General features: G+C 70.9%; 56 protein-coding genes and 1 pseudogene (2 of these 57 only partly in view). 27 read left to right on the top strand and 30 right to left on the bottom strand.

From position 1 onward, the window contains the following. The 3 genes from HEP85_RS05865 to HEP85_RS05855 form a co-directional block, all read right to left on the bottom strand. Positions 1-1,073, bottom strand: partial view of a histidine-type phosphatase gene (locus HEP85_RS05865; protein ID WP_168526797.1) — the 5' portion only. The gene continues 277 nt to the left of window position 1, outside the view; only the first 1,073 of its 1,350 coding nucleotides appear in the window; its start codon is at positions 1,071-1,073; its stop codon lies beyond the left edge, outside the window. Positions 1,074-1,268: 195 nt separating this feature from the next. Beyond that, positions 1,269-3,044, bottom strand: a complete 1,776-nt coding sequence (locus tag HEP85_RS05860; protein WP_248002458.1) for a phosphatidylglycerol lysyltransferase domain-containing protein — start codon at positions 3,042-3,044, stop codon at positions 1,269-1,271. Positions 3,045-3,441: 397 nt separating this feature from the next. Continuing rightward, a complete protein-coding gene (locus tag HEP85_RS05855) occupies positions 3,442-4,131 on the bottom strand; it encodes a hypothetical protein (RefSeq protein WP_168526794.1) in 690 nt (229 codons plus the stop codon). 219 nt (positions 4,132-4,350) lie between these two features. Between HEP85_RS05855 and HEP85_RS05850 the strand changes: the two genes are divergently transcribed. Together HEP85_RS05850 and HEP85_RS05845 are read left to right on the top strand one after the other, a co-directional pair. Further along, complete coding sequence (locus HEP85_RS05850) at positions 4,351-5,688, top strand: NAD(P)/FAD-dependent oxidoreductase (RefSeq protein ID WP_168526792.1); 1,338 nt, start codon at positions 4,351-4,353, stop codon at positions 5,686-5,688. Between the two features lie 108 nt (positions 5,689-5,796). After that, on the top strand, positions 5,797-6,141 hold the full coding sequence (locus tag HEP85_RS05845) for a hypothetical protein (protein ID WP_168526790.1): 345 nt from the start codon (positions 5,797-5,799) through the stop codon (positions 6,139-6,141). Positions 6,142-6,409: 268 nt separating this feature from the next. On the opposite strand, the gene HEP85_RS05840 is transcribed toward HEP85_RS05845, so the two are convergent. Beyond that, the gene (locus HEP85_RS05840; protein ID WP_369657618.1) at positions 6,410-7,147 is read right to left on the bottom strand and encodes an RNA polymerase subunit sigma; all 738 of its coding nucleotides are present in this window, start codon (positions 7,145-7,147) and stop codon (positions 6,410-6,412) included. A 345-nt stretch (positions 7,148-7,492) separates the two neighbouring features. Here HEP85_RS05840 and HEP85_RS05835 point away from each other — a divergent pair, with 345 nt between their 5' ends. Beyond that, the gene (locus HEP85_RS05835; RefSeq protein WP_168526788.1) at positions 7,493-9,118 is read left to right on the top strand and encodes a ubiquinol-cytochrome c reductase cytochrome b subunit; all 1,626 of its coding nucleotides are present in this window, start codon (positions 7,493-7,495) and stop codon (positions 9,116-9,118) included. Here HEP85_RS05835 and HEP85_RS05830 read toward each other — a convergent pair. From HEP85_RS05830 to HEP85_RS05810, 5 genes are all read right to left on the bottom strand, one after another. Next, positions 9,106-9,702 (bottom strand): YceI family protein, encoded by a 597-nt coding sequence (locus HEP85_RS05830; RefSeq protein ID WP_168526786.1) that lies wholly within the window; start codon positions 9,700-9,702, stop codon positions 9,106-9,108. The genes HEP85_RS05835 and HEP85_RS05830 overlap by 13 nt on opposite strands. Positions 9,703-10,003: 301 nt before the next feature. After that, positions 10,004-11,704, bottom strand: a complete 1,701-nt coding sequence (locus tag HEP85_RS05825; protein WP_168533375.1) for an L-aspartate oxidase — start codon at positions 11,702-11,704, stop codon at positions 10,004-10,006. A gap of 119 nt (positions 11,705-11,823) precedes the next feature. Next, positions 11,824-12,237 (bottom strand): Ohr family peroxiredoxin, encoded by a 414-nt coding sequence (locus HEP85_RS05820; protein WP_248002457.1) that lies wholly within the window; start codon positions 12,235-12,237, stop codon positions 11,824-11,826. An 80-nt stretch (positions 12,238-12,317) separates the two neighbouring features. Then, positions 12,318-12,488: a hypothetical protein gene (locus tag HEP85_RS05815; protein ID WP_369657617.1), complete on the bottom strand. Its 171-nt coding sequence runs from the start codon at positions 12,486-12,488 to the stop codon at positions 12,318-12,320. Between the two features lie 177 nt (positions 12,489-12,665). Further along, entirely contained in the window at positions 12,666-13,562 is an 897-nt protein-coding gene (locus HEP85_RS05810; RefSeq protein WP_168526780.1) for an RNA polymerase sigma-70 factor, read from the bottom strand. 239 nt (positions 13,563-13,801) lie between these two features. On the opposite strand from HEP85_RS05810, the gene HEP85_RS05805 reads away from it, so the two are divergent. Further along, a complete protein-coding gene (locus tag HEP85_RS05805; RefSeq protein WP_248002456.1) occupies positions 13,802-14,179 on the top strand; it encodes a cupin domain-containing protein in 378 nt (125 codons plus the stop codon). Positions 14,180-14,213: 34 nt separating this feature from the next. On the opposite strand, the gene HEP85_RS05800 is transcribed toward HEP85_RS05805, so the two are convergent. Both HEP85_RS05800 and HEP85_RS05795 read right to left on the bottom strand, forming a co-directional pair. After that, positions 14,214-14,702 (bottom strand): cupin domain-containing protein, encoded by a 489-nt coding sequence (locus tag HEP85_RS05800; protein ID WP_168526777.1) that lies wholly within the window; start codon positions 14,700-14,702, stop codon positions 14,214-14,216. 86 nt (positions 14,703-14,788) lie between these two features. After that, positions 14,789-15,412, bottom strand: coding sequence for a TetR/AcrR family transcriptional regulator (locus HEP85_RS05795; RefSeq protein ID WP_168526775.1), 624 nt, complete (start codon positions 15,410-15,412; stop codon positions 14,789-14,791). Between the two features lie 169 nt (positions 15,413-15,581). Between HEP85_RS05795 and HEP85_RS05790 the strand changes: the two genes are divergently transcribed. After that, positions 15,582-16,319: an SDR family NAD(P)-dependent oxidoreductase gene (locus HEP85_RS05790; protein ID WP_168526773.1), complete on the top strand. Its 738-nt coding sequence runs from the start codon at positions 15,582-15,584 to the stop codon at positions 16,317-16,319. 81 nt (positions 16,320-16,400) lie between these two features. On the opposite strand, the gene HEP85_RS05785 is transcribed toward HEP85_RS05790, so the two are convergent. Both HEP85_RS05785 and HEP85_RS05780 read right to left on the bottom strand, forming a co-directional pair. Next, positions 16,401-17,165: an SDR family NAD(P)-dependent oxidoreductase gene (locus tag HEP85_RS05785; RefSeq protein ID WP_168526771.1), complete on the bottom strand. Its 765-nt coding sequence runs from the start codon at positions 17,163-17,165 to the stop codon at positions 16,401-16,403. Between the two features lie 212 nt (positions 17,166-17,377). Continuing rightward, positions 17,378-17,851, bottom strand: coding sequence for a carboxymuconolactone decarboxylase family protein (locus HEP85_RS05780; protein WP_168526769.1), 474 nt, complete (start codon positions 17,849-17,851; stop codon positions 17,378-17,380). A 299-nt stretch (positions 17,852-18,150) separates the two neighbouring features. On the opposite strand from HEP85_RS05780, the gene HEP85_RS05775 reads away from it, so the two are divergent. Next, a complete protein-coding gene (locus HEP85_RS05775) occupies positions 18,151-19,164 on the top strand; it encodes an alpha/beta hydrolase (RefSeq protein WP_168526767.1) in 1,014 nt (337 codons plus the stop codon). Between the two features lie 239 nt (positions 19,165-19,403). Here HEP85_RS05775 and HEP85_RS05770 read toward each other — a convergent pair whose 3' ends face one another. Next, positions 19,404-20,483 (bottom strand): NADH:flavin oxidoreductase/NADH oxidase, encoded by a 1,080-nt coding sequence (locus HEP85_RS05770; RefSeq protein ID WP_168526765.1) that lies wholly within the window; start codon positions 20,481-20,483, stop codon positions 19,404-19,406. Positions 20,484-20,645: 162 nt separating this feature from the next. On the opposite strand from HEP85_RS05770, the gene HEP85_RS05765 reads away from it, so the two are divergent. After that, the gene (locus tag HEP85_RS05765; RefSeq protein ID WP_248001848.1) at positions 20,646-21,005 is read left to right on the top strand and encodes a helix-turn-helix transcriptional regulator; all 360 of its coding nucleotides are present in this window, start codon (positions 20,646-20,648) and stop codon (positions 21,003-21,005) included. Positions 21,006-21,050: 45 nt separating this feature from the next. Here HEP85_RS05765 and HEP85_RS05760 read toward each other — a convergent pair whose 3' ends face one another. Together HEP85_RS05760 and HEP85_RS05755 are read right to left on the bottom strand one after the other, a co-directional pair. After that, the gene (locus HEP85_RS05760; protein WP_168526761.1) at positions 21,051-22,406 is read right to left on the bottom strand and encodes a nucleobase:cation symporter-2 family protein; all 1,356 of its coding nucleotides are present in this window, start codon (positions 22,404-22,406) and stop codon (positions 21,051-21,053) included. A gap of 194 nt (positions 22,407-22,600) precedes the next feature. Then, the gene (locus tag HEP85_RS05755) at positions 22,601-23,977 is read right to left on the bottom strand and encodes an FAD-dependent oxidoreductase (protein ID WP_168526759.1); all 1,377 of its coding nucleotides are present in this window, start codon (positions 23,975-23,977) and stop codon (positions 22,601-22,603) included. Between the two features lie 206 nt (positions 23,978-24,183). Between HEP85_RS05755 and HEP85_RS05750 the strand changes: the two genes are divergently transcribed. Continuing rightward, positions 24,184-24,651, top strand: coding sequence for a DUF6214 family protein (locus HEP85_RS05750; protein ID WP_168526757.1), 468 nt, complete (start codon positions 24,184-24,186; stop codon positions 24,649-24,651). 38 nt (positions 24,652-24,689) lie between these two features. Here HEP85_RS05750 and HEP85_RS05745 read toward each other — a convergent pair whose 3' ends face one another. Continuing rightward, the gene (locus tag HEP85_RS05745; protein WP_168526755.1) at positions 24,690-25,343 is read right to left on the bottom strand and encodes a DUF305 domain-containing protein; all 654 of its coding nucleotides are present in this window, start codon (positions 25,341-25,343) and stop codon (positions 24,690-24,692) included. A gap of 193 nt (positions 25,344-25,536) precedes the next feature. Here HEP85_RS05745 and HEP85_RS05740 point away from each other — a divergent pair, with 193 nt between their 5' ends. Next, positions 25,537-27,039, top strand: coding sequence for an LVIVD repeat-containing protein (locus tag HEP85_RS05740; RefSeq protein ID WP_168526753.1), 1,503 nt, complete (start codon positions 25,537-25,539; stop codon positions 27,037-27,039). Here HEP85_RS05740 and HEP85_RS05735 read toward each other — a convergent pair. Continuing rightward, the gene (locus HEP85_RS05735; protein ID WP_168526751.1) at positions 27,027-27,701 is read right to left on the bottom strand and encodes a TetR/AcrR family transcriptional regulator; all 675 of its coding nucleotides are present in this window, start codon (positions 27,699-27,701) and stop codon (positions 27,027-27,029) included. The two genes, HEP85_RS05740 and HEP85_RS05735, sit on opposite strands and share 13 nt — an antisense overlap. 186 nt (positions 27,702-27,887) lie before the next feature. Between HEP85_RS05735 and HEP85_RS05730 the strand changes: the two genes are divergently transcribed. After that, entirely contained in the window at positions 27,888-28,133 is a 246-nt protein-coding gene (locus tag HEP85_RS05730; RefSeq protein ID WP_168526749.1) for a DUF2630 family protein, read from the top strand. 22 nt (positions 28,134-28,155) lie between these two features. Here HEP85_RS05730 and HEP85_RS05725 read toward each other — a convergent pair whose 3' ends face one another. The 3 genes from HEP85_RS05725 to HEP85_RS05715 form a co-directional block, all read right to left on the bottom strand. After that, complete coding sequence (locus tag HEP85_RS05725; RefSeq protein ID WP_369657616.1) at positions 28,156-28,854, bottom strand: HAD family hydrolase; 699 nt, start codon at positions 28,852-28,854, stop codon at positions 28,156-28,158. A 354-nt stretch (positions 28,855-29,208) separates the two neighbouring features. Beyond that, entirely contained in the window at positions 29,209-30,144 is a 936-nt protein-coding gene (locus HEP85_RS05720; protein WP_168526747.1) for a M56 family metallopeptidase, read from the bottom strand. A 119-nt stretch (positions 30,145-30,263) separates the two neighbouring features. Then, positions 30,264-30,872 carry a DUF5134 domain-containing protein gene (locus HEP85_RS05715; RefSeq protein ID WP_369657615.1) on the bottom strand — a complete coding sequence of 203 codons (609 nt, stop codon included), beginning with the start codon at positions 30,870-30,872 and terminating at the stop codon, positions 30,264-30,266. A gap of 306 nt (positions 30,873-31,178) precedes the next feature. On the opposite strand from HEP85_RS05715, the gene HEP85_RS05710 reads away from it, so the two are divergent. Together HEP85_RS05710 and HEP85_RS05705 are read left to right on the top strand one after the other, a co-directional pair. Beyond that, complete coding sequence (locus tag HEP85_RS05710) at positions 31,179-32,750, top strand: FUSC family protein (RefSeq protein ID WP_369658109.1); 1,572 nt, start codon at positions 31,179-31,181, stop codon at positions 32,748-32,750. After that, the gene (locus tag HEP85_RS05705) at positions 32,747-33,310 is read left to right on the top strand and encodes a MarR family winged helix-turn-helix transcriptional regulator (protein ID WP_168526745.1); all 564 of its coding nucleotides are present in this window, start codon (positions 32,747-32,749) and stop codon (positions 33,308-33,310) included. The genes HEP85_RS05710 and HEP85_RS05705 overlap by 4 nt, the downstream gene beginning before the upstream one ends. A 148-nt stretch (positions 33,311-33,458) precedes the next feature. Here the strand turns inward: HEP85_RS05705 and HEP85_RS05700 are convergent, their stop codons facing one another. Further along, complete coding sequence (locus HEP85_RS05700; protein WP_168526743.1) at positions 33,459-33,851, bottom strand: VOC family protein; 393 nt, start codon at positions 33,849-33,851, stop codon at positions 33,459-33,461. 327 nt (positions 33,852-34,178) lie between these two features. Between HEP85_RS05700 and HEP85_RS05695 the strand changes: the two genes are divergently transcribed. Beyond that, positions 34,179-34,721 carry a GNAT family N-acetyltransferase gene (locus tag HEP85_RS05695; RefSeq protein WP_168526742.1) on the top strand — a complete coding sequence of 181 codons (543 nt, stop codon included), beginning with the start codon at positions 34,179-34,181 and terminating at the stop codon, positions 34,719-34,721. 60 nt (positions 34,722-34,781) lie between these two features. On the opposite strand, the gene HEP85_RS05690 is transcribed toward HEP85_RS05695, so the two are convergent. Then, positions 34,782-35,465, bottom strand: a complete 684-nt coding sequence (locus HEP85_RS05690; RefSeq protein WP_168526740.1) for a glycerophosphodiester phosphodiesterase family protein — start codon at positions 35,463-35,465, stop codon at positions 34,782-34,784. Between the two features lie 433 nt (positions 35,466-35,898). Between HEP85_RS05690 and HEP85_RS05685 the strand changes: the two genes are divergently transcribed. The 5 genes from HEP85_RS05685 to HEP85_RS05665 all read left to right on the top strand — a co-directional run bounded on the left by HEP85_RS05685 (position 35,899) and on the right by HEP85_RS05665 (position 40,532). Continuing rightward, positions 35,899-37,296: a DUF6421 family protein gene (locus tag HEP85_RS05685; protein ID WP_168526738.1), complete on the top strand. Its 1,398-nt coding sequence runs from the start codon at positions 35,899-35,901 to the stop codon at positions 37,294-37,296. 35 nt (positions 37,297-37,331) lie between these two features. After that, positions 37,332-38,078 (top strand): SDR family NAD(P)-dependent oxidoreductase, encoded by a 747-nt coding sequence (locus HEP85_RS05680; protein WP_168533373.1) that lies wholly within the window; start codon positions 37,332-37,334, stop codon positions 38,076-38,078. Further along, positions 38,075-39,148: a low specificity L-threonine aldolase gene (locus HEP85_RS05675; protein WP_168526736.1), complete on the top strand. Its 1,074-nt coding sequence runs from the start codon at positions 38,075-38,077 to the stop codon at positions 39,146-39,148. Before HEP85_RS05680 ends, HEP85_RS05675 begins: the two co-directional genes overlap by 4 nt. A 96-nt stretch (positions 39,149-39,244) precedes the next feature. Continuing rightward, positions 39,245-39,817, top strand: coding sequence for a transglutaminase domain-containing protein (locus tag HEP85_RS05670; protein WP_168526734.1), 573 nt, complete (start codon positions 39,245-39,247; stop codon positions 39,815-39,817). 22 nt (positions 39,818-39,839) lie between these two features. After that, on the top strand, positions 39,840-40,532 hold the full coding sequence (locus tag HEP85_RS05665; protein ID WP_168526733.1) for a B3/4 domain-containing protein: 693 nt from the start codon (positions 39,840-39,842) through the stop codon (positions 40,530-40,532). A gap of 4 nt (positions 40,533-40,536) precedes the next feature. Here HEP85_RS05665 and HEP85_RS05660 read toward each other — a convergent pair whose 3' ends face one another. Both HEP85_RS05660 and HEP85_RS05655 read right to left on the bottom strand, forming a co-directional pair. Beyond that, entirely contained in the window at positions 40,537-41,265 is a 729-nt protein-coding gene (locus HEP85_RS05660) for a 1-acyl-sn-glycerol-3-phosphate acyltransferase (RefSeq protein WP_168526731.1), read from the bottom strand. Positions 41,266-41,452: 187 nt separating this feature from the next. Continuing rightward, positions 41,453-41,869, bottom strand: a complete 417-nt coding sequence (locus HEP85_RS05655) for a DUF4395 domain-containing protein (protein ID WP_168526729.1) — start codon at positions 41,867-41,869, stop codon at positions 41,453-41,455. A 75-nt stretch (positions 41,870-41,944) separates the two neighbouring features. On the opposite strand from HEP85_RS05655, the gene HEP85_RS05650 reads away from it, so the two are divergent. The 5 genes from HEP85_RS05650 to HEP85_RS05630 all read left to right on the top strand — a co-directional run bounded on the left by HEP85_RS05650 (position 41,945) and on the right by HEP85_RS05630 (position 45,188). Next, the gene (locus tag HEP85_RS05650) at positions 41,945-42,358 is read left to right on the top strand and encodes a thioredoxin family protein (RefSeq protein WP_168533371.1); all 414 of its coding nucleotides are present in this window, start codon (positions 41,945-41,947) and stop codon (positions 42,356-42,358) included. A 76-nt stretch (positions 42,359-42,434) separates the two neighbouring features. Next, positions 42,435-42,566: a putative leader peptide gene (locus tag HEP85_RS05645; RefSeq protein ID WP_356011894.1), complete on the top strand. Its 132-nt coding sequence runs from the start codon at positions 42,435-42,437 to the stop codon at positions 42,564-42,566. A gap of 80 nt (positions 42,567-42,646) precedes the next feature. Beyond that, positions 42,647-43,156, top strand: coding sequence for a flavin reductase family protein (locus HEP85_RS05640; protein WP_168526727.1), 510 nt, complete (start codon positions 42,647-42,649; stop codon positions 43,154-43,156). 208 nt (positions 43,157-43,364) lie between these two features. After that, complete coding sequence (locus tag HEP85_RS05635) at positions 43,365-44,150, top strand: electron transfer flavoprotein subunit beta/FixA family protein (RefSeq protein WP_168526725.1); 786 nt, start codon at positions 43,365-43,367, stop codon at positions 44,148-44,150. Between the two features lie 75 nt (positions 44,151-44,225). Next, positions 44,226-45,188: an electron transfer flavoprotein subunit alpha/FixB family protein gene (locus HEP85_RS05630; RefSeq protein ID WP_168526723.1), complete on the top strand. Its 963-nt coding sequence runs from the start codon at positions 44,226-44,228 to the stop codon at positions 45,186-45,188. Between the two features lie 57 nt (positions 45,189-45,245). Here HEP85_RS05630 and HEP85_RS05625 read toward each other — a convergent pair whose 3' ends face one another. Further along, positions 45,246-46,142 (bottom strand): endonuclease/exonuclease/phosphatase family protein, encoded by an 897-nt coding sequence (locus HEP85_RS05625; RefSeq protein WP_369657614.1) that lies wholly within the window; start codon positions 46,140-46,142, stop codon positions 45,246-45,248. A gap of 179 nt (positions 46,143-46,321) precedes the next feature. Between HEP85_RS05625 and HEP85_RS05620 the strand changes: the two genes are divergently transcribed. Further along, positions 46,322-47,626 carry an aldolase/citrate lyase family protein gene (locus HEP85_RS05620; RefSeq protein ID WP_168526721.1) on the top strand — a complete coding sequence of 435 codons (1,305 nt, stop codon included), beginning with the start codon at positions 46,322-46,324 and terminating at the stop codon, positions 47,624-47,626. A gap of 514 nt (positions 47,627-48,140) precedes the next feature. Here the strand turns inward: HEP85_RS05620 and HEP85_RS05615 are convergent. After that, positions 48,141-49,250 carry a LacI family DNA-binding transcriptional regulator gene (locus HEP85_RS05615; RefSeq protein WP_329285647.1) on the bottom strand — a complete coding sequence of 370 codons (1,110 nt, stop codon included), beginning with the start codon at positions 49,248-49,250 and terminating at the stop codon, positions 48,141-48,143. 150 nt (positions 49,251-49,400) lie between these two features. On the opposite strand from HEP85_RS05615, the gene HEP85_RS05610 reads away from it, so the two are divergent. Next, on the top strand, positions 49,401-50,360 hold the full coding sequence (locus HEP85_RS05610) for an ROK family protein (protein WP_168526719.1): 960 nt from the start codon (positions 49,401-49,403) through the stop codon (positions 50,358-50,360). Positions 50,361-50,715: 355 nt separating this feature from the next. Here the strand turns inward: HEP85_RS05610 and HEP85_RS05605 are convergent. From HEP85_RS05605 to HEP85_RS05595, 3 genes and pseudogenes are all read right to left on the bottom strand, one after another. Beyond that, positions 50,716-52,750, bottom strand: a pseudogene (locus tag HEP85_RS05605) (NPCBM/NEW2 domain-containing protein). 390 nt (positions 52,751-53,140) lie between these two features. Next, positions 53,141-53,770 (bottom strand): hypothetical protein, encoded by a 630-nt coding sequence (locus HEP85_RS05600; RefSeq protein WP_369657613.1) that lies wholly within the window; start codon positions 53,768-53,770, stop codon positions 53,141-53,143. A 136-nt stretch (positions 53,771-53,906) separates the two neighbouring features. Further along, a complete protein-coding gene (locus HEP85_RS05595) occupies positions 53,907-54,392 on the bottom strand; it encodes an excalibur calcium-binding domain-containing protein (RefSeq protein ID WP_369657612.1) in 486 nt (161 codons plus the stop codon). 144 nt (positions 54,393-54,536) lie between these two features. On the opposite strand from HEP85_RS05595, the gene HEP85_RS05590 reads away from it, so the two are divergent. After that, positions 54,537-54,731: a hypothetical protein gene (locus HEP85_RS05590; RefSeq protein ID WP_168526717.1), complete on the top strand. Its 195-nt coding sequence runs from the start codon at positions 54,537-54,539 to the stop codon at positions 54,729-54,731. Between the two features lie 161 nt (positions 54,732-54,892). Then, positions 54,893-55,040 carry the 5' end (the start) of an NUDIX hydrolase gene (locus HEP85_RS05585; protein WP_168526715.1) on the top strand. It continues 893 nt past the right edge of the window, so the window shows 148 of its 1,041 coding nt (coding positions 1-148); it begins with the start codon at positions 54,893-54,895; the stop codon falls past the right edge of the window.

The following is a 55,040-nucleotide window of genomic DNA, read 5'->3' as shown; positions in this document are numbered from 1 at the left end:
GGGATGATCTCCTCGGCGTGGGTGAAGCGCAGCTCCGCGCCCAGGTCGCTGGTTCCCGCGCGCTTGGCCTCGACCTTCTCGAAGAAGTCGTCGAGCAGGACGTCCGCCATCTTGTACGTGATGTCGCTGTCCGCGAAGCCGGGCCCCTTCTCGTAGAAGTCCTCGGCGTCGCCGAGATAGGCGAACCAGGCGGCGTCGCGCGGGGCGAGGTAGCGCTCCAGGTGCCAGTCGCCCTCGTCGCTCATGGCCGGGGCGATGCTGTACAGGTTGTAGACCGCCTGTGCCGCGTCGACTTCGGAGCCGATCGAGGAGAACTCGCCCGCCGTGATCCGCCGGACGAAGGCCGGGGTGAAGATCTTCTTCAGGATGCCGCGGGCCGCGCGACGGGTGGCGGGCTGTTCGGTGATGTTCCTGAGCGTGGTAGCCAGTCGCTGGTCGTTGGCTATGTAGTCACGATAGGCGGCGCCCCCCGCTGACTTGTGGAAGTACAGGAGGTCGGCATCGGCCCGCGCCGGGCCGATCAGGGGGCCGAGCGCGGGGTCGGCGTCGGTGAGGGCGGAGGCGAACAGCCGGCCGCTGTCGACGGCGCGGCCCTGGCCCGAACTGACGACGTCGATCGGTTCGCCGTCCCGGGCGATCCGCGCGAACAGTCCGGGCAGCCGCCGCTCCATACGGACCGCGGCGCCCTGGATCTCCCGCTGACCCCGGCCGCTGAGACTGCCGTAGCCGACCTTCTCCATCGCGGCGGTCAGGGAGCGTACCTGGGGGCCGAACTTCTCACCGGCACGCGTGAGTTCACCCTCGTTCGCGGCCTCGTCCCACAGCCGCAGGATCAACTCCGCGTCCTCTCCGCTGGTCGCCGCGCGGGAGCCGTGCCGGGACACGTTCTCCGTGAACACCGGGGCGAAGCCCTTCGGCGCCCGCTGATACGAACGGGCGTCCTGCTGCGGGGCGTAGGGCGTCTTCGTCCCGTACGAACCGGCCGGTCCTCCCGTCGCTGCCGCCGGGAGGGCGGAGGAGAGGAGGGCGGTGAGCGCGAGGACCAGGGCGGGGGCGGCCGTGATGCGTTTCATGGGGTGGTCGATTCCTCCGGAGCGGGCTCGGGCGGTCGGCCGCATCGTCGCCGGGAGACGTGAACGCCCGGTGACCGGGACGTGGCGACGGATGCCCGGCCGGCACGGGAGCCCACGGGCGGTCCCGTGCCCACCGGGCACGTCGCGCCACCCGGCGGACGACGGAGTGGACTACGAACCGGACGACGGAGTGGACTACGAACCGGACGGGGAACCGGACGCCGGGCTCGACGGCGCACCGTCGTGGGGCGGTCGGGTCCTTCCCCCCGGTGTCCGCAGGTGTCCGCGACGGCCGAGGGCGGGCAGCGCGGGCGTGGTGAGGAAGCCCTCCGCGCGGGCTGTGGCGATCCCGATGCGGGGCAGGTCACTGCTCTTCTCGAACAGCAGGTAGCGCGGCTCCCAGACCGGCCGGTACTTGGCGTTGGCCCGGTAGAGGGACTCGAGCTGCCACCAGCGGGAGAGGAAGGTCAGCATGGTGCACCACAGCCGGAGCACGGGCCCGGCGCCGAGTCGGGAACCCCGGTCGAAGACCGCCCGGAACATGGCGAAGTTCAGCGACAGCCGCTGCACCCCGAACTCCTGTGCACGCAGCAGGAGTTCGATGACCATGAACTCCATCAGCCCGTTCTCGGAGTCCCGGTCGCGGCGCATCAGGTCGAGCGACAGCCCCTTCTCGCCCCAGGGCACGAAGCTCAGAACCGCCCGGGGCTCGGCCCGGCTGTCGTGGCACTCCAGCATGACGCAGCGGCCGTCGCCCGGGTCGCCGAGCCGTCCCAGCGCCATGGAGAAGCCGCGTTCGGTCTCGCCGTCCCGCCAGTGGTCCGCCTTGTCGATCAGAGTGGCCATCTCGGCCTCGGGAATGTCCGCGTGGCGGCGGACGCGGACGGTGTACCCGGCCCGGCGAATCCGGTTGTGCGCCTGACGAACTCCGCGCATCGCGCGTCCTTCGAGGGTGAACTCCGCCCGCTCCACGATGGCTTCGTCGCCGAGTTCGAGGGCGTCGAGGCCGTGCCGGGCGTAGATGGTGCCGGCCTCCTCACCGGCGCCCATCACGGCCGGTGTCCACGCGTGCCGACGGGCCTCGCGCAGCCACTCCTCGATCGCGCCGGGCCAGGCCTCCGGGTCACCGATCGGGTCGCCCGAGGCCAGGGTCACTCCGCCGACCACGCGGTAGGCGATCGCCGCCTTGCCGCTCGGCGACCACATGACGGCCTTGTCGCGGCGCAGCGAGAAGTAGCCCAGCGAGTCCCGCTCGCCGTGCTTGGCCAGGAGCGCGCGCAGACGCTTCTCGTCGTCCTCGCCGAGGAGTTCACTGCCGCGAGGGGCGCGGAAGCACGCGTAGAGAACGAGCAGGAAGGTGGCGGCGATCAGGACGTTGACGAGGACGTCCACCCAGCGGGGCGCGACGACGGAGTCGAGGCGGTCGGCGAGCGGGCCGACGCTGACCCCGCGCAGCAGGGTGTACGCGATCCGGTCGCTCAGCGGCGCCCCGGACACCTTGTTGGTGGCGCTCACCAGCAGGGTCCCGAGGGTCCCGCTCACGAGGACGCCGCCGGCGCCGACGGCCAGCGCCAGCCGGGGGTTGGAGCGGTCCCCGACGGCCCGGAACTCCGTGCGCCCGACCAGCAGCGCGAGCACGAACAGTCCGGTGAACAGAGTGGAGAACCAGTTGAAACCGTGGCGCCGGTACGGGGCCTGGGTCAGGGCCAGTGCGTACAGCCCGAAGAGCGGTCCCGCCAGCAGCATGTTGAAGATCCACGCGGCCCGCTTGCGGCGCCTCATCACCAGGGCGAGGAACAGCGCCAGGGCTGCCGAGATCAACCCGGCGGTGGCGAGGTACGGAGTGAAGAACTGACCCGCGTTGTGCTCGTGCACCTCTTCGCGGAAGGGCAGCGAGACGACGGCCACCAGGTTGAGCAGCGCGAGCAGCCGCAGATACCAGACGGTGGCGGCGGCGGCCCGCAGTCGCAGTCGTGGCCCCGCGGCGCCGGCGGACCCTTCGGCGGGAGCGGTCCGCCGCGATGTCGAGTTCCGCTGTCCGGGGACGAGCGCTGGCTGTTGTGCAGACACGGTGCAGCATCACCTTGGGAAGAGGGGGTGGGAAGAGAGCCGTGGGGACGGGCCGGGCGAACCTGTGCGTTTCCTGGGAATCGCAGAGCGGGGAAACCCTACATCCCGTAAGGAAAGGTGAGTTGTGTCCAAGGTGAGGATCGGCGTCGGAGATCCTGACGGCCGGCCGCCGACAGGGCCCGCACGGTAAGAATGCCTGGTCCGCGCGGTGTCGCGGGGTAAGGGAGCGGTAAGAATCGAAGCGTGATCGACGAGCCGCCGCTCGGCTGCTTCGACCGCCTCGACCGCGTTCGGGCGGCTACTTCTTCGCGCTGCCCGGTGTGATGGCCCGCTCGGACCGGCTCGGCCGTTCCGTCCTGGAGGACCGGACCGGCTCCGGCCCGTCCAGGCGTCCGAGCAGGAAGGGGAGCAACCCCCGCTCCAGAAGGGCCTGTTGCCAGTCCAGGTGGGCCTGTCTCGCCTCGGCGTCACCGGGTTCACGGTCTTCCGGCGCGGGACGGCGGCGGGTCGCCAGCGACCAGACCAGATCACCCAGCGCCGCCCCCGCCGTCACGGCGGCCAGGATCACCACCACCATGATCAGGCCGTCGTTGAGATGGGGGCGTACGTCCAGGGCGTGCAGGTCGAACCCGCTCAGGACGTAGACGCCGGCGGCGACGACACCGAGGCTGGGCAGGAGCAGCGCGGACACGGAGGCGGAGCTCTCCTCCGTACACACGACGGTTTCTGAGGGACCGTCAGGTCGATCCGTGAGCGGCGGGCGGCCGGTCGGGGCCCGCAGTCCGAGGTAGCGGCCGTACTCGGCGGCAGCGGTCCGCGAGAGGGTGGCGCGTGCCTTCAGTGCCTCGCCGCGCAGGCGCTCGCGCGTGTCCGCGGCGCCGGAGTGCTCCATCGCTGCCATGATCTCGGGGGAGTGCAGAGCCCGGTCCAGGACCCGCTCGAAGGAGCCGTCACCCGTCGCCGTCCGATCGGCGTCACGTTCCTTCACAGGGGTCCCCCGAGACGTAAGAGGCTCATGACGAACTCATGATGACGCAAACCCTACAGTATGTAGGGTTTGCGTTCGCCGGCGGCCCGTGGGCCCCGGACCACGATGCGTGGGCCCCGGACCACGACGCGCCCCCTGTCTCGTTACCGCTGCCGCGGGTGTCACACCACCCCGTCCCACCCGGTCTATTCCGATGTCGAACAACGGACAGAGGGAATCATGCGCGAGATTGTGATCGTCGGTGGCGGATACGCGGGCTTCTACACCGCGTGGGGCCTGGAGAAGGCCCTGCGTACGGGTGAGGCGCGGGTGACGGTCGTCGACCCGCGTCCCTATATGACGTACCAGCCGTTCCTTCCGGAGGTGACGGCCGGATCGGTCGAGGCGCGGCACGCCGCCGTGTCGTTGCGGCGGCATCTGCGCGGCACCCGGCTGATCGCGGGGAGCGTGACCGGGATCAGCAACGCGGACCGGACGGTCACCGTCCGGTCCGCCGACGGAACCGAGCACGAACTCCGGTACGACACCCTCGTGGTCACCGCCGGCGCCGTGACCCGTACCTTCCCCATACCCGGCCTGGCACAGCAGGCGATCGGCCTGAAGCACGTCGAGGAGGCCGTCGCCATTCGCGACCGGCTGATGACCGCGTTCGACCAGGCGGCGTCGACGCCGCCCGGGGCCGAGCGGCGCAAACTGCTCACTGTCACCTTCGTGGGTGGCGGGTTCTCCGGGGTCGAGGGCTTCGGCGAGCTGCTGTCGCTGGCGACCGCGATGCTCAGGTCGTATCCGGAACTGAGCTTCGAGGATCTCTCATTCCACCTGGTCGAGGCCCGGGGGCGCATCCTGCCCGAGGTGGGCGACAAGCCCGGCGCGTGGGTCGTGCGCGACCTGGAACGCCGTGGCGCGCACGTCCATCTGAACACGCAGCTCGTGTCCGCCGATGACGGGCACGTCGTGCTGTCCAGCGGCGAGGAGTTCGATTCGGCGCTGATCGTCTGGACCGCGGGCAACGCCTCGAACCCGGTCGTGCACAACCACACGGATCTGCCGGTCGACGAGCGGGGTCTGGTGGTGGTCCGCCCCGACCTTCGGGTGGGCACCGCCGACGAACCCGTGCCGGGCGTGTGGGCGGCGGGAGACGACGCGGCCGTCCCGGACCTGGCCTCGCCGGTACCGGGGGCGCACACGGTGCCGAACGCGCAGCACGCCGTGCGGCAGGGCAGGCGCCTCGCGAAGAACATCGCGGCCGACCTGCACGGAGGCAGGGTCCGGGACTACCGCCACAGCAGTCTGGGGGTGGTGGCGACACTGGGTCTGGGACGCGGAATCTTCCAGTACAAGAGCATCGTCATCAAGGGTCTTCCCGCCTGGCTGATGCACCGCGGATACCACGTCCTGGCCGTGCCCACCTGGGAGCGGAAGGTCCGCGTGCTCGCCGTCTGGCTCACCGCCGCGCTGTTCGGCCGCGATCTCGTCTCCCTCGCCTCCGTCCAGCACCCACGGGACGCGTTCCTCGCGAGTGGCGAGCCGCGACGCTCCGGCGGAGGAGCCGGGTGAGAGACCGGGCGCACGGCCAGGTGAACGGGGCACACGGTCACCTGAGCGGGCCGGATCGTGCGGCCGGTGCCCGGCGGCAGGGAAGCGTCTACTCCTCTGGAGGGCACCTTGGACGCGAGTGAGGAGGCCGCGCGCGGCCTGAACGACATCGAGAACTTCCTGTACCGGGAGTCCCATCTGCGCGCGGCCCACCAGCGCGCGGCGGATTTCACCGCACGCGTACCCGGCCTGTCCCGGCAGCAGAGGACCGACATCGAGGAGTGGTACGTCGAGGAGCAGAAGCACGTCGCCCGGATGGTGACCGAGCACATCGCCGACAGCATCAGCGCGGTGGAGAAGCAGCACCACGTCCGCTTCGGGCGGTGGCTCAGGGGAACGCTGGCCGCGATGGCTCTCATCACCGCGGTGATGGTCGTGGTCAGCGTCGCGCTGGTCGTCGGGGCGTCGGCCTGAGACCCCACGGGACGGCGGAGGGTCGGAGCCGGCCGTCGTTCCGCGTTGACCCACCCTCCTGCCACAACGCGCCCTAAGGGCTGTCCCGTAATCCCCGGTGGATCAGCGCGCGGCGTCAGATGCGGTGCATCGCAAGGCGGAGGGTCGTCCTCATGCTGGGTGTATTCGGGCGATCCGACAACGCGGCGTGGGGGTCCCCCCTGCTCGAAGAGCTCGGGGGAGTGCCGTAGCTGTCGTCGTGCGCCCGCCGGGGATTACGGGACAGCCCTTAGCCGGGGGATCCGGGCGGGCGGTTCCAGGGGCGGAGCTTGTCGGGGTTGAGGACGATCAAGACGCACGTGATCCGCCGGTCGGCGACGGTGAGGCTGATGACGGCGGCGACCTGGTGGTCGTAACGGGCCACCAGGCCCGTGCGGCCGTTGACCGAGTGGGCGGTGAGCGTGGTGCGCGGGCGCAGGGCGAGGAGGGCCAGCAGGCTCGCCGCGACCTGCCGGCTGCCGTGCACGGGCCTGGCCAGTGCACGGACCTTGCCGCCGCCGTCGAAGAGCGCCGTGGCGTCCGGGGCGAGGAGCGACACGAGCAGGCCGGCGTCCTGCGCCGCACAGGCCTCACGGACCGCTCGGGCGAGGACATCGTGCTGGTACGCCGTGACGGGCCGCGGGCGTTGGACGCGAACGCCGTGAGCCGCCCGGTCGGCGAGGAGCGTGGCCGCGGGACGTCCGGCGTTCCGAAGCCCGTCCGCCGAGCCCGCGGTGCCAGGGGTGTCCAGCCGGCCGGATCCGGTGAGCCGGCCGAGACAGATACCGCCCGCGGTCTTCGCCAGCCAGGACCGGGGCACCTCGATACGGCCCCGCGCCGCTTCCGGCAGCCCGTACCACCGGCGGTACGTCTCGTCGACCACACGCTCCGCCGCGCCGGCACTGCCCAGCATCCAGCAGGCCACGTCCAGCAGATAGCGGCGCTCGTCCAGCAACTCCGCGAGCGGCACCGCGGAAGCACGATCCATACGGCATTCTCCCTCACGGACGGCCGTTTCACACGGCCGTACAGAAATTCTCCTCGCGGTTCCGGGGGCCTTGAGCGGTATCGCCGGCCCGACGGTACGGGGCCGGTACGTACACGCCCGTGCCCGGACAGTGATTTCGGCGGCCGACGGTGAAGTCCTGGCGAATGACACGCCATTTCCCTTTTCTCGGCTCAATCATTCAGACCGGACAGGCACGGCTCTTGTGACATGCGCCTCGGGGTGTCACAGCCATGCTTCTGGGCCGGTCATAAGGGTGGGAGCAGGCCGGGTTCTTGTCGGTCGAACGCGATTTTCCTGAACGATTGGTGGACGGTGGTAGAAGGCATGAGCGGCGGGAGTCAGGAACAGCCTGTGGGGCGAGGTCCCGCGGGAGAGAGGATTGCCGACTGGGCCTCCGTACGCCTGGGTATGCGGGGGCGGGTCAGGGAGAGAACGCGAAGGGCGTTCCCGGACCACTGGTCGTTCATGCTGGGCGAGATATGTCTCTACAGCTTTCTCGTCATCGTCGTCACCGGCGTGTATCTCACGCTGTTCTTCCATCCGTCGATGAAGGAAGTGACGTATCAGGGCAGTTACGCCCCGCTGCGGGGGCAGAGGGTGTCGGAGGCCTTCGACTCGACCCTGCACATATCCTTCGATGTACGGGGTGGCCTGCTCATCCGACAGGTCCACCACTGGGCGGCGCTGGTCTTCGTCGCCGCGATGCTGGTCCACATGATGCGCGTGTTCTTCACCGGAGCGTTCCGAAAGCCTCGTGAGCTCAACTGGGTTTTCGGTTTCCTGCTGTTGGTATTGGGAATGTTCGCGGGCCTGACGGGCTACGACCTTCCGGACGACCTGCTGTCCGGGACGGGCCTCGCGGTCGTGAACGGAACCATCCTCTCCCTTCCGATCGTCGGCACGTACCTCTCGATGTTCCTTTTCGGGGGCGAGTTCCCGGGCGACGACCTGGTCGCGCGTTTCAACACCCTTCACGTGCTGATCATCCCTGCCCTCATGGCGGGGCTTGTCGTCGCGCATGTGGTGCTGGCCCTCCGCCACCGGCACGCGCAGTATCCGGGTCCGGGGCGCAACAACCGCAACGTCGTGGGCCTTCCGCGCAGAGCGCGCGCCGTGAAGTCCGCGGGATACTTCTTCCTGGTGGCCGGCGGTCTCCTCCTCATGGGGGCGTTCGCGCAGATCAATCCCGTCTGGCAGTACGGGCCTCACCGCGCCGACCAGGTCTCGGCGGGGTCCCAACCCGACTGGTACATGGGTGTGGCGGACGGACTCCTGCGCGTCATGCCCGGCTGGGAAGTCGACCTCTGGGGCCACACTCTGGCCCTCGACAACCTGATCCCGCTGCTGGCCGGAGCGGGACTCTTCCTCGCCATGGGCGCGTACCCGTTCATCGAGGCCTGGGTGACGGGCGATCGCCGTGACCAGCATGTTCTCGACAGGCCACGCAACCGGCCGGTGCGGCTGGGCCTTGGTGCGGCGTGGATCGGTTTCTATCTGGTGGCCCTCATCGGAGCCGCGAACGACATCATCGCCATTCGCCTGCACGTCGGGGTCGAATCAGTGACGTGGGCGGTGCGCGTCGCTCTGTTCGTCGTGCCTCCCGCCGCCTACGCCGTGGCGCGTCGGTGGGCGCTCGGTCTCCAGCGCGCGGACCGCGACGCGGTCCTGCACGGGCGCGAGACCGGCAGGATCAGGCGTTTGCCGCACGGTGAGTTCGTCGAGGTGCACGAGCCGCTCAGCCAGGAACGACTGCACGTTCTCACCCAGCACGAGCAGTACCGGCCGATCGGTCCGGGCGGTACGGGCGACGGGGGAGACCCGAGTGCCGGATCGCACCCCGCCCAGCGACTGCGTGCACGGCTCAGCCGGCGTTTCTACGGCGAGGGCGCGCAGATCACCAAGCCGACGGAGCAGGAGTACAAGGCGCTCACCGGTGATCACCGGGACTGACCCGGCCGCGTCCGCACGGCGCAGATGTCGAGGGTCAGCTTCACCCTGTCACCGGTCAGAAGAACACCTGCTCCCGGAGCCGGGTTCTCGCCGGGGGCAGGGGCGGACCGCCGCGCGGTGAGCGTACCTGCGAAGCCGACGCGGTCGCGTCCGTACGCGTCCCGGCTCGTCGCACGCAACTCGAGGCCGAGGTGGAAGGGAAGTTCGACGTCCTTGATCCGGAGGAACCCCGCCAGGCGAAGCCGGTCGTCACCGGCGTCGAGGACTCCGGTGGAACGGAAGCTCAGGAGAGGAAACGTCGCGGAGTCCAGCAACTCCGGGCCGGTGACGTACGCGTCGCGCTCCCGGCAACCCGTGTCCGCACTGCCCGTCTGGGCACTGAGGTAGACCTCGGACCGGGTGGGACGGGCTCCGTCGAGTTTGAGGAGCCCCTCGAAATCGGTGAAGTTCCCGCGTACGTCGGCGATCATCGCGCGTCGGGCGGAAAAGCCGATCGCGCTGCGGACCGGGTCGATGATGTAGACGCCGGTCGGCTCCTCGTGGGGAGCGGGACGGGAAACGGTGGCTTCCTCGGGGTGGAACATGTCGAGCCGATTCTTCCGCGCGGGGATCTCGTAGGGGGGCGATTCGGAAAAGGAAGTCCCCCACGGTGTCCGTACCCGTGGGGGTGGGGCTGCCGCCGCAATGGAGGGGCCCCTGTCTCGTCGACAGGGGCCCACGGGAATCACCGCTGGTGCGCGGGCCGTTCGACGGACGGGGTCCCGGCGATGTGCGGGTCGGACCCGGGCAGAAGCGTGGCCTCCTTGAACTCGGTGTCCAAGGGCGAGGCGGACACGTCGATCATCACCTCCGCGCCCTCCCGCGCCGCCGCCAGGCCGCCACCCGCTATTCGGCGAGCTTTCCCTCGGTGGAGACATCCTCCATGAGGGAGGAGATCTCCTCAGGAATGGCCGGAATGCTCTCGTGGGTGATGCCGCCCGTCGGCGACCACACGAGATTGACCTGCAGAGCGGGATCGAGGTCGGGATAGTCACTGCGGTTGTGACAACCACGGGTCTCGCGACGCTCCAGTGCCGCTTCGAGGGTGGCGCGGGCCGCCAGGGCGGCGGACAGGAGATCGAAGGCGTGCGCGAGGTCCTGATAGCCGGCGATGTCCGGGTGGACGCCCACCTTCTCCATCCTCTTCTCGATCTCGGCGAGTTCCGCCAGCCCGGCGCGCAGGCCCTCCTCGTGGCGTACGACTCCCGCGTGCTCGGTCATGGTGTTGCGGATGGCACGCTGCAGGGCGCGGACGTTCTCCGGCCCGTCGGCGGCGAGGAGGTCGTCGATCTCCGCACGGGCCTGCGCGGTGGCCGCCGCCGACCGCGTGTGCGCGGTGAGGGATCGCGAGTAGTCGGCGGCCGCCCGGCCCGTGATGCGGCCGAAGACCAGCAGCTCGATGAGACTGTTCCCGCCCAGGCGGTTGGCGCCGTGCAGCCCGCTCGACGCCTCGCCGATGGCGTACAGGCCACGGACGTCGGTGCTGTGGTCCTCGGGGCGCACCCACACCCCGCCCATCGAGTAGTGCGCCGTGGGCGCGATCTCGATGGGTTCCCGGGTGATGTCCAGCATCTGCAGATCCAGCAGGGTCTGGTAGACGCGGGGGAGCCGCGTCATGATCGTCTGCCGGGAGAGATGGGAGACGTCGAGCCACACGCCCCCGCTGGGGGTGCCTCGCCCTTCCTTGATCTCCGTGTAGGAGGCCAGGGCGACACGGTCGCGGGTGGACAGCTCCATTCGGACGGGGTCGTAGCGGGACATGAACCGCTCTCCGAGCGCGTTGCGCAGTACTCCGCCCTCGCCCCGAGCGGCCTCGCTGACCAGGGTGCCGGCCGCGTTCTCCGGCTCGATGATCCCGGACGGATGGAACTGGACCAGCTCGGGGTCGCGCAGACGGGCGCCCGCCTCCACCGCCAGACGGAAGGAGTCGCCCGTGTTCTCGTCGCGGCGTGAGGACGTGCGTCGCCAGATGCGGGTGTGACCACCCGCGGCGAGTATGACGGCGTCGGCGTGGATCAGGTAGCGCGTTCCGTCGGTGAGGTCGAATCCGTAGGCACCGAAGACGGCGCCGTCGTGGACCAGAAGCCGGGTGATGTAGACGCCGTCGAGTACGGGGATGCCGAGCTGGTCGGCGCGCCTGATGAGGGTGCGCTGAATCTCCAGACCGGTGTAGTCGCCGGCGAAGGCGGTCCGCCGGAACTTGTGGGCGCCGAAGAAGCGCTGGCTGATCCGGCCGTCCTCTTCTCTGGCGAAGGCCATGCCATAGCGTTCCAGGTCGTCGATTCCCTGGGCGGCGCCCTGGGTGACGATCCGGGTCGTCCGGGGGTCGGCGAGAAGGTAACTCTCCTTGAGGGTGTCCGCCGCGTGCTGCTGCCAGCTGTCCTCGGGATCCATCGTGGACAGCGCCGCGTTGATCCCTCCGGCGGCAAGTGCCGTGTGGGTGTCCTCCTTGGGCCGTTTGCCGACCGCGAGGACGTCGACGCCGGCCTCGGCCAGTTCGATGGCCGCTCGCAGTCCGGCTCCTCCGGTGCCGATCACCAGCACCATGGTGGAGAGACGTCGTTCGGTGATGACCACGGTTTGCTCCGATCGCCTGGGTTGTCACCACTACGACCAGGCCGTCCTGGTGTTTGTGACACCTTCTTCTCGTCCGTCCCGTGGACCGGCTACGACGACAGCGTGATGGTCGTCGGCGTCCCCCGCCGGGCCATCTTCGCGTAGGGACACAGCGAATCGGCCTCCGCCAGCAGCGGAGCGGCCGCCTCGGGGTCGACGCCGGGCCACCTCACCACGAGGTCGACGCACAGCAGATGGCCGACGTCCCCCGGGTCCCGCCCGAGCGCGACGGTCACCTCCACGGAGATCACGGCGGGGTCGAACGCAGCCTGGCGGGCCACCAGGCTGAGCGCGCCGTGGAAGCAGGCGGCGAACCCCGCGGCGAACAACTGCTCGGGATTCGTTCCCCGGCCGTCTCCTCCCAGCTCGGCGGGCATACCGAGGTCGAGGTCCAGGACCCCGTCGGCCGAGCGAGCCCTTCCCGAGGCCCGCCCGTGACGTGCTGTCCCCCCGCTCACGGTCACCGTCGTGCGGTAGAGGGGAACGAAGGACTCCGCGTCGAAGTCCTTGGCGGTGGACGGCGGGGGCGACCGGACGCCGTCGGTCACCGCACGGCTCCGTTGCCGTCGCCGTCGCCGTCGACGGCCACCGTCGGCCGCGGAGCCGGCACCGTCGTGGAAGGGCGGGGGCAGGCCGGGTTCCCCTCGTGCCGGCAGCCCATGCGAGAGGGCCGGCCCTGGGTGGAGCCCAGCGAGCCGGATGCGCCAAGTGCCATGTGTCCCGCGCCTTTGTGTCATGGGCAAGCCCCGGGTCTCGGACAGCTGGTTGACCGACCGGCCACCCCGCTTGTGACAGCCGGGGCCGGGCTCGTGACAGCCGCGGGCACGTGCGCCGGTGTCCTGTGTCCCGACGACTGTCGGGCGACGCGGCACGGTCCGGACCGAAGAGACCTTCAGGCGCTCAATGAAGCCACGTAGGGGCCGAGTTTGTCGGGGTTCATGACCCACATGATGCGTTCGATGCCGCGTTCCGAGGTGTCCACGGAGAGCAGGACCATCGGGTTTCCGTGGGACGAGACGAGGACGGCCGGGCTGCCGTTGCTCTCGACCCAGCGGATGTCCGTCTCCGGCCAGAAGCGGGGGGCGAAGGCGACGAGGTACTTGGAGACGTGGGGACGGCCGACGACCGGGATCTTCGATGCCCCGCGGATGCCTCCGCCGTCGGCGTAGCTGACCACATCGGCACTGAGTACTTCCTCGAGGGCCGACAGGCTGCCTGTCTGGGCGGCGACGAGGAAGACTTCCAGCAGCCTGCGGTGAGCGTCGGGGCTGACCGGTTCCCTGCGCTCCGCCGACAGGTGTTTGCGGGCGCGGCTCACCAGCTGACGCGTGTTGGCTTCGCTGGTCTCGAGGATGTCCGCGATCTGTCCGTAGGGGTAGTCGAAGGCTTCCCGCAGGACGTAGGCGGCCCGTTCGACGGGGTTCAGCTTCTCCAGGATGAAGAGAACGGCCAGGTCGAGTGCCTCGGCCCGTTCCGCGCCCAACTGCGGGTCCACGCTGGTGTCGACCGGTTCCGGGAGCCAGGGTCCGATGTATGTCTCACGCCGCACTCTGGCGGACTGCGCGAGGTTGATGGCCAGGCGGGCGGTGACCGTGGCGAGGAACGCCGCGGGCTCGCGGATGTCGGTGCGGTCGGTGCTCTGCCACCGCAGCCAGGCCTCCTGGACGATGTCCTCGGCTTCCACGGCGCTGCCGAGCACGCGGTACGCGATACCGAAGAGCTGGGGACGGGCCGCGACGAAATCCCTCGTTGCCTGGTCGAGGGCGTCTGCGTCATCCCCGGCGGACATGGATCTCCTTCAGGTCTGGGTCCCCCATTTTACCGGCCGGCACCGCGGGACGCGTGGTGAGGGCACGCGTCCCGCCCCGCCGCGCACGCCTCGTGTTGTGCTCCCCATCGGACCCGTGCACGCTTGATCAGCGACGGACACCGTCGCCGCGGACCAGCACGGAGGGAGTCGCAGTGTCGAACAACGACTCGTCGGGCGGGACGTCGGACAGGCCCCGTTCCGAGGCGTGGAAGACGGCGGTGACGGTCCTGCAGGACGCCGAACCGCCCCACATCCCCGAGGGCGCCTCGGGGATGACGATCCTCGTCCAGTGGCCGCCCGGTGACCCCGGTACCCCTCCGCACCGCCACTCGGGACCGGCCTTCGGCTACGTGCTCGAGGGCGAGGTGCGCTTCGAGCTCGAAGGCGAACCGGAACGCGTCGTCAAGGCCGGCGAGACGTTCTGGGAGCCGGGCGGTGACGTCATCCACTATCAGGACGGAAACGCCCGCGCGGACGCGCCGTGCCGGTTCGTCGTGACCATGCTCTGCGCACCCGGCACGCCGATGCTCACACTGGTCGACGAGGAGGAACTGGCGCGCCGGGCTCATCTGCGTGCTCCGCGCCCAGGGGGCTGATCCGGGCGGAGCGGAGACGGCCGGGGGAGTGCTCCTACGACTGCTCCACGAAGTACGAGTCGTGCTTGAGGAGGAACTCGGCGCGCTCCTCGTCCGTCGCGTCCGCCAGCTGCGAGAGCTTCTCGAAGTACTCCTCACGCGGTGCTCCGGGAGTGAAGAGCAGAAGCATGTCGGCCGGTGAGTCGGAGTCGTTGCGGAACGCGTGCAGTCCGCCCTGCGGCACATGGAGGAAGTCACCCTGCCGGGCGTCGATCCACTGCCCGCCGTCGAACAGACGGACCGTGCCGTTGAGGATGAAGAAGGACTCCGAGATGGTCTTGTGGAAGTGGGTCCTGGGTCCACCCGCGTGCGGGCGCATCTCGACTCGGTAGAGCCCGAATTCGCCGTGCGTGGTGGTCGTGGTCGCCAGGTAGTGGATGGCGTCAGCGCCGGCCGTGCCGACGTCCGGTGGAGTCTTCGCCGGCCGGAAGTCCGCGTTGATCTCGCCGTCATCGCCCAGGTACACCTGCTTCGGGTACGACATGCCGACCATCCCTTTCCCACGTTGGTTGCGCTCCGTCCACAGAAGAGACCGGACACCACCGGAGTGTGTGACAAGTGCGGTGGGGGTCAGGTGAGGTGCGGGCGGCCGGGCGGCGGGTGTGGCAGCGTGCCGGCGTCGGCGGCGCGCAGGCCGTCGAGAGCCAGCGCGAGGTAGCGGCGCCACACCTGCGGCTGCGTGGCCAGCAGCGGCGCCGCGGTCTGGTGGATGCCACCGAGGAGCAGCACGATGTCCGTTCCCGTGACATCGCCGCGGATGGTGCCCTGTTCGCGCGCCCTGGCGGTGAGTGCCTCGGCCGCCTCACAGAGAACGCCGATCGTGTCCCGCACCCCGGAATGCTGGAGCGAGGGGCGTCCGATCACTTCGCAGAACGCACGGTCGGCGGCGAGCAGTTCGACCCCGTCGGTCATGAACTCCCGTAGCGCCGCTTCCGCGTCGTCGGCCGCCAGCAGCCGTTTTGCCGCGCGGACGAGCTGGTCGAGCAACTGGAGCGTGATCGCCGCGAGCAGTTCCTCCTTGGACGCGAAGTGCCGGAACACCGTGCCCTTGGCGAGGCCGGCGCGTTGGGCGATCTCGCCGATCGACACCTCGACCCCGCGCTCCGCGAACGCCGCCGTCGCGGCCTCCAGCAGCAGGCGTCGATTGCGCACCATGTCCGCCCGCTGGCCGGTGACGGCCGTCGTCTCGGTCATGTGTGCCTCCTCACGAGGAGAAGCCTACCATCAACATGACCGCAGGGTCATATTAGCTGCTACGGTCAACATGACCCAGCGGTCACCTTCTGGTACCGCCTGTTTCCGGCTGCCCTGAGGGCCCCCGCCGGGTCCGGTACTTCGAACCACGAACTTCTTGGAGATCCTTGTGAGCAACACCCTGGAAGGCAGAGTCGTCCTCGTCACCGGTGCGTCCTCGGGCATCGGACGGGCCATCGCGATCGCCCTGTCGAAGGCGGGAGCCCGGGTCGCGGCCGGCGCCCGGCGGGCCGACCGGGTGCGGTCGCTCGCCGAGGACGCCCCCGGCGAGGTGCTGGCCCTCGAACTGGACGTCACCGACCCGCAGTCGGTGCGCGACGCCGTCGAGGCGACCGTCGAGCGCTTCGGAACCCTCGACGTGCTGGTGAACAACGCGGGCGTGATGCTCAGCGGGCAGATCCTGGGCGCGGACACCACGGAGTGGACGCGCATGGTCGAGACCAACCTGCTCGGATCGATGTACGCGGTCCACTCCGCCCTGCCGCACCTGCTCCTGAGCAAGGGGGCGGTGGTGCAGATCTCCTCGACGTCGGGGCGCGTGTCATCGGCCGCGAGCGGTGTGTACGCGGCCACCAAGTTCGGTGTCACCGCCTTCTCCGAGGCGTTGCGCCAGGAGGTCACCGAGCAGGGCGTGCGGGTCGTCGTCGTGGAACCAGGTTTCGTGGCCACCGAGCTGACCACCCACATCACCGACCCGGCCATCCAGGCCATGGCGAAGACCATGGCCGAGTCCATGCGGACGCTCCAGGCCGAGGACATCGCCGGCGCCGTTCTGTACGCGCTCTCCCAGCCCGAGCACGTCGCCGTCAACGAGATCCTGATCCGGCCCACCGACCAGACCCGCTGAGACCGGTCACCCTCCCGCACCACAGGCCCGGCCTCGGACCGCACAGCTCGCCAGCTGGTCCGAGGCCGGGCCGGCCGGTGGTCAGACGAGCTCAAGTCCCCCGTCGATCGTCAGCACTTGGCCGGTCAGGTGCGTGCTCGTGGGATCGGCGACGCGCAGGATCCAGCCCGCGACGTCCTCCGCGTCTCCGAGACGGCCGGTCGGGATGCGGTCGCGTTCGTAGGCGCGCAGCTCGTCGATGGTGTCCTGCGCGAGGCCCGCCGCGACCAGGACGTCAGTCTTGGTGGGTCCGGGGGCGATGGCGTTCACCCGTACGCCGTCGGACGCGAGCTCCAGGGCCCAGCTCCGGGTCAGTTGCTCGAGGGCGCTCTTGGTGGCGGCGTAATGGGCGCCGCCGGCCAGGGGGCGGTGCCCGTAGGTGCTGGAGACGTTGACGATGGAACCGGAGGAGTCCCGCAGGTGCGGCAGGGCGGCGTGGGCGAGCATGCTCGGCGCTGTCACGTTGAGGTCGAACAGGCTGGTGATGACCGACCGGTCACTCTCCGCGAGCGGCATCACGGCCGTGGCGCCGGCGTTGTTCACCAGCACGTCGATCCGGCCCCACCGCTCCACCGCGGTGGCCACCACCCTGTCGGCGGCGTTCTCCTCGCGGATGTCGAGCGGCAGGACCGCGATGCCGGAGTGGGCGAGAGCCGTCTCCTCCAGGGCGTCCTTCCGGCGTCCCACACCGAGGACGTGTGCCCCTGCCTCGGCGAGGGCGATCGCGGTGGCGCGGCCGATGCCCGACCCCGCTCCTGTCACGATGGCGACCCGGTCCGTGAAACTCGGGGTCGTTGAACTGGGCATGGTTTTCCCCTTTTCGATGTGCGTAGGGAAGGCGAGCGAGTGTCCGAAGACGCGTGTGCCGTCGAGTGAGAAGGCGTGTTCGCGCCGGACGTCGTCATCGCGGCGAATTCGGTCGCCCGGCCGGGTGACGCTCAACGCCGGTGGTCCGTCTCCCCGCCGTGGGTCGGGGCGGCGCGGAGACGGACCGGTCGTGTCCGGCGGACGGGCGTCGATCAGCCGAACTGGCCGGGCTGGTAGCTCCCGGCGGGCTGCTGGTTGATGACGTTGATGCGGTTGTAGGCGTTGATGATGGCGATGAGGGAGATCAGCGCGACGAGCTGCTCCTCGTCGTAGTGCTTGACCGCGGCGGCCCATGCCTCGTCGGTCACACCGCCGGCGGCGTCGGCGATGCGGGTGCCCTGCTCGGCCAGTTCCAGCGCGGCGCGCTCGGCGTCGGTGAAGACCGTGGCCTCACGCCAGGCAGCGACCAGGTGGAGCCGCTGCGCGGTCTCGCCCGCCGCCACGGCGTCCTTGGTGTGCATGTCGGTGCAGAAGCCGCAGCCGTTGATCTGGCTCGCGCGGATCTTCACGAGTTCCTGGACCGCGTGCGGCAGCGTCGTGTCCGAAGCCACCTTGCCGGCCGTGTTGATGTGCTTCAGCACCTTTCCGGCGAGGGGGTGGCCGAAGTAGTTGAGACGCGATTCCACGGTGATCTCCTGACGATTGACGACGGGTTGTGGGTACACACGTATGACCGGGGTGGCGGGGTGATGTGTGACAGGGCGCCGGGGTGACCTGGATCTCGACCCCCGCCGGCCGCGCATCACTGATCTCCGGCACCACCGACCAGCCATGCCCAGGGACGCGGACACCGTCGTCGTGTTCCGTGGAGCGCCCCGCCGTTCGGCGGGAGTTCTCCGCCGTATGGCGCTCCCGCCGAACCGCCGGCCCAGGGCACGATGACGACAGTGGCCACAGGGGCGTGACCGTGACGCAGGGAGAACCGATGACCGCCGTACCTTCCGCACCCTCCGCCGGGAACGAGCGCTTCCGGGTGGGGCCGCCCCCGCCGTTCGACCCGGAACTCGCCGCCGCCCTCGAAACCATCGCCGAGGAGATGCCGCCCGCCCTGCACCCCGAGATGATCCCGGCGCTGCGCGAGAGCATGGCGGCGTTCGAGGGAGCGGAGCCGGACCTGGGCGGGGACGGGGCCTTCGAGGTCGAGGACCGCACGGTTCCCGGGCCGCGGGGCGCCCCCGACGTCTCCCTGCTCGTCTGCAGGCCCACGGGGACCGATGCCGCGACGCCGGTCATCTACCACACGCACGGCGGCGGGATGGTGGTCGGTGACAGCCGCTCCGGGGTCCCGGAGATCCTCGACTGGGCACGGGAACTGGGTGCGGGGGTGGTGTCCGTGGAGTACCGCCTCGCTCCCGAGAACCCGCACCCGGCGCCGGTCGAGGACTGCTACGCGGGACTGGTGTGGACAGCCGAGCACGCCGCGGAACTGGGATTCGACCCAGACCGGATCATCGTCGCCGGCGGCAGCGCCGGAGGCGGCCTGACCGCGGCCGTCGCCCTGCTCGCCCGGGACCGCGGCGGCCCCGCGCTGCTGGGGCAGGTACTGCTCTGCCCGATGCTCGACGACCGCAACGACACTCCGTCCAGCCACCAGATGGCCGGTCTGGGCGTGTGGGACCGCACGGCGAACAACACCGGATGGACGGCCCTCCTCGGCGACGCGCGCGGCGGCCCGGACGTCTCCCCCTACGCCGCCCCCGCGCGCGCCGAGGACCTCACCGGACTGCCCCCGGCGTTCATCGACGTCGGTTCGGCCGAGACCTTCCGTGACGAGGCCGTCGCGTACGCGACCCGGATGTGGCAGGCGGGCGGCCGCGCCGAACTGCACGTCTGGCCGGGCGGCTTCCACGGATACGACCAGATGGCGCCGCAGGCCGCCCTCTCCCAGGACACCAAGGCGGCCCGCCTGCGGTGGCTGCGCCGACTGCTGGGGCAGTGACCGGATCAGGAGGCCGGTCTCCCCGGGGAGGGCGGAGACGACGGCGACCTAGGGCGTGTTGCGAAAGTCCCGTCGTCCGCCCGGAGGGCGGGCCTCGCGGCGTCTGGTGCGTGCTCTCGGTGGGCCGGGCGGAAGCCCGCGTACTGGACGTACTCGGGTTTTCGCCCGGTGCGGCGAGAGTGCGTGCCAGGCGTCGCGAGGCAGACGGGACTTTCGCAACACGCCCTAGTCCCGCGGAACTAGACCGAGCGGTGGTACTGCTCGGGCACGTGGACGTCCGCGCCGAGCTCGCGTCCCGAGATGCGGGCGAACGACGGGTTGCGCAGCAGCTCGCGGCCGAGCAGCACCGCGTCGGCCTCGTCGTTGGCGACGATCTTCTCGGCCTGCTCGGCGTCGGTGATCAGGCCGACGGCGGCGACGGGCAGCCCGGTCTCCGCCTTCACCCGTGCGGCGAAGGGGACCTGGTAACCGGGCCCGACCGGGATGCGTACGCCCGAGGCGTTGCCGCCCGTCGAGACGTCCAGCAGATCCACGCCGTGCTCCCGGAGCCGGGCGGCGAGGCGGACGGTGTCGTCGGCGCCCCAGCCGCCCTCGTCCAGCCAGTCGGTGGCGGAGACGCGGAAGAACAGCGGCTTGTCCTCGGGCCAGACCGCACGGACGGCATCGACCACTTCGAGGGCGAAGCGGATGCGGTTCTCGTAGGAGCCGCCGTACTCGTCGGTGCGCCGGTTGGAGTGCGGGGAGAGGAACTCGTTGACGAGGTAGCCGTGGGCGCCGTGGATCTCCACGACCTCGAATCCGGCGTCCAGGGCGCGCCGGGCCGCGTCCGCGAACTGGCCGACAATCTCCCGTATCCGGTCCACGGTGAGCTCGGTCGGCACCGGATGGCGCTCGTCGAAGGCCAGCGCGCTCGGGGCCAGCGGCTGCCATCCGTACGCGTCCTCACCGACCGGCGCGCCGCCCGTCCAGGTGCGGTCGGTCGATGCCTTGCGCCCGGCGTGCGCGAGCTGGATCCCGGGCACGGTGCCCTGGCCGCGCAGGAAGCCCGTGATGCGGCGGAACGCCTCCACCTGCGTGTCGTTCCAGATGCCGAGGTCGTACGGGCTGATCCGGCCCTCGGGGGAGACGGCGGTGGCCTCGACGACGATCAGGCCCGTGCCGCCGGTGGCGCGGGCGGCGTAGTGGGCGAAGTGCCAGTCGTTCGCGGCGCCCGTCGAAGGCCCTTCCGGCGCGGCCGAGTACTGGCACATCGGGGGCATCCACACCCGGTTGGGGATGGTCAGATCGCGCAGGGTGATGGGCTCGAAGAGCGCGCTCACGGAGGACTCCATTCGTCGCGGGACCGGGCTGCGGTTACTACGATAAACATCGTAGTACGGGAAGTGTCAAACTACGAGAGGTCTCGTACAATGGGAACCGGTGGAGCCCAGCAGGCCGGAGACGATGCCGGACGAGAGCCCGCCCCGAGGACTGGAGCCGCCGTGACGACCGCCGCCCCCGCCGGCAGCAGCCGGGATCTCGCCCACCCCGCGTGTGCGGAGATCCGTCTGGAGGGCGTGCTGCACGCGCTGTCCGATCCGATGCGGCTGCGGATCGTGCGGGAGCTCGCCGCCGACGGCGACGAGCTGTCCTGTTCGCACTTCGACCTGCCTGTCACCAAGTCCACCACCACGTACCACTTCCGGGTGCTCCGTGAGAGCGGGGTGATCCGGCAGGTCTACCGCGGCACGGCCAAGATGAACGGGCTGCGCGCGGACGACCTCGACACGCTGTTCCCGGGGCTCATCGGCTGCGTCCTCGCGGCGGCGGCCCGCCAGGAGTCGGAGCGGGACGGCGGCTGAGGCCCCCTCCGCCCGGGCGGTCACCATGGGCGCCCCCGGAGCTGTCTAGGCGCTGACCGCGGGTGCCCCCGGAGTGGCGGCGCCGTCCCGCCCAGCCGGCTTGCCCGGCAGATGGTTGAAGATCAGGTTCAGGACGATCGCCGTCAGGCATCCGGCGCTGATCCCGCTGTTCATCACCGTCTGGAACCAGTCGGGGAACTTCTCGTAGACCGTCGGCACCCCGACCGGCAGGACGCCCACGGCGACCGATACGGCCACGACGGTGAGGTTGTCGTTGCCCTTGAAGTCCACCTCGGCCAGGGTGCGCAGCCCGCTCGCGGCGACCGTCCCGAACATCACCAGACCCGCGCCGCCCAGCACCGGCGCGGGTACCGCCGCGACCACCGCGCCCAGCTTGGGCAGCAGACCGAGCAGCACGAGGATGCCGCCCGCGGCGGCGACCACCCAGCGGCTGCGTACCCGGGTCATGCCGACCAGGCCCACATTCTGCGCGAACGCCGTGTACGGGAAGGTGTTGAAGACACCGCCGAGGACCGTGGAGAGGCCGTCGGCGCGCAGCCCGTCGGCCAGCGTGCGCGGCTCGACCCTGCGATCGGTCATCTCACCCACCGCGATGAGGTCGCCGGTCGTCTCCGTCATCGTCACCAGCGCCACCACCAGCATCGAGACGATCGCGGAGGCGTGGAAGGCGGGGGCGCCGAAATGGAAGGGCGTGCTGATCCCCAGCCAGTCGGCGTCATCGACCCCGCCGAAGTCCGTGAAGCCGAAAGGCACCGCCACCGCGACGCCCACCGCGATGCCGATCAGCACCGCGATCCGGCTCAGGAAGGGCGGCGCGAACCGCTGCACCGCCACGACGACGGCCAGCACGAAGCCCGCGAGCGCCAGGTTCTTCGGCTCGCCGAAGTCCTTGGCGCCCACGCCGCCGGCGGCCCAGTTGCCCGCCACCGGCAGCAGTGAGACCCCGATGATCAGGATGACGGTGCCCGTGACGAGCGGCGGGAAGAAGCGCAGCAGCCGGCCGAAGACCGGCGCCAACAGCATGATCACGAGGCCCGCGACGATCACCGACCCGTAGATCGCGGGCAGTCCGCCGCCGGTCGTCCCGATGAGCACCATCGGTGAGACCGCCGCGAACGTGCACCCCTGCATGATCGGCAGCCGCACGCCGAAGCGCCAGAATCCCACGCACTGGATGAGGGTCGCGATACCGCAGACCAACAGGTCGGCGGTGATCAGATACGCCAGATCGGCCGGCGAGAGCTTCATCGCGCCGCCCACGATCAGCGGAACGGCGACGGCTCCCGCGTACATCGCGAGCACGTGCTGCAGCCCGAAGGCGGCCAGGTCGCGTACGGGCGGGACCTCGTCGACGGGATGCACGGGTGCGGTGGTTGCCATGGGCACTCCAGGGGCGGCGGCGGATCGGGGCGGCCGGAGGGTGGCGTGGAACCTCCGAACAGCACGAGACCGTAGAGGGCTTGAACAGTTTGTTGATGTCCGGTCTGTTGCCGGTGTGTGTCATGCCCACGGAACCCCGAGCGACTCCGCCGTACCCGGCGGGGATTACGGGCGAGCCCTCAGGAAGTCTGCCCTCAGGAAGTCGCCGTCCGCGCCGCCGCCAGCAGTGACGTCCAGTCGGGCAGTTTCACGACACCCCGCCCCAGGGAGGCCCCGAGCGCCGCCTCCGCCCGCTCGATCGCCTCCCAGCCGGCCCATTCGACCGGTGCGAGGCCGTCCGCCCGCAGCGCCGCGAGCGGATCGTCGGTCACCTCGCGCCGTACGAGACCGGGCGCGTCCTCCAGCAGCGACGTCACCGTCTCCTTCGCGCACGGCCGGTTGGTGCCGATGACACCCGTCGGACCACGCTTGATCCAGCCCGCCACGTACTCGCCCGGAGCGACCGCGCCGTCCCGCAGCACCCGCCCCGCGAGATGCGGCACCGTGCCGTGCTCCGCGTCGAACGGCAGCCCTTCGAGCGGAACCCCGCGATAGCCCACCGAACGCAGCACCAGTTGCGCCGCGATGTCCTCGTGGCGACCCGTGCCCGTCACCCCGCCCTGCCCGTCGGGCACCGTCCGTTCGAAGCGCACGGCACCCACCCGGCCGCCGGCGCCGTCGGGGTCGCCGTCGCGGGGGAGCAGCGCGACGGGGCGCAGGAAGAAACGGAGCCGGATCCGGCGCGGACGGCCTCGCGCCGGGGCGGCGGCCCACCCGCGCAGTACCTCGACGTTGCGGCGCTGGGCGGCCGGCAGTGCCGACGGGTCGACATACTGCGGATCGAGCGCCAACTCCTCGGGGTCCACCACGACGTCGGTGTCCGGCAGTCCGCCCAGCTCGCGCAGTTCCTTGGTGGTGAAGCGGGCCTGCGAGGGACCGCGCCGCCCGACCATGCTGATCTCCGTCACCGTGCTCGCGGCCAGCGCGGTGAGCGCCGCCTGCGGCATGTCGGTGGGGCTCAGCTCGGCCGCGCCGCGCGCCAGGATCCGGGTCACGTCGACCGCGACGTTGCCGACACCGATGACCACGGCCGAGCGGGTGCCGTGCACGAATCCGGCGGCTCCGTCGGCCACGGAGTCCGGGTGCGCGCTGTACCAGGACACGAACTCGGTCGCCGACCAGCTGCCGGTCAGTTCCTCGCCGGGCACCGCGAGGTGACGGTCGGTGGCGGCGCCCACGCAGTACACCACCGCGTGGTACAGCTCGCGCAGCCGTGCGGCCGGTACGCCGCCGGGGCCCACCTGGACACCGCCGAGGAACCGTACCCGCTCGTCCACGAGGACGGTGCGCAGGTTGTTCTGGAGCGATTTGATCTTCTCGTGGTCGGGGGCCACTCCGTAGCGGACCAGGCCGTAGGGGCACGGCAGCCTGTCGAGGACGTCCACCCTGATATCGGGCAGCCCGCTCTGGACGAGGCTCTGGGCGGTGTAGACCCCGCTGGGCCCCGAGCCGACAACGGCGACATGCAGCACGGCGGAACTCCCAACCCGAAACCCGAACAGCCCGAGGAGATCGCTGATGGCTCCAGCATCGCACCACTCATGGCCCGCTGACAGGGTGCGGCGCGCGGCACACGTGTGCGTGTCCGTTCCATGGAGTGTGATCATGCGGTTACGTTCTGCGAGTGCTCGAAGCATCCTTTCTCAGTCTTTCTGATCGCGATCGGCCGGAGGGCTCGGTGTCCGTGTGGCCCGCGTGGGAGGTGCGGGAGCACGACAGGGTCACGCGGTGGTTCTCCGTCCGCATCGACTTCGCCGACGGCGCCCGGGTCGACGTACTCGCGGTGACGGTCGGTGAGGGGGTCTCCATCGAGGACGTCCAAGCCCGGCCGCCGCTGTCACTGGACGACCTCACGGCGCTCGCGGACTGGATCGAGGAGCCCCTCGTCGAGGCGTGTGGCGGGGGTGCCGCGCCGCGGGCGGGGAGTCCGGCGGGGCCGCTGTCCGGCCGTGTCCGCGGTGCGTGGCCGCGTGGCGTCGAGGGGCGGCGGCTGATCGCCGAGGAGTACCGGGCCGCGCAGCGGGACGGGGCGGATCCGGTCCTGGCGGTCATGTGCGCCACCGGTCACAGTCGGCGCAGGTCACTGCGGCTGATCGCGGGGGCGCGCGACGAGGGGTTCCTGACCCCCCGTCATGTGCGTCGCTGAACGGGCCGGCCGCGAGTGCCCGCGAAAGCCGCGGACCGTCACGACATCGCGCGCATCCTGCTGATCTCGCTGGTCTGCTGGGCGATCACGTCGTCGGCCATCTCCTCGATCTGGATGTTGTTGCCCTGGGCCTTCACGTCCGTGGCCATCGAGATCGCGCCGTCGTGGTGCGTGATCATCAGCCTCAGGAAGAGCCGGTCGAAGACCTTGCCCCGGGCCACGCGCAACGCCTTGAGCTGGGCGTCGGTCGCCATGCCGGGCATCGCCTCGTGCCGGTGTCCCGTGGCGTGCCGGTCGCCGTCGTGTGTGTCGAGCCAGCCCTTCATCGTGCTGATCTCGGGTCCCTGCGCGGCCGCGATGCGTGCCGCGAGTGCCTTCACCCGGCCGGACTCGGCCTGTCGCGGGGCGAGCCGGGTCATCTCCAGTGCCTGGGTGTGGTGTTCGATCATCATCCGCGCGTAGGCGAAGTCCGCCGAGTTGGGGGAGTCGTCCTCGGTGCGCTGTCTCGCGGCATCGTCGGCGGAGAGTGTCTCGGCCGCCTCGCCGGGCTTGCCGGGCGCGATCACCGAAGGTCCGCCCGCCTTACCGGACTTGGCCGCAGTGTCGGAGTCGTCGCACGCCCCGAGCACGAGTACGGCGGCCACCAGCGAAGCCGTGACCAGGGAAGCACGGGGCGGACGGCGGAAGGGCACAGTGACCTCCTGGGACACACGGATCGGCTTACAGCTCACGGGTGTTCATGACCGTCCTAGCACGCTTCCGAACGTGCCCGAGCAAAAACTCTCATGACGAGTACGTTGCCATCTGTTGATCAGCGCATGGGGCAGACGATACTTCTGGGGTCCGTGAACCGTTCCTCTGCGAACGGCTACAAGGGAGGACGCAGTGACCCTGTTGAACGACCCTCGAACGCGGCACAGACGCCTGGGAGTTGCCGCCGTCGCGGCCGGACTCCTGGCCGCGCTGCTCACAGCCGGCCCGGCGGCCGCGACCCCCGACCCCGGGGACGGTCCCGCCGCACGGGAGAAGGTCTCCCGGAGCGACGCCGCCGAGCTGAAGGCGGCGATGGCGAGCGGCGAGATACCCGGACAGGACGAGATCGTCCACTCCGACAACGTCCAGCACCTCACCAACATCCCCAAGGACGCCCTGCCCGGGATCAATTCGGATCTCGCCTTCCAGGGCAAGTACGCCTTCGCCGGCAACTACGACGGCTTCCGCATCCTCGACATCAGCAACCCGAAGGCCCCGAAGACGGTCTCGCAGGTGCTGTGCCCGGGATCGCAGAACGACATCTCCGTCTCCGGCAACCTGCTCTTCCTCTCCACCGACTCCTCGCGCAGCGACAACTCCTGCAACAGCACCACGCAGCCCGCGACCGAGAAGTCCTCGTGGGAGGGAATGAAGGTCTTCGACATCTCCGACAAGGCGAACCCGAAGTACGTCGCCGCCGTCGAGACCGCCTGCGGCTCGCACACCCACTCACTGGTGCCGGAGCGCAAGAACGTCTACATCTACGTGTCCTCGTACTCGCCGAGCGCCACGTTCCCCGACTGCCAACCCCCGCACGACGGCATCTCGGTCATCAAGGTGCCGCGCCACGCCCCCGAGAAGGCCGCGGTGGTGAACTTCCCGGTGCTCTTCCCCGGTGAGGGACCCGACGGCGGCGGCAATCCGGGCTCGCCCACCAACCCGGGCGTCTCCAAGACCACCGGCTGCCACGACATCACCGTGCTGCCCTCCAAGGACCTCGCGGCGGGCGCCTGCATGGGCGACGGCGTCCTGTTCTCCATCAAGGACCCCGAACACCCCAAGGTCATCGACCAGGTCGAGGACAACGTCAACTTCGCGTTCTGGCACTCGGCGACCTTCAACCAGAAGGCCGACAAGGTCGTGTTCACCGACGAGCTGGGCGGCGGCGGCGCGGCCACCTGCAACGCGGCCATCGGTCCGAACCGCGGTGCCGACGGCATCTACGACATCGTCGGCAAGGGCGACCGGCGCAAGCTGGTCTTCCGGAGCTACTACAAGATCCCGCGCCACCAGGCGGACACCGAGAACTGCGTGGCCCACAACGGCTCGCTGATCCCCGTCAAGGGCAAGGACCTCATGGTCCAGGCCTGGTACCAGGGCGGTGTCTCCGTCTGGGACTTCACCGACTCCGTCCACCCGAAGGAGATCGCCTACTTCGAGCGCGGCCCGCTGAGCACCGACACGCTCCAGGTCGGCGGCTCCTGGTCGGCGTACTACTACAACGGCTACATCTACTCGAACGACATCGCCAAGGGCTTCGACGTCCTGAAGCTCAGCGACCGGCGCACCGACCCGGCCAAGCGGGTCCGTCTGGGCGAGCTCAACGTCCAGACCCAGCCGGACTACTTCGACTGATCGTCCGGCAGGCGGCCGGTCGCGAAGAACCGTGACAGATCCGCCCCGTACGTCCCGCCGGGCACCTCGGTGTCCGGCGGGACCCCCATCTCCCAGTCGAGGTCGTAGCGTTCGAACAGCTCCGCCCGCAGCGTCGGCACCGCCATCGGCGCGCCCGGCACCAGCGCCGCGTACACCGCGCCCATCAGCAGCGCGCGCAGCATCGGGTAGTCGGTGGCCGCGTCCGGCGAGCCGTGACCGGCGACGGTCTCGCGCAGGAGCTGCGCCAGCCGCTGCTGCTCGGGGCACTGCACGAACCCCTCTTCCTGCAGGATCCCGGCCATGTGCTGACGCATGAGGACCGGCCTGTCCCGGGCCAGGCCGAGGACCGCGTCGATGGCCCGCGCCATCCGTTCCCGGCCGTCCGCGGTGCGCGGCTCGCGCTCCAGCCCCTCCTCCAGCGTGCGGTGCATCAGCCGGTGCACCGCGGACTGGACGAGCTGGCGCTTGCCGGGGAAGTAGTACGACACCAGGCCGCGCGCCGATCCCGCGCGGTCCGCTATGTCCCCGAGCGTCGTCGCGTCGTATCCGCGCTCGCCCACCAGCTCCAGCGCGGCCTGTAGAAGCCGCTCCCGGGAACGCCGCCGCAGCTCTTCGTTGACCGACGGGCTGCGCGGGGACATCCTGTAACTCCTGTGTTGACTGGCTGCCAGCCAACTATACTCAGGCCGTCCGGGTCGCGACCCCTTCAGGGGTCCGCTTCGGGCTGCCGTCCGCCTGGGGCGTCGCGGGGGAACGTCTCAGGCGGACGTGCGGTGCGGGGGAGGATCTCCTTACAGTGGGCACGAGGCCCGAGGAGGCTTACGGACATGAACCAAGAGCAGATCCTGGCGAAGATCACGGCGATGGTGGACGACGAGCGACAGCTCCGCGACGCCCTGTCGTCGGGGCAGATCGACTCCGACACCGAACACCAGCGGCTCGGGCAGCTCGAGCGCGAGCTCGACCAGTGCTGGGACCTGCTGCGTCAGCGGCGCGCGAAGACCGAGTTCGGGGAGAACCCGGACGAGGCCCACGTACGGCCGTCCTCGCAGGTCGAGGGCTACCAGAGCTGACAGGCGGGGGCAGGGCCGGCGGTCAGCCGACCAGGTCGAGCACCGGCCGCAGTCCGTCGGGCCGGGCCGCCGCCGACAGGTGGTCCACGAAGTGCACCGCGCAGCCCAGCGCCGCGGCGCCGCCGTCGGCGCGGCGGTCGTCGCCGACCATCAGTGTGTCCTCGGGTGCCGCCCCCAGTGCTTCGCAGGCGGTCGCGAACAGCCGGGCGTCCGGTTTCTGGATGCCGTGCTCGTACGACAGGACGTAGGCGCCGACGTACGGGTCGAGGCCGTGCTCGCGGAAGACGGGCCGCAGATCCCAGCCGATGTTGCTGACCACTCCCACCGCGACCCCGCGTCCGCGCAGCGCGGCGAGCACCTCCGCCGCGTCGGGATAGGGGTGCCAGGCGGCGGGCCTCATGTGGCGGTCGTACAACGCTTCGTGCAGCGCGGGATCGGGCAGCGGCACCAGCCGGGACGCGCCGGTGTACGCGGCCCGGTGCGACGCGGCGCTCTCGTCGCGCCGCCGCCACACCTCGGCAAGGTCCGTCGGCAGCGGCCGTGCGGGGGCGGCACCGCCGGCAAGCGCGCCGACGGCCTCCAGGTCGGCGGCCTTACGTGTCAACTCCGCTTCGGAGAGGGTGACTTCGGACTCCGTCAGCACGGCACGCAGCCAGGACCCGGTGGACTCGACACGGAACAGGGTTCCGGAGAAGTCGAAGAGCACGCACTTGATCATCATGAGGGCGATCCTTCGGGGCGCGGCCCGTGCGGGTCAAGGGCGCACCGGGCCGTACCGGTGTCTCTGCCGGGCCCGGGCCCGCGCCGCCCGTGCTCTTGCCGGGGCACGGGCGCACCCCTGCCGCCGAGGCCGTCCGAGGACACGGCGCAAACCGAGCCGCGCCTGGTCAGCGGGTCAGCCGGTCAGGCCTTCAGCGTGGCTACCGCGGTCGGCGCGGTCTCGCGCTCGTGGCACGACCGGACGGGCGCGGAACCACCAGGAAACAGGCCGACCCACTCGACGTCACTCGACTTCACTTGGAGCCACTTGGAACCAACCCCCTGACCTGGTGCCGGCCCACCTGCGTCGCACGCCTCAGCCGAGTGCCCGCAGCGCCGGTACGAACGTCACCAGCAGCGGGACGACCGGCACCAGCGTGGCCGCCGCCGTCAGGCGCAGCCGCCGCGACGGCGTCAGCCGGTCCTGGGGAGTGAGGAGGCGGCGCACCCGCGCCGGGAGATGGGCCTGCGGGGTCGGGCAGGGGCCGAACACACCCCGGTCCTCGTTGAGCTCCACCAGCGCGAGGGCGATCGTGAGACGGCCGAAACGGCGGGACGCCATGTCGTCGGCGGCCAGTTCGACCAGCCGGTGCATCTCGTCGCGGAACGCGGCGAAGACCGGGACCTGCGGGAAGCCGACGGCGAGGGCGGCCGAGCAGTGCAGGAGCCAGTCGTGCCGGGCCCGCGCGTGCCCCTGCTCATGGGCGAGCACGGCATCCAGACGACGACCCTTGAGGCGGCGCAACGCGGCCGTGGTGATGACGAGTTGGGGAGCGGGGCCGGGCAGGAACCAGGCGTCCGGACGCTCACCCTCCAGCACCACCAGTCGATCGTTGCCCGGCTCCTCGCCGGGCAACAGCGGTGCGCGCAGGCGCAGTTCGGCGCGGCTGTGGCGGTGGCGCGCCCGCGCGCCCAGCACCTCGCGGACCAGCATGGCCGCGGTCCAGGCGCCGCCGCACGCGAGTGCCACCGCGGTCGTCGCGGCCCACGTGCCTCCGGTGCTCAACGCGTAGGCGTTGACGACCGAGTGGGGCGCGGGGGCGAACACATGGCCGCGCACCGCCACCCAGGCGGCGGCCGCACTCAGCGTCATCGACAGCGCACAGCACAGCAGAACGGCCGCCACCACGCACTGCCACACCCACAGGGCGACCACAGGTTCGCGGTCCGGCCAGTCCGCCCGGGCGAGCAGCCGTGGAGCGACCACGGCGGCCAGGGCGCCGAGCAGCAACAGTGCCGCGGGGACCATCATGGGTGAAGCCTATGAGCGGAGCGTCGCCGAGGGATACGGGCCGCGACGGCAAAGTGACGTACACCACGGTTTCGTGGGGCATGGCGGGAGCGGTCCCGCCGGTGCGGCGGGCGCGCGTGTCAGAGCGTGACCAGCATGGCGAGCATCGCGATCCCCATCGACAGCCGGCACGCCCGCGACAGCTCGGGACGATCGCCCCAGTCGGGGGTCCGGGCGGGGCGCGGCAGCATCGCCCCGGTGCTCCCGGTGCTCCCGGTGCTCCCGGTGCTCCCGGTGCTGCCGGTCATGGCCGCGACCGGCAGCAACCGGACCCCGGACAGCAGCACGTACGCGGTGAAGTAGAGAAGGAGCGCCCCGGTCACCAACGGCACCCCGGAACCCTCGTGGGCGTGGTGGTGTCCGGGGGAGGCGGCCATCACGACCGCCATGTAGACCATCGCGCAGGCACCGACCACATGGTGCAGATGGTGCCCGCCGCCGCGGGCCGCCCACAGGGCGCGCAGGGCGGCCGCACCGAACACCGCGGCGTACCCGAGCCAGGCCCAGTGCGGCGGAGCGGCCACGGCCGCGGGCACGGCCATCGCCGCCATGCCGAACCCCATGAGCGCCTCGCCGCCGGCCGCGCGGCGTTGTTCCTCGACCGTGCTGCGCATCCGCAGCAGACAGTAGGCGCCGGTCGCCGCGCACAGCGCGACGAGCAGCCAGCCGGGCGAAGCCGGTCCGTGCACCGTGCACCTCCCCCGCTCGACACTGTCGGACGTCGGACCGGGCATGCCCGCGCGAGGCGGTGCGCAAGCCGGTGGAGGCCGGGCGCAAGGGTGCATTCGGGGGAGCGTGCGGGGAGCACCGCAGGTGGGAGGGGGAAGCGTGGCGGCCCGATATGCTGCGCTGGTGTTTTACTCGTAAAATATCTGCTATTCTTCACCGTATGAGCACCGCGACCCCCACACCCCCCGGGCGCGCCGCCCCGGTCCCCCTCCAGGCGCGCGGCGCCTCCCGCTGGCCGGGGTGCTCCGCCTCGGCTTACCTCCGACATCTGGTTCAAGCCCGCCCTGAGCGTGGTCGTCTCGGTGGCGCCGCCGAACCTGGCCCTCCTGGCGCTCGGCCGGCTGGACCTGGCGATGTACACCATGGCCGGGTCGCTCTGCGCGCTCTACGCCCACAACCGCCCGTACGCCGCCCGGGCCCGTACCCTCGCCGGGGTGGTGCTCGGCATGCTCGCCGGACTCGCCGTGGCCCTGACCGCCGCCTCCCTCACCACGAGCCCCGTCCTGCTGGTCACGGTCGGCGCCCTGCTCGCCGCCGTGCAGAAGGTGCTGTGCGACGCCACTCGGGTCGGGCCGCCCGGCCATGTGGTCCTCTCCTTCATCAGCTCGGCGTCCCTCTTCGTGCCGCAGACGCTCGGCGAGGTCCCCGGTCATCTCGCGCTGGGTGCCGCCGCGGGCGTCTGGGCCTGGGCCGTCGGCATGGCCCCGGGACTCCTCCGCCCGCACGGACCGGAGCGCAGGGCCACCGCGCACGCGCTCAACGCCGCTGCGGCGTACGCCGAGACGCGGGGCGACGGTGCCGGATCCGCCCGTTCCCGTGCGGCCGCGGCCGCCGCCGTGCACGGGGCCTGGCAGTCGCTGCTGTCCACCGGCGCCCGCTCCGCGCCCCGGCGTGCCCTCGAACGGCTCGTCGTACGGGCCGAGGTGGCGATCGCCGCGCCCGCGGACACGGAGCCCGAGCGGCTGCGCGGCTGGGCTCGCGACCTGCGCGGCACCGGCCCCGTACCGCACCCGGACGACCTCGGGGAGGCCGCCGGTGAACTCCTGGGCGTGGAGGCCGAACTCGCCCTGGGGGAGCGGTCGTTGCTGCGACGGCTCGGCCCACTGGCCCCGATCGCGCTGCGCGTCGCGCTCGGCTGCTCGCTGGCCGGCTGTGCCTCGCTCGCCCTCGGTGTCGGCCGCCCCTACTGGGCCCTCGTCACCGCCGCCTCGCTCTACCAGACCAATGTCACCCTGACCTGGAGCCGGGGTGTGCAGCGCGTGGTCGGCAACCTCGTCGGCGTACTCGTCTTCGCGGCCCTCGTCCCGCTCGCCCATCTCGGTCAGGCGGCCCTCGTGCTGTGCTGTCTCGCCCTCAACTTCGGGGCCGAGGCCCTGATCGGGCGCAACTACTGGCTCGGCAGCGTCTGTGTCACCCCCATGGCCCTGCTCATCACCGAGTTCGCCCACCTCCAGCGGGCCGGCGAGCTGATGACCGACCGGGTCGTGGACACCCTGGTGGGCGCGCTGGTCGGCTTCGCCGCGGCGGTCGCCGTCACCAACCGGCGGGCCGGTCACCGCGTCGAGGACGCCCTCGACGCGGTCGAGCGCGCCGACGAGCGCGCCGTGCGGCTCCTCGACTCCGAGCGTCCCGCGCCCGGCGCCCTGGAGTCCGCCCGCCGCGACCTGGCCGGCGCCGTCGTCGAGCTGCGTGCGACCGCCGACGCCGCGGCCGGCGAATGGTGGCAACGCGCCCTGCCGGAGGAGCGGGTGATGCGGGTGGAACGGTCCGGACACCGTACGCTCGCGGCGACGGTACGACGGCAGGGACTGCACTCCGTGGAGGGCGCACAGGCATGACGGCAGCGAACGGGCGGGCGGCGGGCGGGGACACCGGCGCCGGACGGGCGGCGGTGCCCGGCGACACGATGGCCGCGGTCGTGCAGCAGTGGCGGGCCGTGCATCCCGGCATCGACACCGGCCCGATGGAGATCATCGGCCGGATCAACCGCTCGGCCGCACTCCTCCAGCAGGCCGAGGACGCCCCGCTGCGCCGCGCCGGGCTGACCCGTCCCGAGTTCGACGTCCTCGGGACGCTGCGCCGTACCGGGCACGAACTGACCCCCAGCGAGATCGCCCGCGAGACGTTCTCCTCCGGCGCGGCCGTCACCAAGCGGCTCAAGCAGCTGACCGAGCGCGGCCTGGTCGAACGCCGCGGCGACACCCGTGACCGCCGGGTCGCGCACGTCCGGCTCACCGACGCGGGACGCGAGCTCGTCGACGGCATCCTGCCCCAGCAGCTCGCCTACGAGACGACGGCCCTGTCCGGTATCGACCCCGCCCGCCAGCGTGAACTCGCTTCGCTTCTTGGGGAGTTGCTCGGTCAGCTGGAGGGTCGTCTGGGGGTCCCGCGCGGCTGAGCGGGGCCGGGCCGCGCCCGGAGACCTCGCCCGGCGCCTCGGGGCCGGCGTCCGTGTTCGGCGGGTGCGGGGTCCGTCGCCGCGCCGCTCCTCGGCCGGGCGGCGGCGACACCGATGATCCGATCCACTCTCCGGCCGCCCGGTGCGCTCAGACACCGGGCCGGTAGCGCAGCGGATGATCCGCCGGGATCTCCACCAGCACGATCTCGGTGCCGTCCGGATCCGCGATCCACATCTCGATCAGCCCCCAGGGCTCCTTCACCGGCGGACGCGGCACCTCGACGCCGGCGGCGGCCAGTTCCTCGTGCGCCGCGGCCGCGTCGGCCACCTGGAGCCACAGCCTGAGGGCGGGGGAGGGCGGCACCTCGGAACGGCCGGAGACCTCCAGGAAACCGCCGCCGAGGAAGTAGACCGTGCCACGCTCGGGCCCCGTACCGAACTCCCGGTGGACGGCGAGGCCCAGTTGCCCGCCGTAGAACGCGCGGGAGCGCTCCGGGTCGGTGGGGCGCAGAAGGGTCCGGCTGCTCAGTACATGCACCATGCCCCCGGAGCCTAAGGGCTGTCCCGTAATCCCCGGTGGATCAGCGCGCGGCGTCAGATGCGGTGCATCGCAAGGCGGAGGGTCGTCCTCATGCTGGGTGTATTCGGGCGATCCGACAACGCGGCGTGGGGGTCCCCCCTGCTCGAAGAGCTCGGGGGAGTGCCGTAGCTGTCGTCGTGCGCCCGCCGGGGATTACGGGACAGCCCTTAGGGGCTCTCGGGCGATCCCCGGTGGATCACCGCACGGCCCCTGGCCGGGGCGTTACGCTCGGCCGTGCCCGAGCCGCGCCAGAGATACCAGAGATCCAGAGATTTGGGGAATCGCTCCATGAACACCGCCGCCTCCCACGGACTGACCTTCCGCGACGCCGTCGACACGGACGTGGACGTCCTCGTCGCGCTGATCGAGTCCGCGTACCGCGGTGACTCCAGCCGGGCCGGCTGGACCACGGAGGCGGACATCCTCGAGGGACGGCGGACCGACCCGGAGGGTGTGCTCGCCGTCATCAAGGCGACCGACAGCCGGCTGCTGACCGTCGAGAGGGACGGCTCCGTCGTCGCCTGCTGCCAGTTGGAGCACCGTGGCGACCACGCCTACTTCGGCATGTTCGCGGTCAGCCCGACACTCCAGGGCGGCGGCCTCGGCAAGGTGATCCTCACCGAGGCGGAGCGGTACGCGCGCGAGACCTGGGGGGTCGTGGAGATGCACATGACCGTGATCTCCGTACGTGACGACCTCATCGCCTGGTACGAGCGGCGCGGCTACCGCCGTACGGGACGGATGACCCCGTTCCCGTACGGCGACGAGCGCTTCGGTGTCCCGCAGCGCGACGACCTTCGGTTCGAGCTGCTGGTCAAGCCGCTGGCCTGACGTCCGACGAGGCCGTGGGCGCTCGCGTCGCGGGCGCTCGTCCGGGCGCCGGCGCGGGCGTCACGCCGTGAAACGGCCGGTGCGTTTGATCTCCGGGTAGTCGGTGGTCGCGCCGTCCAGCTCCAGCGCGCGCACCAGCCGCAGCTGGTCCTGGGTGTTCACCACCCACCCGATGATCCTCAGACCGGACGTGCGGGCGTGCTCGACGACCTCCAGGGTCAGCCGGCGGATGTTCAGACAGACGGTCGCGGCACCGGCCTCCACGGCACGGTCCACGACGTCGACGCCGTAGCGGCTCGCGATGAGCGCGGTGCGGACGCCCGGCACGAGCCGGGTGACCTCGGCGATCGCCTCGTCGTGGAACGACGACACCTCGACGCGCCCCACGAGGTCGCGCCGGTGCATCACGTCGGCCAGCGCCCGTGCCGCGGCCGTGTCCTTGATCTCGGCCTGCAACGGCGCCCTGACGGCGTCCAGGACCTCTTCGAAGACGGGTACGCGCTCACCGCACCCGGCGTCCAGCGCCCGCAGCTCCGCGAGCGTCATCTCGGAGATCGGTCCCGAACCGTCGGTCGTACGGTCCACGTCCGCGTCGTGCATGACGACGAGTGCGCCGTCCTTGCTCAGATGCAGATCGAGTTCGATCAGGTCGAGGCCCGCGTTCTGGGCGGCGATGAAGGAACGAAGGGTGTTCTCGGGCTCGACACCCATCACTCCGCGATGACCGATGGTGAGGAAGTTCAAGACGCGACTCGCTTCCGTCGACGGCGGCTCTGCGCGCGCGTGGTCCCGGCGGCGTCCACGCGGCAAGGCCGCAGCCTAATGGCCCGGCCCCGCGATGTACCCGCTCGTACGCCAGGCAGGGCGTGTCCCGGCCGGGCGGGGGACGCCCTGCCCGGCCGGTCCGGATCACCCGGGGGTGGGCGAGTCCTGTGCGGATTGACGCACCCGGTGCCCCGGCCCGCACGACGGTCCCGCCCGCCCTCGCGGCCTCTCCGGGGACGCCCGGAACGCTCGATACCGCTTGGTGGAAGTGGTCGCCCACGCGGTGTACGACAGGAAAAAGAGCGGTGAAGGTGGGGGTAGCGCAGGATAATCTATCGAGTCTCCCCTTGCGAGAAGGAACCTCATTTACATACGGTGTGCATACGCGAGGTTGTCCCGTGGAGGATGAGACATGACGGAAATTCTTGTGCAGGTGGGTACGGAGGAGCAAGTTCCTCCCGTGGGCAGGGTGGTGGAGCACCCGGCTTGGCCCGTGCTCAAGGATGCCGTGGAGGAGATCCGTCCATGGCAGTCCAAGGACGGCTCGATCGACTTCGAGGCGGAGGGCGCCCCGGACGCCGCCGACGCCGATCTGGCCGTACGCCGGGCGATAGACGCCATCGAGCGCCTCGCCCCGCTGCTGCCGCACGACGCGGCCTACCACGAGGCGCTCGTGAGGGATCTGCGCGGCTGGGCCGACGGGGGCTTCCAGGTCCCCGACTTCCTGGACTCGCTGCTCGCCTTCCAGCCCGCCGCGAACCGTGCGGACGGCCTCCAGCACCTGGTCGTCTTCCCGATGTACACGCAGAACGGCAACCCGGACCGCAACTTCGAGGCGCTCGTGCTGCGGATGGTCTGGCCGGACTGGCTGGCCGAGCTGGAGCGCACCCGCTACGACAACCCGCTGTTCTGCGGGATCACCTTCGAGGACTTCACGGCCGGCTACGACACCAACTCGGCCGTGCTCTTCCCGGAGACCATCGCCGTGCGCGAGGCACCGGCGCGCTTCAGCTGGGGCGGCATCTTCTGCGACCGCGAGGCCGCCCGCTTCCGCGCCGTCACGGAGGCCGCCGTGGACGTCCTGGGCCTCCAGCTGCCCGAGGACATCGCCGCGATGGTGGACGACCAGGAGCGCTGCGAGCAGGCCTTCGTGCTGTGGGACATGGTCCACGACCGCACCCACAGCCATGGCGACCTGCCCTTCGACCCCTTCATGATCAAGCAGCGGCAGCCGTTCTGGATGTACGGCCTCGAAGAGCTGCGCTGCGACCTCACCGCCTTCAAGGAGGCCGTGAAGCTGGAGGCCGAGGGCCACCAGCACGGCCGTGACGTGCAGTACGCGGTGCTCTTCGACCGGATGTTCCGCTTCCCGGTCACCGGCGACCGCGTCCGCAACTACGACGGCCTCGGTGGCCAGCTTCTCTTCGCCTACCTGCACAAGCACGACGTCGTCCGCTGGACCGACAACAAGCTGCACATCGACTGGCAGCGCGCCCCGCAGGTCACCAACCAGCTGTGCGCCGAGATCGAGGACCTCTACCGGGCCGGCATCGACCGTCCCAAGCTCGTCCACTGGTTCAAGGCGTACGAGCTGGTCGCGGCCTACCTCGCGCCGCACCCGGGATCGCGCTGGGCCAAGGGCCCGGACGCCCTCGATCTGAGCCTGCCCCCGCGTAAGCTCGTGGACGACGTGCTTCCGGACGAGTTTCCGCTGAGCATGTTCTATGAGGCGCTCTCCAAGAAGCTGAAGAACGTGATCGCCTCCACCAAGGGCATCACCGCGGCCGGCGCCGAGCGGGCCGCCGCGTGAGCGCCCGCGCCGAGGACGCTCAGGAGGCGAAGAAGATGGCGAACGGAGCTCTCAGCGGTGCAGTGATCGCGGTGGCCGGCGCGGGTGGACCCGCCGGGCGCGCGACGCTGGCCCGGCTCGCCGACGCGGGCGCGACCGTCGTCGGCTCGGACAACGACGCCGAGCGGCTCGCCACGGCCGTGGACGCGGCCCGCTACGGGCACGGCGGCGCCACGGTAGTCGGGGACACGGTCGATCTGCTCGACCTGCAGTCGACACGCGACTGGGCCACCCGCATCGAGAAGGACTTCGGCCGTGTCGACGGTCTGGTCCACCTCGTCGGCGGCTGGCGCGGCAGCGAGACCTTCACCAAGACGATTCTGGACGACTGGGACTTCCTCGAGCTGCTGCTCGTCCGCACCGTGCAGCACACCTCCCTCGCGTTCCACGAGGCGCTGCAGCGCAGCGACCGCGGGCGGTACGTCCTGATCAGCGCCGCGGCCGCGAGCAAGCCGACCGCGAGCAACGCCGCCTACGCCGCGGGCAAGGCCGCCGCCGAGGCGTGGACGCTGGCCATGGCCGACTTCTTCCGCAAGGCGGGGGGCGAGGAGGGTCCGACCTCCGCGGCTGCGATCCTGGTGGTCAAGGCACTGGTGCACGACGCGATGCGCGCCGAGCGCCCGAACGCGAAGTTCGCGGGCTTCACGGACGTCGACGCGCTGGCGGAGTCCATCGCGGGCGTCTGGGACCTGCCCGCCGGTGAAGTGAACGGAAAACGTCTGTGGCTGACCGAGAAGCCGTGAACCCTCCGAAGACCGACGCCCGGCGTCACCACGACCCGGCCGTCCGCGGCTTCGCCAGCGACAACTACGCGGGCGCCCACCCCGAGGTGCTCGCCGCGGTGGCGCTGGCCAACGGCGGACACCAGGTCGCGTACGGCGAGGACGACTACACGGCGAACCTCCAGAAGATCATCCGCAGCCACTTCGGTGCCACCGCGGAGGCCTTCCCGGTCTTCAACGGCACCGGCGCCAACGTGGTCGCGCTCCAGGCGGTCACCGACCGCTGGGGCGCGGTGATCTGCGCCGAGAGCGCGCACATCAACGTCGACGAGGGCGGCGCGCCCGAACGCATGGGCGGCCTCAAACTGCTCACCGTCCCCACGCCCGACGGCAAGCTCACCCCCGAGCTGATCGACCGGCAGGCGTACGGCTGGGACGACGAGCACCGCGCCATGCCGCAGGTCGTCTCGATCACCCAGAGCACCGAACTGGGCACGCTCTACACCCCCGACGAGATCCGTGACATCTGCGACCACGCCCACGCGCACGGCATGAAGGTGCATCTGGACGGGTCCCGGATAGCCAACGCGGCCGCCTCGCTGGACGTCCCGATGCGGACGTTCACGAACGCGGTCGGCGTCGACATCCTGAGCCTGGGCGGGACCAAGAACGGCGCGCTGTTCGGGGAGGCGGTCGTCGTCCTCAACCAGGACGCCGTCCGGCACATGAAGCACCTGCGCAAGCTCTCGATGCAGCTGGCCTCCAAGATGCGTTTCGTCTCCGTGCAGTTGGAGGCGCTGCTCGCCAAGGACCTGTGGCTGCGCAACGCCCGCCACTCCAACGGGATGGCCCAGCGGCTGGCCGAGGGCGTGCGCTCGGTGCACGGCGTGGAGATCCTGCACCCGGTCCAGGCCAACGCGGTCTTCGCCCGCCTCCCGCACGACGTGAGCGAGCGGCTGCAGAAGCGGTACCGCTTCTACTTCTGGGACGAGGCCGCGGGCGACGTCCGCTGGATGTGCTCCTTCGACACGACCGAGGACGACGTCGACGGGTTCCTGGCCGCGCTCAAGGAGGAGATGGCCCACCACTAGGGTGCCGCGCGTCCCTCTCATCGGATGCTGCATAGATATACGGTCGACCGAAAAGTCATTGACTCATGGTCGGCCGTATTCCTATGCTCTGCGGGTATGGAGCTCGTCCAGGAAAACCCCGACCTCTCCGCCTACTTGGCCGACGACGAGGTGATCGACCACCGTCATCCGCTGGTGCGGGAGACGGCCGCCCGGCTCGCGACGGGAGTCGCCGACTCGTATGCCTATGCGCGGGCAGCCTTCGAATTCGTGCGCGACACCATCCCGCACTCGCACGACTCCGGTGATCCGCGGGTCACCTGGCGTGCCTCCGACGTCCTGGAGCGGCGTACCGGCATCTGCTACGCGAAGGCCCATGCCCTGGCCGCGCTGCTGCGTGCCGAGGACATCCCGACGGCGTTCTGCTATCAGAAGTTCGACGAGGTGCACGGACTGGTGGCCGTCCGGTTCCACGGGGCGTGGTACCGGCAGGACCCCCGCGGCAACAAGCCGGGGGTGGACGCGCAGTTCTCCCTGGACGGCGAACGGCTCGCCTTCACGCCTGATCCGGAGTCCAATGAGCTGGACTACTCAGTCCTGTACGCTGAACCTCATCCGGTCGTGCTGAGCGCCCTCAGGGCCGCCCCCGACCGGCCGTACCTCTGGAAGACGCTCCCCACCGCACTCTGAGGCAAGGCAGGCACCGCGGATCATGACTCTCACGCTCACCGTGTCCGACGAGGTGCGTGCCCTGGCACCCGGCTTCACCCACGTCGCCGTCGAGGCGTACGGACTCGCCAACGGGCCGAGCACCGAGGGGACTTCGGCGCTGCTCGACGACGCGGCCCGCCGGCTGGCCGGGCGACTGGACGGCCGCGCCCCGCACGAGGACCCGCACATGGCGGCCTGGCGGGAGGTCTACACGGCCTTCGGGTCCAAGCCCTCGCGCACCCGCAACTCGGCGGAGGCGCTCGCCAGACGTGCCCTGTCGGACACCGGACTGCCCCGGATCAACCTGCTGGTCGACGTCTACAACGCGATCAGCGTCGCCCACCTGATCCCGGTCGGCGGTGAGGACATCGAGCACGTCAGCGGCGGGATGCGGCTCGTACGGGCCACGGGCGACGAGGAGTTCGTGACCGTCGCGGGCGGCGCCGAAACCGTCGAGCACCCGGACGCGGGCGAAGTGGTGTGGCGCGACGGGACCGGCGTGACCTGCCGGCGCTGGAACTGGCGCCAGGGACCGCGTACCCGCCTCACGGAGGAGTCCACCTCCGCGATCTTCCTACTGGAAGGTCTCGCACCGGTGCCGGTGGCCGGGATCGAGGCGGCGGCCGCCGAACTCGCCGAACTGCTGGAGAAGTTCAGCCCCGGGGCGCGCGTCACGGTGCACGCCCCGGAGTGACGGTTCAGTGTGCCTCGGCCGCCTTGACCTGTTCGGGGGTCGGTGCCGTACCACCGAGGTGTGCGGGCATCCACCAGGTGTCGTCCGGTCCCTTGGGGCGGACGGGATAGGCGCGCTGGGCGGCCTCCAGGAGCTCCTGGACACGCTCGCGCAGTCGCCGGGTGATGGCGCCCGCGTACTGGTCCCGCGGGGCCTCCACCGGCTCGCCCACCCGGATCGTGATCGGGGTGTGGCTGCGCTTGAAGTTGCGCGGGTGCCCCTTGGTCCACAGTCGCTGGGTACCCCACAACGCCATCGGGATCAGCGGGACGCCGGCCTCCTGAGCCATGCGCGCGGCACCGGACTTGAAGCTCTTCAGCGCGAAGGACTGCGAGATGGTCGCCTCGGGGAAGACGCCGACGATCTCGCCCGAGCGCAGCGACTCCAGCGCGTGCTGATAAGCGGTCTCGCCCTGCTGCCGGTCCACCGGGATGTGCTTCATGCCCCGCATCAGCGGACCGGAGATCCGGTGCCGGAACACCGACTCCTTCGCCATGAAACGCACCAGGCGCTTCTGCGGCAGGGCGGCCAGACCGTCGAAGATGAAGTCCAGGTAGCTGATGTGGTTGCTGACCAGCACGGCGCCGCCCGAGCGCGGAATGTTCTCCGATCCCTTGCAGTCGATCTTGAGGTCCCAGGCCCTGAACAGCGTTTGGGCGAGACCGACGACGGGACGGTAGACAAGCTCTGCCATGGACGGGGTGGACCCTTCTCTCTGCCTGGGAAGGAGTCCCCCCGGCGGAAAAGTTACGCAGCCGTAGGTTTACGGCATTGCGCAGATCGTGCCCGAAGAACGGACGAGTGGCCAGTCCTGGTGCCTCGCGGCGGCGAGATCCTCGTCACGTCGTCCCCGTGATCCACCTCGGACTTTTAACTCACCTTTACTGAACACGTACGGAGAACCGGCGTACGAGCAGGTACATCTCGCACCCGAGGCAGTACCCGAACGCCGCATTCAGAAACGCGGCCGCCAACGCGCAACCGGTCGCCGCGAGCCCCAGCCAGCCGGGCCCCACCGTGTACCCGATCAGCCCCACCGCCGCGAACGCCAGCCCGACCGCCTGGGCGAACCGCGGTGGCTCCGGCGCCTCGAACTCCGCCGGCGGCCCGATCCGGGGACGTACCGCGGTCTTGAACAGCAGGCCGTACGGCGAGCGCGCCACGCCTCCCGCCGCGCCCAGCGCGAACGCCAGTGTCTGCCAGGCCAGTAGCCAGGCGCTGCCGGTGACCAGTACGGCCGCCAGTACGACGGTCGTCACGGCCGCGCCGAACCGCGGCCCCCTCACATCGATGTCCATGAATCAAGCATTCCGCAGCGGGGGCGGTCCGCGGCCCCGGGAATCTTTGCGGTCTCATGAATGCTTGTGCACATGATGAGCGGACTTGTGGTGTGCGTGGTGGTGCTCGCCGCGGCGAGCGGATACGGACTGCTGCATCGGCGGCGGAGCGGGAGGGTGAGAGTGCGCGGACGCGACGGCGGAAAGCGGCTCGGCGCAGCGGAGTTGGGGGAGGGGCTCGGCGAACGGGCCACGCTCGTCCAGTTCTCCAGCGCCTTCTGCGCCCCCTGCCGGGCCACCCGGAGGGTGCTCGCCGAGGTCGCCGTGCTGGTGCCCGGCGTGTCCCATGTCGAGATCGACGCCGAGGACCACCTCGACCTCGTCCGCGAACTGGACATCCTCAAGACGCCGACCGTGCTCGTACTGGACGCCGAAGGACGGATCGTGCGCCGCGCGACCGGCCAGCCGCGCAAGGCGGACGTGATCGCGGCGCTCGGCGAGGCCGTGTGACCCCGTCGGACCGCCGGGATCCGGCCGGCCCGGACCGACTCCGTCCATCCGTGAGGCGACGGTGAGACAGCTCCCAATGGCCGGGCCGCACTTGACTGCACGGTCCACCTATCGTCAGCCTGACCGTATGCCCCTGGAACTCCTTCTCTTCGAGCGTGTCCACGTGGACCTGGCCCGCACCGCCAGTGCGTGCTGTCCGGTCTGTTGAGCACCCGCGGACCCTCTCCCGCCCTCGGCGACGCCCGGGCGGGGGACGCCCACGACACCTCTCGCAGTGAGGACGACTCCATGACGGCCACGCCCGGTCTCGGCACCTACCAGCTCGCCTCGCCCGAACTGCTGCGCTCCGTCTTCCGGCGGCACGCCGCCGGTGTCGCCGTGATCACGGCCCAGGGCGGCGGGGGCCCGGTCGGCTTCACCGCCACCTCGCTCACCTCGGTCTCCGCGGAACCCCCGATCATCTCCTTCGGTGTCGGCTCCGGCGCGTCGAGCTGGCCCGCGATCTCCGAGTCCGACCACGTCGGCGTGCACATACTCGGCGAGCATCAGCGGGAGTTGGCCGCCACCTTCGCCAGGAGCGGCGCCGACCGTTTCGGCGCGCCCACCCGGTGGCGCGCGGGGCCCGAGAGTGTTCCGGTTCTCGACGACGTGCTGGCCTGGCTCGTGTGCCGGATCGTGGCGCGGGTCCCGGCGGGGGACCACCGCATCGTGCTGGCCGAGGTCGTTCTCGGCGACCCCTCGGGAGCCGGGAGCCCCCTCCTCTATCACCAGGGCCGGTTCAACGGCCTGCGCGACTGACCCGGGCCTTTCCGAACCTACTCGTCGGTTACACAGCGTTGCCAAGGTCACAGTGCAAAGCGCTTGCTCAGTGGGCAGGAACTGGGTGTACTGGCGAGTAATATTTCGTTCGGAGCGCGGGCCGCCCCGACCGGGATCGGCCGCTTCAGGCGCCTATGCTGCCTGAAAGAAGGCAGCCCAGAAATGACGATGCAGTAGGAGAGCCGGCGTGAGCTTGAGGATCGTTGTCACTGTGAAGTACGTGCCCGACGCCACTGGCGACCGGCACTTCGCCGATGACCTGACCGTCGACCGTGACGACGTGGACGGTCTGCTCTCGGAGCTCGACGAGTACGCGGTGGAGCAGGCGCTGCAGATCGCCGACGAAGCGGACGACGCCGAGATCACCGTGCTGACCGTCGGTCCCGAGGACGCCAAGGACGCGCTGCGCAAGGCGCTGTCGATGGGTGCCGACAAGGCCATCCACGTCGAGGACGACGGCCTGCACGGCACCGACGCCATCGGCACCTCGCTGGTGCTCGCCAAGGCGATCGAGAAGGCCGGCTACGACCTGGTCATCTCCGGTATGGCGTCCACCGACGGCACCGCCGGTATCGTTCCGGCGCTCCTCGCGGAGCGTCTGGGTGTCCCGCAGGTCACGCTGCTGTCCGAGGTCTCCGTCGCGGACGGCGTCGTCAAGGGCCGCCGTGACGGCGACACCGCCTCCGAGCAGCTGGAGGCCGCGCTGCCGGCCGTCGTGTCGGTGACCGACCAGTCCGGCGAGGCGCGCTACCCCTCCTTCAAGGGCATCATGGCCGCCAAGAAGAAGCCGGTGGAGGCCTGGGACCTGGAGGACCTGGAGATCGAGGCGGACGAGGTCGGTCTCGAGGGCTCCTGGACCAAGGTCGATTCCGCCGCCGAGCGCCCGGCGCGCACCGCCGGCACGATCGTCAAGGACGAGGGCGAGGGCGGCAAGCAGCTCGCCGAGTTCCTCGCGGGCCAGAAGTTCATCTGAGTCCCGTTCGAGGCTCGCTGAACCCCGACACGCCGACCGCCCCTCATCTTTCGTAAGCAGGAGAGAAGAAGTCCCATGGCTGAAGTTCTCGTCTACGTCGACCACGTGGACGGCGCCGTCCGCAAGCCCACCCTGGAGCTGCTGACGCTGGCCCGCCGTATCGGCGAGCCCGTCGCCGTCGCCCTCGGCCCCGGTGCCGGGAACACCGCGGCCGCGCTCGCCGAGCACGGTGCGGTGAAGGTCCTCACCCACGATGCCGCCGAGTACGCCGACTACCTGGTCGTGCCGAAGGTGGACGCGCTGCAGGCCGCGTACGAGGCCGTGTCCCCGGCCGCCGTGCTCGTCCCGTCCTCCGCCGAGGGCAAGGAGATCGCGGCCCGCCTCGCGGTCCGTATCGGCTCCGGCATCATCACCGACGCGGTCGACCTGGAGGCCGGTGACGAGGGCCCGGTCGCGACGCAGTCCGCGTTCGCCGCCTCCTTCACCACCAAGTCCCGTGTCTCCAAGGGCACCCCGGTCATCACGGTCAAGCCCAACAGCGCCGCCGTCGAGGCCGCCCCGGCCGCCGGCGCGGTCGAGGCCCTCACGGTCTCCTTCTCGGAGAAGGCCACCGGCACCAAGGTCACCGCGCGCACCCCGCGCGAGGCGACCGGCCGCCCCGAGCTCACCGAGGCCGCGATCGTGGTCTCCGGCGGCCGCGGCGTCAACGGCGCCGAGAACTTCTCGGTCATCGAGAACCTCGCCGACTCCCTCGGCGCGGCCGTGGGCGCCTCACGCGCCGCGGTGGACGCCGGCTGGTACCCGCACTCCAACCAGGTCGGCCAGACCGGCAAGTCCGTCTCGCCGCAGCTGTACATCGCCTCCGGCATCTCCGGCGCCATCCAGCACCGCGCGGGTATGCAGACGTCGAAGACGATCGTCGCGATCAACAAGGACGCCGAGGCCCCGATCTTCGACCTCGTCGACTACGGCGTGGTCGGCGACCTCTTCGAGGTCGTCCCGCAGCTCACCGACGAGATCAAGACCCGCAAGGGCTGACCGAGTCCGGCCGTACGAGGCCCCCGTGACCGCCCGCGCGGTCACGGGGGCCTCGGTTCATCCCAGGCGCAGAGCGGCCCGCACGGGCAGGTGGTCGCTCGGACACCGCCCGTTCGGGGAGAAGGTGTCGACCAGCGTCCGGTCCGCGCGCACCCCGGGCGTGGCGAGGATCCAGTCGATACGGTCGCCGCCGGGCACCAGGGGGCCGTAGCCGTGGAAGGTGGCGTACGGGGCGCCGCGCTCGGCCGCGGTGTCCCAGGTGTCGACGAGACCGGCGCCCAGCATCGCGTCGTAGACCGGGTTCTTGTGGGCGGCGCTGTTGAAGTCGCCGGTGACCACGAGCGGCAGGGCGTGGTCGAGCCCGGCGATCCGCTGCCCGATCAGCGCGGCGGCCCGCATGCGTGCGTACTGACTCCCGCTGTCCAGATGGGTGTTGAGGATGTAGAACTCCCGTCCGCCGGCGCGCAGATCACGGAAGCGGACCCAGGTGACCATGCGGATGTGGGAGCCGCCCCAGGTGTTCGAGGCGATCACCTCAGGGGTGTCGGAGAGCCAGAAGTGGTCGTACCCGGCCGGGGCGAGGCGATCGGTGTCGTAGAAGACCGCCGTGAACTCGTCACGGCTGCCGCCCGCGCGCCCGGTGCCGATCCAGTCGTAACGCCGTCCGAGGTCGGACGCGATGTCACGCAGCTGCGGGTAGAGGCCTTCCTGGGTGCCGATGACGTCGGGGGCCGCCCGGCGCAGCAGCTCGCGCATCACCGGACGGCGCGCCGCCCAGCTGTGCGGCCCGGCGGTGCTCGCGAAGCGGAGGTTGAACGTCATCACGTCCAGTGGGTGTCCGCCGCCGCGGCGGCCGGCGGCCGCGGGCGCCGTACCGAGCAGGGGCACGGTCATCGCGGCGGCCACCGCGGTCCGCAGACCCAGGCGCCGGGTCACCCGGCGGATGTTCGACATGTCATCCCCTCCCCGCACGGCCAGCATGAGGGGTGCGGGGCGGTGCGCGAAAGAAGGCATGGGGCAGGAGAGAACTCGACGGACCAGGGTGCGGACAGGTGTTGACCACGGGAAGCGCCCTGGATAACTTCGCTCTACGGATTGTTGATTCCGCCAAGCGGAAAACAGGAGGGTGTGGGATGGGCAAGGGCCAGCAGGAGAACGTGGCGACAAGCCTCGCGGGCGCCGTCAGCGAGGAGATCAGCGCCTCTCTCGCCCCGGTCGACGCCGAACTGGAGCGCCGCTACCCCGGAGACCCCGGCACCCGGCAGCCCGTCCACACCGTGTACGTCCCCGCGGACGCGTTCACCGCCGACACCATCCGCTCCTGGGGCGACCGGGCGCTCGCGGCCCTCGACGAGCACGCCCCCGACGCCGCTTCCTTCGCCGCGGTCCTCGGCCTCGCCGACGACCTCGCCGGACCCGTGTACGACCGGGTACGGGCCAAACTGGAGCGGGAGCCCGTCGAGGACCTGCGTGTCGACTTCGAGGACGGCTACGGCCCGCGCCCGGACGCCGAGGAGGACGAGGCGGCGGCGCGCGCGGCCCGGCTGATCGCACAGGCGTACGCCGACGGCACGGCGGCTCCGTACATGGGCATCCGCATGAAGTGCATGGAGGCATCGGTCCGCCGGCGGGGCATCCGTACGCTCGACGTCTTCCTCACCGGCCTGATGGACGCGGGCGGTCTGCCCGAGGGGCTGGTCCTCACCCTCCCCAAGGTGACGTACGCGGAGCAGGTCACCGCGATGGTGCGTCTGCTGGAGGAGTTCGAGAAGGCGCGCGGTCTCGCGCCGGGGCGGATCGGCTTCGAGATCCAGATCGAGACCAGCCAGTCGATCCTCGCGACCGACGGTACCGCGACCGTCGCCCGGATGATCCAGGCCGCCGAGGGCCGTGCCACGGGCCTGCACTACGGCACCTTCGACTACAGCGCCTGCCTCGGCGTCAGCGCCGCCCACCAGGCCAGTGACCACCCGGCCGCCGACCACGCCAAGGCGATCATGCAGGTCGCCGCCGCGGGCACCGGCGTACGCGTCTGCGACGGCTCCACGAACGTGCTGCCCGTCGGACCGACCGAGAAGGTGCACGACGCCTGGCGACTGCACTACGGCCTCACCCGCCGCGCCCTGGCCCGCGCCTACTACCAGGGCTGGGACATGCACCCCGGCCACATCCCGACCCGCTACGCGGCCGTGTTCGCCTTCTACCGCGAGGGCTTCGCGCAGGCCGCCGCGCGTCTGGCCCGCTACGCCAACCGCACCGACGGCGACGTCATGGACGAACCCGCCACCGCCAAGGCGCTCAGCGGCTATCTTCTGCGCGGCCTGGACTGCGGCGCTCTCGACATCGCGGAGGTGGCCCGGCTGGCGGGTCTGACACGGGCGGACCTGGAGGGTTTCGCCGCGCCGAGGCGCGGAGACCTGACCGCCTCGGCGCAGTAGAGCGTCCGGCGGGCGGCGCGGGCAGCGGAGAGATCGCGGGCAACACGGGGATCGCGGGCAACGCGGGGATCAAGGGCGACCGCCGACGAGCCGCCCTCCGGCCGGCGCGGACGGCGGCCTCCTCGTCGCGTACCTTTCCAGCCTGGACGCCGCGGTGTGTCCTGCCCGAAGACCGGCCGACCGGCTGCGTCGACCACCACGGCGTCCTGCACGGCGGCTCGGGGACGTTCCGTGCGCATCCCGGTGAGCGTCCGCGCGGAAGGCGTCGACTCGCGCAGCACGCCCGGCGCGTGGACGGGCGACGTGGACTCCTGCGCCCCCGGCTCACCTGGCCCGAGACGCCGACCCCGGCGTTCCCGACGCGTGCCCGCGCCATCGGGACCATGCCGTCCCCCCCGTACCGGGCTGCCTTGAACCGGAGTTGGGCGGGACAGGTGTGGGGGGGCGGACCGTGAGGACCGGCACGGGGTCCCCGTACGTCCGGCGCGGCCGCGTGGGTCCGGGCGGCCACGGCTCAGGCCGAGGGGGGCAGTTCACCCGAGCCGCGGGTGATCAGACGGGTCGGCAGCTCTATGCGTTCCGGGGTGATGAGGGTGCCGTCGAGCTGGCGGAAGAGACGGTCGGCGGCGGTGCGGCCGAGAGCGGCGGCGTCCTGGGCGACGACGGTGACACCCGGCTGGAGGAGGTCGGCGAGCTCGATGTCGTCGAAGCCGACCAGGGCGACCGGACGTCCGTGCTCGGCGAGGACCCGGACCACCGTGACCGTCACACGGTTGTTGCCCGCGAAGATCGCGGTGACCGGGGAGTCGCCCGAGAGCATCTCCTCCGCGGCGTCACGGACCCGCAGCGGATCCGTGACACCCAGGGACATCCAGGCGGGCGCGACCGCTATGCCCGCGTCCTCCATGGCCGCGCGATAGCCGCGCAGCCGTTCGGCGGCGGTGTGGATGCGGGGCATGTCACCGATGAAGCCGATCCGGCGGTGACCGTGGTCGATCAGGTGGGTCACGCCGTCCCGGGCCCCGCCGAAGCTGTCGGAGAGGACCACGTCGGCGTCGATCTGTCCCGCCGGGCGGTCCACGAAGACGGTGGCGACGCCGGCCTTGATCTCGGGTTCGAGGTAGCGGTGGTCGTCGCCGGCCGGAATGACGACCAGCCCGTCCACACGGCGCGCGCACAGGGCGAGGACCAGCTCCTGCTCACGCTCGGGGTCCTCGGCGCTGGAGCCGTTGATGAGCAGCGCGCCGTGGGCACGGGCCACCTCCTCCACCGCGCGGCTGAGCGGGCCGTAGAACGGGTCCGCGAGGTCCTCCAGGACGAGGCCGATGCTCGCGGTGCGGCCCTTGCGCAGCACCCGCGCGCTGTCGTTGCGCCGGAAGCCCAGCGCGTCGATGGCCTCCTGCACCCGGCGCTCGGTGTCCGGGGTCACGCCCGGCTCGCCGTTGACCACGCGTGAGACCGTCTTGAGACCCACGCCGGCGCGCGCCGCCACGTCCTTCATGGTCGGGCGATTGCCGTATCGGTTCTCGGATCGGCGGGCGGTCTCTGCCACGATGCGCTGTCCTGTCCTGTCGTCCACGGTGATGCGACCATTCCTGTCGTCCCCGGTGATGCGATGGTCCATGGGGATGTATGAGGATGTGGCGTCGAGCATAGAGCCTGGACAACGTTGTCAGATGCGGGGGACACTGTTCACCGCATTCTCCGGCCTGCGCCCCCCACCGCGAGACCGGTCTGCCCTGTTTCGCAAGGTTCACCAGGAGAACTGACACTGATGCACACCGACCTCGTGGCCGCGCTCGACATCGGCGGCACCAAGATCGCCGGAGCGCTCGTGGACGGCCGTGGCCGGATCCTCCTGCGCGCGCAGCGTGCGACACCCGCGCAGGAGGACGGCGACACCGTCATGGGGGCCGTGGAGGCCGTGGTCGGTGAACTCACCCTCTCCCCGCTGTGGAGCAGGGCCGCGGCCGTCGGCATCGGCAGCGCGGGCCCGGTGGACGCCTCCGCGGGCACCGTGAGTCCCGTGAACGTGCCGGGCTGGCGTGACTACCCGCTGGTCGAGCGGGTCCGCGAGGCCACGGGCGGTCTGCCCGTCGAGCTGATCGGCGACGGCGTGGCCATCACGGCGGCCGAGCACTGGCAGGGTGCCGCCCGTGGTCACGACAACGCGCTGTGCATGGTGGTGTCGACGGGCGTCGGTGGCGGGCTGGTCCTGAACGGACAGCTGCACGCGGGCCCCACCGGCAACGCGGGCCACATCGGGCACATCAGCGTGGACCTCGACGGCGACCTCTGCCCGTGCGGCTCCCGGGGCTGCGTGGAGCGCATCGCGAGCGGCCCGAACATCGCTCGACGTGCCCTGGAGGGCGGCTGGCTGCCCGGACCCGACGGCGACACGTCGGCCGCCGCGGTGGCCGACGCCGCCCGTGCGGGCGATCCGGTGGCGGTGGCCTCCTTCGAGCGGGCCGCCAGGGCGCTCGCGGCGGGCATCGCGGCCACCGCGACCCTCGTCGAGATCGACATCGCCGTCATCGGCGGAGGTGTGGGCAAGGCGGGCGACGTGCTCCTCGACCCGCTGCGCAAGGCGCTGGGCGACTACGCGACGTTGTCCTTCGTACGGCGGCTGACCGTGGCGCCCGCGCTGATGGGCACGGACGCCGGTCTGGTCGGCGCGGCGGCGGCCGCGCTCAGCAGGCAGCCGAACGAGACGGCCGCGCGGGTCGGCGGCTGAGTGCTGCGGCCGGGTGACGGGGGCGGGTGACGGGGACGGGGTAACGGGCGGCGTGACTGGTCGGGACCCCGGTCGTCACGGCACCCGGTCGTCACGGCATCCGGGCATTCGGGCGCCCTGGCACCCGGGCATTCGGCTTTCCGGTCGGTCGATCGGCCCGGTCGGCGTGCCCGTCGGTGTGTCCGGCGGTGTGTCCGTCACGTCGGTATGTCGGTTGCGTCGACAGTTTGGTCGCGTCGACATGTCGGTCGCGCGGTCGGGAGGCCGGTGAGCGGCTCCCCCTCCCGGGCAAGCGGCTCAGCCGCTCAGTCAGCCGGGTGGCCGACCGGCCCTCCCGTCGTCCGGGGCGGCCCGCTCAGCAGGTAAGCCGCGCGTCGGCCCAGTCGGCGTGGTCCGAGTCGATCCCGTCACCGCCGTCGGTGACGACCAGCCGGACCACCTCGGCGCCGCTCACGTCGGCCGACACGGGCTGCGCGGGCATCGCGTTGGTGAGCACCCCGGTCGAGGCGACCTCGGTGCCGTCCGCCCAGATCTCGAAGGCGACGGTGCCCCTGTCGCCCTTCTCGTCGTCGACCCCGACGTCCGCGGTGACGGTCTCGCACTCCTTGCCGGTGTAGTACTCGACGGCGCTCGCGGCGTGCACACCGAGGCCCTTGGCATGGACGACACCGCCGAGGGTGATCGGATGACCGTCACCCGCGGCGCTCTCGCCGTTGCTGGTGTCGCGCTCGACGGGCCCGTACCCGTTGGCCGCCGACATCCACGGCAGGTCGCCGAGGGAGGAGGTGCCCGGGGGAGGAGGCACGACCACGGAGGCCGTCACGGGCAGCACGGTCTCGACGCGCACGCCGCGCGGTGAGCGGTACGTCGCCTTCAGCGTCAGGTCGTACGATCCGGTGGCGGTGCCCTCGGGCACGGTGAGCCGCCACTTCGTGCGCAGCGAACGGCCGGTCGGCACCGCCGGCGCGGTGGTCCGTGACGCCGCCCTGATCGTCCAGTCCGCGGGACCGCTGAGCTTCACGGCGACGCGTCGTGCGGTCGTGCGGCCGAGGTCGGTGACCGTCGTCGTCAGGGTCGCCGGCTCACCTGCTTCGACCAACGGGGCTGTGCCCAGGCCGAGTTCGACGGCGGGGGGCTGCGCGGCCCAGCCGCGTCCGGCCGAGACGCGGACGAGCACCGTGCCGTGCGCGGGGACGGTCGCGGAGATGCCGCCCGCGGTGTTGTAGCTCCGGTGCTGCCACAGGTCGCGCAGGGTGTAGGCGGGAGCCGCCGGGAGTCCCACGGCCGCCGCCGTGGTGGCGATGCGCTGTGCGCCGCCGGTCTCGTTGAACAGCGCCACCGCCCGGCTGCCGTCCTTCATCTCCTTGGCGACCACCCAGCGTCCGCCCTCGGAGGAGAGCACGGTGCCCTGTTTGCCGAGGGGGTCCTGATCGACCGCCACGACTTCCTTGTTGGCGAGGATGTCGAAGGTGGCGGGGGTCGCCTTGCGCAGGTCGGAGCCGATGAGCAGGGGTGCGGCCATGACCGACCAGAGGGAGAAGTGCGAGCGGTACTCGGTGTCGGTCATCCCGCCGTTGCCGACCTCCAGCATGTCCGGGTCGTTCCAGTGCCCGGGACCGGCGTACGGGGCGAGGGGCAGGTTCTGTTTGAGGATCGACAGCATCGAGCCCCAGTTGTCGCTGATGTCCCCGGTCGTGCGCCACAGATGCCCGACGTCCGACGCCCACTCCCAAGGCTTGTTCTCTCCCCACTCGCAGATGCTGTAGACGATGGGGCGCCCTGTTTCCCGGGAAGCGGCCCGCAATGCGTCCCGCATGGTCGTGTAGCGCGACTTGGCGTCCACGCCCTGGTTGTTGCAGTTGTCGTACTTGAGGTAGTCGACGCCCCAGTCCGCGAACTGCCGGGCGTCGCTGTACTCGTGGCCAAGGGCGCCGGGGAAGCCCGCGCTGTCGCACGTCTTCGTGCCCGCGCTGGTGTAGACGCCGAGCTTGAGACCCTTGGCGTGCACGTAGTCGGCGACCGCCTTGATCCCGTCGGGGAACCGGGCCGGGTCCGGGACCAGTTTGCCGTCCGCGTCCCGGGAGGGCAGGGCCCAGCAGTCGTCCAGGTTGACGTACTGGTACCCGGCGTCCTTGAGGCCCTTCTCGACGAAGAGATCGGCGATCCCCTTGACCATGCTCTCGTTGAACTCCTCGCGGCAGTGCGTGGAGTTCCAGTTGTTGAAGCCCATCGGCGGGGTGAGGGCGAGACCGTCGGCCAGGGCGGGGGCGACCGGGTCCGTGGCGGGGGTGGCCAGGGGCTTACGCGGCGAGGCCGGTCGTACACAACAGTCCTGCGACGAGTGCTCCGACCAATCTGTTGCGGGTTGTGGGGGTGTGAAGGTGACGCATCGTTACGTTCCTCCGAACTCGCGAAAGACGAGCCTGTCTGCATGTCCGCGACAAGTGTGCGCGTTTACGGTAGGACGTGTCTGACTCTGTTGGAAGAGGGGGGCGAGAACTGTCCGATATCCCGTCAGAACCCTTGACGACGCGACAGCATGGGGATGAGACCCCAGCCGTACGTTCGGTTGTGGTGGAAGGTGTCCCGAGGAGGGGTGCACGGGGCAGTCGGCGCCCGGAGGGCAGTGCCGTATCCGAAGGCGCGGCGGGACATCGGAGGTCCCGGCGAAAATCGTGCTGAGTCAGACGCCTTGACCCCGGCGCGCCGCAGCCCCTCGCCGGACGCGGTCCTTCGTGGCCGGCCGAGGGATGCGAGCGTCGGCCCCCTGTCCGCCCTTACTAGCAGGGTTCGTCGAACTTGACCGCTGTGAGTTCCACCGGCCGGCCGCGGAGTGCGGTGCCGGCGGCCGGAGACTGGGTGCACACCTTCCAGTTGCTCTCGACCAGGATCCAACGCCTCGCGTCGGAAGCGTCCTTGACCGTGAAGGACGTGCCCGGGTCGAGCGCGGCCCGCGCCGCCTTCACGGACTTCCCCGAGAAGTCCGGAATCTTCCCGCCCGCCGTGGACGGGGCCGCCACATCCTTCGACGGGCATGTCTCGGCGAGCTTCGCCGAACCGAAGTCCAGTGTCGTGTCGGTGCCGGCCGTCGTGCCGGCCCTCATGTTCTGTGAGCAGACCTTCCAGTCCCGGTCGAGGATCTGGTGGCGGTCACGGCCGAGCGAGTCGTGCGACCTCAGCGAACGGAAGCCCTGCTTCTGCGCCTTGTCCTGAGCGGACTGCAGGCCCATGCCGACGAAGTCGGGCACCGTTTTCCGTTCGGCCGCGGTCGGCTTGTCGTCCTTCGGTGTCGAAGCCGCGGCGGTCGGGGCCGAAGTGCCGTCGGCCTTGCTGCCGTCCGTCGGCTGACAGGCGGCGACACCGCCGACGCCGACCGTGAGCAGGACGGCACTGATGATCCGGGTGCGCACGTATTCCCCCAAGTGGTACTGATGCGGACGGAATGCACTGACAGGATACGAAACGGCGCACGCCGTGTTTTCTGGTCGACTGTCATCGACCCATGGCGGACGGGCGGTTCCGGGGATCGCCTGAGGCCGTAGCTCCTCATTCGCAGCCCACCCCGTCCCCGTCACGGTCGAGATGGCGGCCGTAGCCGGGGTCCCCGACGTGTACGGGAGCGGCACCCGCCGCACGGGCGGCGGTGCAGTTCTCGTAGTACACGGCGCTTCCACCGCCGCTTCCGTCGCTGTCGTCGCTGCCGCCGCCCGCGGCGGCCGGCCGCGCGGTGACCGTCGCGCGTACGGTCTTCGTCGTCCGCACGGTCACGGTGGCGGAGGGTGTCGCGGTGACCGTCTCGGTCGCCGTCTCCGTGGCGGTGGCCGTAGCCGTGGCGGTGACGGTGGGTGTCGGGCGGGTCCGGGCCGCGGCCGACTCGGTGGAGCCCCCACCGCTGTTGCCGATGCCGACCCCGACGAACAGGGTCACGGCGAGCGCGGGCACGACGTAGCGTTTGCGCGCCCAGCCGGGCGCGGTGCGGACGTTCGGGGCCGGAGGCGCGCCGGCGGGTCCTGGGCTGTACGGATTGGTCACGGTCGTCCCCCTCGGGGTGTTTCGCGTGGGATGACGGTAGTGGCGCGCATGTGTCCGGAAGGGGCGAGCGGGGTTTGCGTGACCGAGCCGTGACTTGTCGTCACCGGACCGTGACCCGTCGCCGTTTTGGGAGTTGAACCGGGCATGAAGAAGCGCAGCATGCTGGCCATCGCCTCCCTCGCCACCGGGTTCGTCGTCGCGGCGATCACCCCGTCCCATGCCCTCGACGGCAGTGCCCTCGGCGACCTGCACGTCGACGACACGCTCAGCTCCGTCGACCACACGCTCAGCAGCGAAAGCCTGGCCACGGGCGACTCCGCACCGGACCGGAAGGGCTGAGCGCCGGACCGGAACGCCTGAGCCGAAGCGGCACGCGCGCGGCGCCGGTGCCCCAGCGACGGGGGGTCGGCGACGCGCCGTTCGGCTCCCTCATCAGGGGCTGGTTTCCGTGGCAGGGTGGAGCGGGCAAGCCACAGGGGGCCAACAGAAGAGGGGGAACCGTGATCGTCTGGATCAACGGTGCGTTCGGTGCGGGGAAGACCACCACCGCACGGGAACTGATCGACCTGATCCCGAACAGCACGCTCTTCGACCCCGAGGTCATCGGCGGCGGACTCACGAAACTGCTGCCGCCCAAGCACCTCGCCG

This window comes from Streptomyces sp. RPA4-2 (genome assembly GCF_012273515.2).
Classification (GTDB): Bacteria; Actinomycetota; Actinomycetes; order Streptomycetales; family Streptomycetaceae; genus Streptomyces; species Streptomyces kaempferi.
The sequence above is the reverse complement of the archived record's forward strand: the minus strand, read 5'-3'. Positions and strand labels throughout refer to the sequence as shown.

What these genes read in the sequence shown, in the direction of transcription:
- HEP85_RS05850 (WP_168526792.1), top strand. Translation starts at nt 4,351, where the DNA reads ATGCGCGAGATTGTGATCGTCGGTGGCGGATACGCGGGCTTCTACACC.
- HEP85_RS05840 (WP_369657618.1), bottom strand. Translation starts at nt 7,147, where the DNA reads ATGGATCGTGCTTCCGCGGTGCCGCTCGCGGAGTTGCTGGACGAGCGC.
- HEP85_RS05835 (WP_168526788.1), top strand. Translation starts at nt 7,493, where the DNA reads ATGAGCGGCGGGAGTCAGGAACAGCCTGTGGGGCGAGGTCCCGCGGGA.
- HEP85_RS05830 (WP_168526786.1), bottom strand. Translation starts at nt 9,702, where the DNA reads ATGTTCCACCCCGAGGAAGCCACCGTTTCCCGTCCCGCTCCCCACGAG.
- HEP85_RS05825 (WP_168533375.1), bottom strand. Translation starts at nt 11,704, where the DNA reads ATGGTGCTGGTGATCGGCACCGGAGGAGCCGGACTGCGAGCGGCCATC.
- HEP85_RS05815 (WP_369657617.1), bottom strand. Translation starts at nt 12,488, where the DNA reads ATGGCACTTGGCGCATCCGGCTCGCTGGGCTCCACCCAGGGCCGGCCC.
- HEP85_RS05810 (WP_168526780.1), bottom strand. Translation starts at nt 13,562, where the DNA reads ATGTCCGCCGGGGATGACGCAGACGCCCTCGACCAGGCAACGAGGGAT.
- HEP85_RS05800 (WP_168526777.1), bottom strand. Translation starts at nt 14,702, where the DNA reads ATGTCGTACCCGAAGCAGGTGTACCTGGGCGATGACGGCGAGATCAAC.
- HEP85_RS05795 (WP_168526775.1), bottom strand. Translation starts at nt 15,412, where the DNA reads ATGACCGAGACGACGGCCGTCACCGGCCAGCGGGCGGACATGGTGCGC.
- HEP85_RS05785 (WP_168526771.1), bottom strand. Translation starts at nt 17,165, where the DNA reads ATGCCCAGTTCAACGACCCCGAGTTTCACGGACCGGGTCGCCATCGTG.
- HEP85_RS05775 (WP_168526767.1), top strand. Translation starts at nt 18,151, where the DNA reads ATGACCGCCGTACCTTCCGCACCCTCCGCCGGGAACGAGCGCTTCCGG.
- HEP85_RS05760 (WP_168526761.1), bottom strand. Translation starts at nt 22,406, where the DNA reads ATGGCAACCACCGCACCCGTGCATCCCGTCGACGAGGTCCCGCCCGTA.
- HEP85_RS05735 (WP_168526751.1), bottom strand. Translation starts at nt 27,701, where the DNA reads ATGTCCCCGCGCAGCCCGTCGGTCAACGAAGAGCTGCGGCGGCGTTCC.
- HEP85_RS05730 (WP_168526749.1), top strand. Translation starts at nt 27,888, where the DNA reads ATGAACCAAGAGCAGATCCTGGCGAAGATCACGGCGATGGTGGACGAC.
- HEP85_RS05725 (WP_369657616.1), bottom strand. Translation starts at nt 28,854, where the DNA reads ATGATGATCAAGTGCGTGCTCTTCGACTTCTCCGGAACCCTGTTCCGT.
- HEP85_RS05720 (WP_168526747.1), bottom strand. Translation starts at nt 30,144, where the DNA reads ATGATGGTCCCCGCGGCACTGTTGCTGCTCGGCGCCCTGGCCGCCGTG.
- HEP85_RS05705 (WP_168526745.1), top strand. Translation starts at nt 32,747, where the DNA reads ATGACGGCAGCGAACGGGCGGGCGGCGGGCGGGGACACCGGCGCCGGA.
- HEP85_RS05700 (WP_168526743.1), bottom strand. Translation starts at nt 33,851, where the DNA reads ATGGTGCATGTACTGAGCAGCCGGACCCTTCTGCGCCCCACCGACCCG.
- HEP85_RS05695 (WP_168526742.1), top strand. Translation starts at nt 34,179, where the DNA reads ATGAACACCGCCGCCTCCCACGGACTGACCTTCCGCGACGCCGTCGAC.
- HEP85_RS05685 (WP_168526738.1), top strand. Translation starts at nt 35,899, where the DNA reads ATGACGGAAATTCTTGTGCAGGTGGGTACGGAGGAGCAAGTTCCTCCC.
- HEP85_RS05680 (WP_168533373.1), top strand. Translation starts at nt 37,332, where the DNA reads ATGGCGAACGGAGCTCTCAGCGGTGCAGTGATCGCGGTGGCCGGCGCG.
- HEP85_RS05670 (WP_168526734.1), top strand. Translation starts at nt 39,245, where the DNA reads ATGGAGCTCGTCCAGGAAAACCCCGACCTCTCCGCCTACTTGGCCGAC.
- HEP85_RS05665 (WP_168526733.1), top strand. Translation starts at nt 39,840, where the DNA reads ATGACTCTCACGCTCACCGTGTCCGACGAGGTGCGTGCCCTGGCACCC.
- HEP85_RS05660 (WP_168526731.1), bottom strand. Translation starts at nt 41,265, where the DNA reads ATGGCAGAGCTTGTCTACCGTCCCGTCGTCGGTCTCGCCCAAACGCTG.
- HEP85_RS05655 (WP_168526729.1), bottom strand. Translation starts at nt 41,869, where the DNA reads ATGGACATCGATGTGAGGGGGCCGCGGTTCGGCGCGGCCGTGACGACC.
- HEP85_RS05650 (WP_168533371.1), top strand. Translation starts at nt 41,945, where the DNA reads ATGAGCGGACTTGTGGTGTGCGTGGTGGTGCTCGCCGCGGCGAGCGGA.
- HEP85_RS05645 (WP_356011894.1), top strand. Translation starts at nt 42,435, where the DNA reads ATGGCCGGGCCGCACTTGACTGCACGGTCCACCTATCGTCAGCCTGAC.
- HEP85_RS05640 (WP_168526727.1), top strand. Translation starts at nt 42,647, where the DNA reads ATGACGGCCACGCCCGGTCTCGGCACCTACCAGCTCGCCTCGCCCGAA.
- HEP85_RS05630 (WP_168526723.1), top strand. Translation starts at nt 44,226, where the DNA reads ATGGCTGAAGTTCTCGTCTACGTCGACCACGTGGACGGCGCCGTCCGC.
- HEP85_RS05625 (WP_369657614.1), bottom strand. Translation starts at nt 46,142, where the DNA reads ATGTCGAACATCCGCCGGGTGACCCGGCGCCTGGGTCTGCGGACCGCG.
- HEP85_RS05620 (WP_168526721.1), top strand. Translation starts at nt 46,322, where the DNA reads ATGGGCAAGGGCCAGCAGGAGAACGTGGCGACAAGCCTCGCGGGCGCC.
- HEP85_RS05615 (WP_329285647.1), bottom strand. Translation starts at nt 49,250, where the DNA reads ATGGACCATCGCATCACCGGGGACGACAGGAATGGTCGCATCACCGTG.
- HEP85_RS05610 (WP_168526719.1), top strand. Translation starts at nt 49,401, where the DNA reads ATGCACACCGACCTCGTGGCCGCGCTCGACATCGGCGGCACCAAGATC.
- HEP85_RS05590 (WP_168526717.1), top strand. Translation starts at nt 54,537, where the DNA reads ATGAAGAAGCGCAGCATGCTGGCCATCGCCTCCCTCGCCACCGGGTTC.